Origin of the sequence: Proteus cibi (assembly GCF_003144405.1) — a bacterium.
GTDB lineage: Bacteria > Pseudomonadota > Gammaproteobacteria > Enterobacterales > Enterobacteriaceae > Proteus > Proteus cibi.
Genome location: NZ_PENW01000018.1, coordinates 1 through 56,557 on the forward strand (window position 1 = coordinate 1; position 56,557 = coordinate 56,557).

70 protein-coding genes and 1 pseudogene (1 of these 71 cut by a window edge) are annotated in these 56,557 nt (G+C 38.2%); 20 read left to right on the forward strand and 51 right to left on the reverse strand.

Annotation, left to right across the window (positions count from 1 at the left end; genetic code table 11):
* The 22 genes and pseudogenes from DK865_RS09995 to DK865_RS10100 form a co-directional block, all read right to left on the reverse strand.
* On the reverse strand, positions 1-501 hold a 501-nt coding region (locus tag DK865_RS09995; protein ID WP_228407760.1), incomplete at its 3' end, for a tail assembly protein.
* Entirely contained in the window at positions 405-1,133 is a 729-nt protein-coding gene (locus DK865_RS10000; protein ID WP_109391823.1) for a C40 family peptidase, read from the reverse strand. The genes DK865_RS10000 and DK865_RS09995, both read right to left, overlap by 97 nt.
* Before the next feature lie 21 nt (positions 1,134-1,154).
* The gene (locus DK865_RS10005; RefSeq protein ID WP_109391824.1) at positions 1,155-1,859 is read right to left on the reverse strand and encodes a phage minor tail protein L; all 705 of its coding nucleotides are present in this window, start codon (positions 1,857-1,859) and stop codon (positions 1,155-1,157) included.
* A gap of 83 nt (positions 1,860-1,942) precedes the next feature.
* Complete coding sequence (locus tag DK865_RS10010) at positions 1,943-2,422, reverse strand: type VI secretion system-associated protein TagO (protein ID WP_162556620.1); 480 nt, start codon at positions 2,420-2,422, stop codon at positions 1,943-1,945.
* 48 nt (positions 2,423-2,470) lie between these two features.
* Positions 2,471-2,776, reverse strand: coding sequence for a hypothetical protein (locus tag DK865_RS10015; RefSeq protein ID WP_109391826.1), 306 nt, complete (start codon positions 2,774-2,776; stop codon positions 2,471-2,473).
* Positions 2,777-2,778: 2 nt separating this feature from the next.
* Entirely contained in the window at positions 2,779-3,108 is a 330-nt protein-coding gene (locus DK865_RS10020) for a phage tail protein (protein ID WP_109391827.1), read from the reverse strand.
* Positions 3,109-6,126, reverse strand: coding sequence for a phage tail tape measure protein (locus DK865_RS10025; RefSeq protein WP_109391828.1), 3,018 nt, complete (start codon positions 6,124-6,126; stop codon positions 3,109-3,111). It lies immediately after the preceding gene.
* Positions 6,095-6,370 carry a phage tail assembly protein T gene (locus DK865_RS10030; protein WP_241253972.1) on the reverse strand — a complete coding sequence of 92 codons (276 nt, stop codon included), beginning with the start codon at positions 6,368-6,370 and terminating at the stop codon, positions 6,095-6,097. The genes DK865_RS10025 and DK865_RS10030 overlap by 32 nt, the downstream gene beginning before the upstream one ends.
* 65 nt (positions 6,371-6,435) lie before the next feature.
* Positions 6,436-6,825 carry a phage tail assembly chaperone G gene (gene gpG / locus DK865_RS10035; protein ID WP_109391829.1) on the reverse strand — a complete coding sequence of 130 codons (390 nt, stop codon included), beginning with the start codon at positions 6,823-6,825 and terminating at the stop codon, positions 6,436-6,438.
* A 71-nt stretch (positions 6,826-6,896) separates the two neighbouring features.
* A pseudogene (locus DK865_RS10040) lies at positions 6,897-7,358 on the reverse strand (phage tail tube protein); the annotation flags it as partial.
* 11 nt (positions 7,359-7,369) lie between these two features.
* Complete coding sequence (gene gpU / locus DK865_RS10045) at positions 7,370-7,765, reverse strand: phage tail terminator protein (protein WP_167392495.1); 396 nt, start codon at positions 7,763-7,765, stop codon at positions 7,370-7,372.
* Positions 7,765-8,328 carry a phage tail protein gene (locus DK865_RS10050; RefSeq protein WP_109391955.1) on the reverse strand — a complete coding sequence of 188 codons (564 nt, stop codon included), beginning with the start codon at positions 8,326-8,328 and terminating at the stop codon, positions 7,765-7,767. Before DK865_RS10050 ends, gpU begins: the two co-directional genes overlap by 1 nt.
* Before the next feature lie 9 nt (positions 8,329-8,337).
* A complete protein-coding gene (locus tag DK865_RS10055) occupies positions 8,338-8,610 on the reverse strand; it encodes an ATP-binding protein (protein ID WP_109391830.1) in 273 nt (90 codons plus the stop codon).
* 11 nt (positions 8,611-8,621) lie between these two features.
* Positions 8,622-8,963 (reverse strand): DUF2190 family protein, encoded by a 342-nt coding sequence (locus DK865_RS10060; protein ID WP_109373199.1) that lies wholly within the window; start codon positions 8,961-8,963, stop codon positions 8,622-8,624.
* Between the two features lie 88 nt (positions 8,964-9,051).
* Positions 9,052-11,043, reverse strand: a complete 1,992-nt coding sequence (locus DK865_RS10065) for a ClpP-like prohead protease/major capsid protein fusion protein (RefSeq protein ID WP_109391831.1) — start codon at positions 11,041-11,043, stop codon at positions 9,052-9,054.
* Positions 11,009-12,499 carry a phage portal protein gene (locus tag DK865_RS10070; protein ID WP_109391832.1) on the reverse strand — a complete coding sequence of 497 codons (1,491 nt, stop codon included), beginning with the start codon at positions 12,497-12,499 and terminating at the stop codon, positions 11,009-11,011. Before DK865_RS10070 ends, DK865_RS10065 begins: the two co-directional genes overlap by 35 nt.
* Positions 12,496-12,711 (reverse strand): hypothetical protein, encoded by a 216-nt coding sequence (locus DK865_RS10075; protein ID WP_004247869.1) that lies wholly within the window; start codon positions 12,709-12,711, stop codon positions 12,496-12,498. Before DK865_RS10075 ends, DK865_RS10070 begins: the two co-directional genes overlap by 4 nt.
* Complete coding sequence (locus DK865_RS10080) at positions 12,708-14,810, reverse strand: phage terminase large subunit family protein (protein ID WP_109391833.1); 2,103 nt, start codon at positions 14,808-14,810, stop codon at positions 12,708-12,710. Before DK865_RS10080 ends, DK865_RS10075 begins: the two co-directional genes overlap by 4 nt.
* On the reverse strand, positions 14,807-15,301 hold the full coding sequence (locus DK865_RS10085; protein ID WP_099659611.1) for a DUF1441 family protein: 495 nt from the start codon (positions 15,299-15,301) through the stop codon (positions 14,807-14,809). Before DK865_RS10085 ends, DK865_RS10080 begins: the two co-directional genes overlap by 4 nt.
* A gap of 12 nt (positions 15,302-15,313) precedes the next feature.
* Entirely contained in the window at positions 15,314-15,826 is a 513-nt protein-coding gene (locus DK865_RS10090) for a KilA-N domain-containing protein (RefSeq protein ID WP_109391834.1), read from the reverse strand.
* Between the two features lie 384 nt (positions 15,827-16,210).
* Positions 16,211-16,528, reverse strand: a complete 318-nt coding sequence (locus DK865_RS10095; RefSeq protein WP_109391835.1) for a hypothetical protein — start codon at positions 16,526-16,528, stop codon at positions 16,211-16,213.
* An 11-nt stretch (positions 16,529-16,539) separates the two neighbouring features.
* Positions 16,540-17,058, reverse strand: a complete 519-nt coding sequence (locus DK865_RS10100) for a hypothetical protein (protein WP_109391836.1) — start codon at positions 17,056-17,058, stop codon at positions 16,540-16,542.
* 194 nt (positions 17,059-17,252) lie between these two features.
* Between DK865_RS10100 and DK865_RS10105 the strand changes: the two genes are divergently transcribed.
* Positions 17,253-17,519 (forward strand): hypothetical protein, encoded by a 267-nt coding sequence (locus tag DK865_RS10105; protein WP_109391837.1) that lies wholly within the window; start codon positions 17,253-17,255, stop codon positions 17,517-17,519.
* Here DK865_RS10105 and DK865_RS10110 read toward each other — a convergent pair.
* From DK865_RS10110 to DK865_RS10200, 19 genes are all read right to left on the reverse strand, one after another.
* Complete coding sequence (locus DK865_RS10110; RefSeq protein WP_109391838.1) at positions 17,516-17,968, reverse strand: lysis protein; 453 nt, start codon at positions 17,966-17,968, stop codon at positions 17,516-17,518. The two genes, DK865_RS10105 and DK865_RS10110, sit on opposite strands and share 4 nt — an antisense overlap.
* Complete coding sequence (locus DK865_RS10115) at positions 17,965-18,384, reverse strand: structural protein (protein ID WP_109391839.1); 420 nt, start codon at positions 18,382-18,384, stop codon at positions 17,965-17,967. Before DK865_RS10115 ends, DK865_RS10110 begins: the two co-directional genes overlap by 4 nt.
* Entirely contained in the window at positions 18,362-18,661 is a 300-nt protein-coding gene (locus tag DK865_RS10120) for a phage holin family protein (RefSeq protein ID WP_109391840.1), read from the reverse strand. Before DK865_RS10120 ends, DK865_RS10115 begins: the two co-directional genes overlap by 23 nt.
* On the reverse strand, positions 18,658-19,047 hold the full coding sequence (locus DK865_RS10125; RefSeq protein ID WP_109373189.1) for a putative holin: 390 nt from the start codon (positions 19,045-19,047) through the stop codon (positions 18,658-18,660). Before DK865_RS10125 ends, DK865_RS10120 begins: the two co-directional genes overlap by 4 nt.
* A 91-nt stretch (positions 19,048-19,138) precedes the next feature.
* Positions 19,139-19,483, reverse strand: coding sequence for a hypothetical protein (locus DK865_RS10130; protein ID WP_109391841.1), 345 nt, complete (start codon positions 19,481-19,483; stop codon positions 19,139-19,141).
* A gap of 67 nt (positions 19,484-19,550) precedes the next feature.
* Positions 19,551-20,567: a DNA-methyltransferase gene (locus DK865_RS10135; protein ID WP_109391842.1), complete on the reverse strand. Its 1,017-nt coding sequence runs from the start codon at positions 20,565-20,567 to the stop codon at positions 19,551-19,553.
* A 73-nt stretch (positions 20,568-20,640) separates the two neighbouring features.
* Entirely contained in the window at positions 20,641-20,817 is a 177-nt protein-coding gene (locus tag DK865_RS10140; RefSeq protein WP_228407761.1) for a hypothetical protein, read from the reverse strand.
* Between the two features lie 231 nt (positions 20,818-21,048).
* Positions 21,049-21,828: an antitermination protein gene (locus DK865_RS10145; protein WP_109391844.1), complete on the reverse strand. Its 780-nt coding sequence runs from the start codon at positions 21,826-21,828 to the stop codon at positions 21,049-21,051.
* A 27-nt stretch (positions 21,829-21,855) separates the two neighbouring features.
* Complete coding sequence (locus DK865_RS10150) at positions 21,856-22,881, reverse strand: DUF968 domain-containing protein (protein ID WP_109391845.1); 1,026 nt, start codon at positions 22,879-22,881, stop codon at positions 21,856-21,858.
* Positions 22,881-23,588 (reverse strand): phage antirepressor KilAC domain-containing protein, encoded by a 708-nt coding sequence (locus DK865_RS10155; RefSeq protein ID WP_109391846.1) that lies wholly within the window; start codon positions 23,586-23,588, stop codon positions 22,881-22,883. Before DK865_RS10155 ends, DK865_RS10150 begins: the two co-directional genes overlap by 1 nt.
* Before the next feature lie 17 nt (positions 23,589-23,605).
* Positions 23,606-23,989: a RusA family crossover junction endodeoxyribonuclease gene (locus DK865_RS10160; protein ID WP_109391847.1), complete on the reverse strand. Its 384-nt coding sequence runs from the start codon at positions 23,987-23,989 to the stop codon at positions 23,606-23,608.
* Positions 23,990-24,051: 62 nt separating this feature from the next.
* Positions 24,052-24,222 (reverse strand): Lar family restriction alleviation protein, encoded by a 171-nt coding sequence (locus DK865_RS10165; RefSeq protein ID WP_023582529.1) that lies wholly within the window; start codon positions 24,220-24,222, stop codon positions 24,052-24,054.
* Complete coding sequence (locus tag DK865_RS10170) at positions 24,222-24,614, reverse strand: hypothetical protein (RefSeq protein WP_109391848.1); 393 nt, start codon at positions 24,612-24,614, stop codon at positions 24,222-24,224. The genes DK865_RS10165 and DK865_RS10170 overlap by 1 nt, the downstream gene beginning before the upstream one ends.
* A complete protein-coding gene (locus DK865_RS10175; RefSeq protein ID WP_228407762.1) occupies positions 24,611-25,303 on the reverse strand; it encodes a phage N-6-adenine-methyltransferase in 693 nt (230 codons plus the stop codon). The genes DK865_RS10170 and DK865_RS10175 overlap by 4 nt, the downstream gene beginning before the upstream one ends.
* Positions 25,246-26,376, reverse strand: coding sequence for a replication protein 15 (locus tag DK865_RS18865; RefSeq protein ID WP_228407763.1), 1,131 nt, complete (start codon positions 26,374-26,376; stop codon positions 25,246-25,248). Before DK865_RS18865 ends, DK865_RS10175 begins: the two co-directional genes overlap by 58 nt.
* A 9-nt stretch (positions 26,377-26,385) precedes the next feature.
* The gene (locus DK865_RS10185) at positions 26,386-26,565 is read right to left on the reverse strand and encodes a DUF4222 domain-containing protein (RefSeq protein WP_109391850.1); all 180 of its coding nucleotides are present in this window, start codon (positions 26,563-26,565) and stop codon (positions 26,386-26,388) included.
* Complete coding sequence (locus DK865_RS10190) at positions 26,555-26,734, reverse strand: hypothetical protein (protein WP_100160160.1); 180 nt, start codon at positions 26,732-26,734, stop codon at positions 26,555-26,557. The genes DK865_RS10185 and DK865_RS10190 overlap by 11 nt, the downstream gene beginning before the upstream one ends.
* 88 nt (positions 26,735-26,822) lie before the next feature.
* Positions 26,823-27,281 carry a YmfL family putative regulatory protein gene (locus DK865_RS10195; protein WP_099659595.1) on the reverse strand — a complete coding sequence of 153 codons (459 nt, stop codon included), beginning with the start codon at positions 27,279-27,281 and terminating at the stop codon, positions 26,823-26,825.
* A 56-nt stretch (positions 27,282-27,337) separates the two neighbouring features.
* Positions 27,338-27,553, reverse strand: a complete 216-nt coding sequence (locus tag DK865_RS10200) for a helix-turn-helix domain-containing protein (protein WP_069368310.1) — start codon at positions 27,551-27,553, stop codon at positions 27,338-27,340.
* 97 nt (positions 27,554-27,650) lie between these two features.
* On the opposite strand from DK865_RS10200, the gene DK865_RS10205 reads away from it, so the two are divergent.
* The 10 genes from DK865_RS10205 (at position 27,651) to DK865_RS10250 (ending at position 34,384) form a co-directional block, all read left to right on the forward strand.
* Entirely contained in the window at positions 27,651-28,340 is a 690-nt protein-coding gene (locus tag DK865_RS10205; RefSeq protein ID WP_109391851.1) for an XRE family transcriptional regulator, read from the forward strand.
* A gap of 500 nt (positions 28,341-28,840) precedes the next feature.
* Positions 28,841-29,737, forward strand: a complete 897-nt coding sequence (locus DK865_RS10210; protein ID WP_228407764.1) for a recombination-associated protein RdgC — start codon at positions 28,841-28,843, stop codon at positions 29,735-29,737.
* Positions 29,738-29,819: 82 nt separating this feature from the next.
* The gene (locus DK865_RS10215) at positions 29,820-30,353 is read left to right on the forward strand and encodes a hypothetical protein (RefSeq protein ID WP_109391852.1); all 534 of its coding nucleotides are present in this window, start codon (positions 29,820-29,822) and stop codon (positions 30,351-30,353) included.
* Entirely contained in the window at positions 30,346-30,843 is a 498-nt protein-coding gene (gene ssb / locus DK865_RS10220; protein ID WP_109391853.1) for a single-stranded DNA-binding protein, read from the forward strand. The genes DK865_RS10215 and ssb overlap by 8 nt, the downstream gene beginning before the upstream one ends.
* A gap of 61 nt (positions 30,844-30,904) precedes the next feature.
* Complete coding sequence (locus DK865_RS18645; RefSeq protein WP_162556622.1) at positions 30,905-31,051, forward strand: hypothetical protein; 147 nt, start codon at positions 30,905-30,907, stop codon at positions 31,049-31,051.
* A 41-nt stretch (positions 31,052-31,092) separates the two neighbouring features.
* Positions 31,093-31,401, forward strand: a complete 309-nt coding sequence (locus DK865_RS10225) for a hypothetical protein (protein ID WP_109391854.1) — start codon at positions 31,093-31,095, stop codon at positions 31,399-31,401.
* A 2-nt stretch (positions 31,402-31,403) separates the two neighbouring features.
* Positions 31,404-32,105, forward strand: coding sequence for an ASCH domain-containing protein (locus DK865_RS10230; protein ID WP_109391855.1), 702 nt, complete (start codon positions 31,404-31,406; stop codon positions 32,103-32,105).
* A gap of 2 nt (positions 32,106-32,107) precedes the next feature.
* Positions 32,108-32,503 (forward strand): chromosome partitioning protein ParB, encoded by a 396-nt coding sequence (locus tag DK865_RS10235; protein WP_109391856.1) that lies wholly within the window; start codon positions 32,108-32,110, stop codon positions 32,501-32,503.
* Positions 32,504-32,724: 221 nt separating this feature from the next.
* Positions 32,725-33,906: a site-specific integrase gene (locus DK865_RS10245; RefSeq protein WP_109391858.1), complete on the forward strand. Its 1,182-nt coding sequence runs from the start codon at positions 32,725-32,727 to the stop codon at positions 33,904-33,906.
* A 217-nt stretch (positions 33,907-34,123) separates the two neighbouring features.
* Positions 34,124-34,384: a hypothetical protein gene (locus tag DK865_RS10250; protein ID WP_162556623.1), complete on the forward strand. Its 261-nt coding sequence runs from the start codon at positions 34,124-34,126 to the stop codon at positions 34,382-34,384.
* A 179-nt stretch (positions 34,385-34,563) separates the two neighbouring features.
* On the opposite strand, the gene DK865_RS18650 is transcribed toward DK865_RS10250, so the two are convergent.
* Both DK865_RS18650 and DK865_RS10265 read right to left on the reverse strand, forming a co-directional pair.
* Complete coding sequence (locus tag DK865_RS18650; RefSeq protein WP_162556624.1) at positions 34,564-34,725, reverse strand: hypothetical protein; 162 nt, start codon at positions 34,723-34,725, stop codon at positions 34,564-34,566.
* Positions 34,726-35,430: 705 nt separating this feature from the next.
* Positions 35,431-35,691, reverse strand: a complete 261-nt coding sequence (locus DK865_RS10265) for a hypothetical protein (protein WP_109391862.1) — start codon at positions 35,689-35,691, stop codon at positions 35,431-35,433.
* A 209-nt stretch (positions 35,692-35,900) separates the two neighbouring features.
* On the opposite strand from DK865_RS10265, the gene DK865_RS10270 reads away from it, so the two are divergent.
* Positions 35,901-37,721 carry a DUF4365 domain-containing protein gene (locus DK865_RS10270; RefSeq protein WP_109391863.1) on the forward strand — a complete coding sequence of 607 codons (1,821 nt, stop codon included), beginning with the start codon at positions 35,901-35,903 and terminating at the stop codon, positions 37,719-37,721.
* Positions 37,722-38,519: 798 nt separating this feature from the next.
* Here the strand turns inward: DK865_RS10270 and DK865_RS10275 are convergent.
* Together DK865_RS10275 and DK865_RS10280 are read right to left on the reverse strand one after the other, a co-directional pair.
* On the reverse strand, positions 38,520-39,407 hold the full coding sequence (locus DK865_RS10275; protein WP_109391864.1) for a PhzF family phenazine biosynthesis protein: 888 nt from the start codon (positions 39,405-39,407) through the stop codon (positions 38,520-38,522).
* A 115-nt stretch (positions 39,408-39,522) separates the two neighbouring features.
* On the reverse strand, positions 39,523-40,104 hold the full coding sequence (locus DK865_RS10280; protein ID WP_109391865.1) for a histidine phosphatase family protein: 582 nt from the start codon (positions 40,102-40,104) through the stop codon (positions 39,523-39,525).
* A 507-nt stretch (positions 40,105-40,611) separates the two neighbouring features.
* On the opposite strand from DK865_RS10280, the gene DK865_RS10285 reads away from it, so the two are divergent.
* The gene (locus DK865_RS10285; RefSeq protein ID WP_023581582.1) at positions 40,612-42,162 is read left to right on the forward strand and encodes a methyl-accepting chemotaxis protein; all 1,551 of its coding nucleotides are present in this window, start codon (positions 40,612-40,614) and stop codon (positions 42,160-42,162) included.
* A gap of 107 nt (positions 42,163-42,269) precedes the next feature.
* On the opposite strand, the gene DK865_RS10290 is transcribed toward DK865_RS10285, so the two are convergent.
* From DK865_RS10290 to DK865_RS10300, 3 genes are all read right to left on the reverse strand, one after another.
* Positions 42,270-42,848, reverse strand: a complete 579-nt coding sequence (locus DK865_RS10290; protein WP_023581581.1) for an NAD(P)H-dependent oxidoreductase — start codon at positions 42,846-42,848, stop codon at positions 42,270-42,272.
* Positions 42,849-43,170: 322 nt separating this feature from the next.
* Positions 43,171-44,070 (reverse strand): DNA-binding transcriptional regulator YafC, encoded by a 900-nt coding sequence (gene yafC, locus DK865_RS10295; protein ID WP_109391866.1) that lies wholly within the window; start codon positions 44,068-44,070, stop codon positions 43,171-43,173.
* Positions 44,071-44,311: 241 nt separating this feature from the next.
* Positions 44,312-44,602 (reverse strand): putative quinol monooxygenase, encoded by a 291-nt coding sequence (locus tag DK865_RS10300; RefSeq protein WP_023581579.1) that lies wholly within the window; start codon positions 44,600-44,602, stop codon positions 44,312-44,314.
* A gap of 295 nt (positions 44,603-44,897) precedes the next feature.
* Between DK865_RS10300 and DK865_RS10305 the strand changes: the two genes are divergently transcribed.
* The 5 genes from DK865_RS10305 (at position 44,898) to DK865_RS10325 (ending at position 52,315) form a co-directional block, all read left to right on the forward strand.
* Positions 44,898-46,058 carry an MFS transporter gene (locus DK865_RS10305; protein ID WP_109391867.1) on the forward strand — a complete coding sequence of 387 codons (1,161 nt, stop codon included), beginning with the start codon at positions 44,898-44,900 and terminating at the stop codon, positions 46,056-46,058.
* Positions 46,059-47,809: 1,751 nt separating this feature from the next.
* Positions 47,810-49,336: an L-lactate permease gene (locus tag DK865_RS10310; protein WP_023581577.1), complete on the forward strand. Its 1,527-nt coding sequence runs from the start codon at positions 47,810-47,812 to the stop codon at positions 49,334-49,336.
* 119 nt (positions 49,337-49,455) lie between these two features.
* Positions 49,456-50,175 carry a (Fe-S)-binding protein gene (locus tag DK865_RS10315; protein ID WP_109391868.1) on the forward strand — a complete coding sequence of 240 codons (720 nt, stop codon included), beginning with the start codon at positions 49,456-49,458 and terminating at the stop codon, positions 50,173-50,175.
* 12 nt (positions 50,176-50,187) lie between these two features.
* Complete coding sequence (locus tag DK865_RS10320) at positions 50,188-51,609, forward strand: LutB/LldF family L-lactate oxidation iron-sulfur protein (RefSeq protein ID WP_109391869.1); 1,422 nt, start codon at positions 50,188-50,190, stop codon at positions 51,607-51,609.
* A gap of 1 nt (position 51,610) precedes the next feature.
* Positions 51,611-52,315, forward strand: coding sequence for a LutC/YkgG family protein (locus DK865_RS10325; RefSeq protein WP_036912498.1), 705 nt, complete (start codon positions 51,611-51,613; stop codon positions 52,313-52,315).
* A 123-nt stretch (positions 52,316-52,438) separates the two neighbouring features.
* Here the strand turns inward: DK865_RS10325 and umoC are convergent, their stop codons facing one another.
* Positions 52,439-52,843 (reverse strand): lysozyme inhibitor LprI family protein, encoded by a 405-nt coding sequence (umoC, locus tag DK865_RS10330; protein WP_036912495.1) that lies wholly within the window; start codon positions 52,841-52,843, stop codon positions 52,439-52,441.
* Between the two features lie 453 nt (positions 52,844-53,296).
* Between umoC and DK865_RS10335 the strand changes: the two genes are divergently transcribed.
* Positions 53,297-53,641: a DMT family protein gene (locus DK865_RS10335; protein WP_109391870.1), complete on the forward strand. Its 345-nt coding sequence runs from the start codon at positions 53,297-53,299 to the stop codon at positions 53,639-53,641.
* Positions 53,642-54,047: 406 nt separating this feature from the next.
* The gene (locus tag DK865_RS10340; RefSeq protein ID WP_052026879.1) at positions 54,048-54,431 is read left to right on the forward strand and encodes a YkgJ family cysteine cluster protein; all 384 of its coding nucleotides are present in this window, start codon (positions 54,048-54,050) and stop codon (positions 54,429-54,431) included.
* A 453-nt stretch (positions 54,432-54,884) separates the two neighbouring features.
* On the opposite strand, the gene DK865_RS10345 is transcribed toward DK865_RS10340, so the two are convergent.
* A complete protein-coding gene (locus DK865_RS10345) occupies positions 54,885-55,463 on the reverse strand; it encodes a DUF1287 domain-containing protein (RefSeq protein ID WP_023581572.1) in 579 nt (192 codons plus the stop codon).
* A 216-nt stretch (positions 55,464-55,679) separates the two neighbouring features.
* Positions 55,680-56,557 carry the 3' portion of an MFS transporter gene (locus DK865_RS10350; protein ID WP_036912492.1) on the reverse strand. 289 nt of this gene lie beyond the right edge of the window, so only the last 878 of its 1,167 coding nucleotides appear in the window; its start codon lies beyond the right edge, outside the window — the gene reads right to left on this strand; its stop codon occupies positions 55,680-55,682.

Genomic DNA, 56,557 nt, shown 5'->3' on the forward strand with positions numbered 1-56,557 from the left:
AAAATAGGTATTGCCTTTTTCCTCATCGCCACGAGATAAATTAGGGGGTTTAGGCGCGGGGATCAGCATTTGAGCGACACCCCCAATCATCATGGCTGCACCACCCGCCATCAAAGATGTGGCAACGGTTGCGGAGATCCACGCAGGCCCCCACCATCCCAATGAAAACAAAGCAGCACCCGCAACAAACTGAAAAACACCGACGTTTTTAGCGCCTGATAATTTCGGCACAATATGGACGACCGCGTTATCCGGTAAGGTTTCATTGAATTTTTGGTGAACTTCTTGCGGGGAAATATCGGTACCGGCAATGCGGACTTGATACCAACCATCACGAATGGCGAGGCGTAAGGCTGGAATTTGAATAAAAAGCGCGTGAAGCCCTTCAGAGGCGGTATTCACATTTAAATCAAAGCGACGTCCAAATCGTTGCAAATTCCCATAAAGTCGGAAGGTTGCCAATCGCGGTAACGCCAGATTGAGTGCGTCATTCGTTGCCATCGTTCGTTATACTCCTCACGTTTACTGAGTTGATTAGGTATGTGATGCAAAATCGTTTGATTGCCTAAATAGATCCCTGCGTGATTAGCACGAGAGCTGGCATAACAGCACAAAATAATATCGCCGGGTTGCGCCTCTTTTTTGACCTGCCGAAAACCACTGCTCACCATATTATCGAGATACAACTCTTTGCCTTGGCGCCACCAATTATCATGTCGCTCAAAATCAGGCAGATCATGCCCTGCCAAATGATAAGCGTCTCGAAACAACCCGTAACAATCTGTTGAGCCATGAACAAATTGGCGACCTAATAGATGAGGCACCGGTTGATAGCTGTAAATTTTTTCATCACAGACCACCCACCACGGCAATGCGCTGTTCACCTGCAGTTGTCGGTCTAATGTACTGAGGTACTGTTGGCCTTCAGGGTGACTGTGCACAACCACAATCACCTCACCCTGCTGTTCGGCTCGAATAAAATCATCAAAAGAAATCGTGAAGTGGTTTTTCGGATCAGCATGCTGATTAACGCAAGGTAAATACTGTTCACCCTGCGCGGTACTTATCAATAAGCCACACGCTTCTAAGGGCGCTTGCTCTTTTGCCTGCGCCAAAATTGCTTGTTCAATCATAAGAAACACCTTAGGAGGGAATTAACGATTACCAATGCGGGAAGTTGAGACAAACGCGCCTATACGTGATTCGTTTTTCCTTAATTTACAATCACTAAGGCGTTTACCGCATTTGTCTTTTAATGGATCGGTGGTTGGCTTTCCCCATTCATCAGCAACAGGAGGCCCTTTGTATCCGCATTCTTCAGAGCGATATCCCCAAGGACAGATATCCGACAAAATCACGCGACCAGGAAGCATTAATCCGTCTGTTTCACTGGGTGTGGCTAACATAAAGGTAGCAGTCACTGAATTTAAACTAGTCATCTGCTCAATGATCCAGCGTGTCACAATTTCTTGTGATGGGTCAGCATTAGGATTGCCTTGAGGAAAATTTACCGCATCTAAGAATTGAGTACTGACAATGCGACGTACCACCAGCCCACCAATTGCACTATCTAGCTGACTGGCAATCCCTGTAATCAACCCGAATAAATTCGACAATGTAATAGTGGGTCGCCCTGATGGCCCTTTGCCATTAAAAGAAAACCCTTCACCTTTCACAGGGTAAGGCTCATAGGTGTTTCCTTGCCAGATTAACGGCTCTTTACGTTGATTGAGTCCATCAAAAAAGCGGTACCGAATACCGCCTATCTTGGTTAAATCAAATTCGTAAAGTTCAAGTAAGGCATCCGAGGAGGAGAGTTCGGTAACACTAATTCGCATTTCAGGAGGTATATGTTGCATATTAGCTCCAATAAAAAACCACCTAAAAAGGTGGCTTATTATAATTTCTGTAAATATTTAAAATAATAAAATTAATATGATTTTTATAGTTTCCAGCCACAGTATTTTGATACTGATTTTGAAACTTCATCTATGTGATCAGTTTTAAATTCGCTTACAGTTTGAGTTCTATTATATGGCTTATAACCAATAATTAATTTATTACTATTATTTATTTTTTTTATAAATTGTATCGGACTTAAAGGAAATAAGGTGTCATTGTCTCCCCCTATTTCCCAACTTTCGGTATATGCTTTCTTCCCATCAATTCTGATAGTAACTTTGCTATAATCATCCAAACTTATAAAATCATCTGTCGCAAGGAATACATCAGTCTTATTGTCAACACATCTTAATACTAAAGCCCCTTCACCACTTTCAGGTGGTAATATTGCAAAATAATCTATTTTATCAGTTAATTTATTCTCTTCTTTAGTTATGATCCATTTTCCTAACGATATATTTTCACTACCGATTACACCAAATGAAGTAAATAACAAAACTGTTAGTATTATATTTTTCACCACTAGTCCTTATTTCAATAATCTAAAGTGAAATAACCTATATAACAATTAGTTATTTTTATCATATTGAGTCATGATGTATTTATATATTTTTTCGGCATCCTTGCATTGCTTTGAGCTATCATTGTCTACAACACACTCACCATGATAACGTGAGATCATAGATACAATACCAATAGCATCTACAAAGTATTTTTCACACTCAACACTACCTTTACAGGCTTCTTGTTTTGCATGATCGATAACTGTAATTTCATCAATAGCAAAGGAATAAGAACATGTTAACAATGCTATCGCACCAAATAATACTCTTTTCATATCACCCTCATTAAAGTTATTTTTATCAATCAGCATAATTAAAACAAAGTCTGTTCAAATTCAGCTGTTATTTCAGTTCTAATCATCCCAACTGATGATGACCACTTTCGACATATTACCTGAATTAATTCTGATTGATGAGGTGGCTTCCATAAAAATGCGGTGACACCAGCATGTTTTTCTAAAAATGACTCAATCCGCAAGCTTTCACTATTTATATAGATTAGCGTTACATTGTACTTTTTTAGATTATTATTAATACCGTCAGGGCGACGCTGTTCATAACCGTCGCCAAATTTCACTGATTTTACTCGAGGCTCAAACTCCTTTTTCATATCAGGTTTAACTTTCCACTTAAATGATTCCATCTACATAGCTCCACCATCACGACGCTGGCTCATAATATAGTCCTGAGCACCACGTTTACTGATTTCATAAACCTTTTTCAATGCCTCAGGACCTATCTGTCCATTGCTACCATCATTTTGAATAGTTATATGGTTTATCTGAGTAACACCTGCTCCTTGATTAGGCATTTTCGCAATAACGCCCAACTTTCCATCAGCGCCTCGTCGTAGAGGGAAAATACCTTCTGGTCCCGCCTCTCCCATCAAGCCTGCGCCTTTTGCAAACGCAAACATGGTAGGTTTATGAACGATCTGCCCACTGTAAGCGCTTAGACTGGCTGAGTTATAAACCCCACCGTCCGCATTCGCAACAGGAGCACCAAACCCAAAGCCCATCGCCTCTATTCCTTTAACTAATGACATTTTAATTAAAATATCCGTTAGCATTTTAAGAATGGATTTTGTAAAGTCTTTGAAATTGGCTTCACCTTCAAATAATACGTTGGTTAACTGACTACTAAACCCATTAAGCGCCATTGATGTTGCGTTTTGCACTTGAGAGTTAACATCAAGAGCGGTGTCTTTATAGTTACCCCACGCGGTTTGGGCACCCGCTAACCAATCAGCCCGCTTCTGATCTTCAACTTCATAGGTTTTTTGTTGCTCGGCTAACATATTATTTAGTTGTGGGTTCTCTTTTTGACCAGCAAGAAGCTGAGCACGTTCCAAGTAACGTTGCTGTTCTCTTGCCGACTTGCCCATACTTTCTTCAATCGCTTTACGTTTTTCCGACTGCTGAGCAATGTATTTATCAGCCTGGTCTTGCATCTTGTTTAAGCGTTCTTGCAAGGTAACTTCATCACCCACTAATGCGAGCTTTTCCTTTTGAGCAAGAATATTTTCTTTATTTGATAGCAAAGACTTTTCGGCATTAGTTAATCGGCGTGTCAATTGCGCTTCTTCTAGAATTGCAAATTGTGCCTGCTCTTTTTGAAGATCCTTGCGTTGTTGACTGATAACATCATTAGCGCTTTGATGTTTTTTAAGAATTTCTAACTGGGCTTGTAATGAGAGTAAATCGCGAGAAGCTTTTTCCTCTTCACGATCGCCAGCAGAAACTTTATAAGGTTTGATTTTAGGTGGTTGGAGTGGTTTGTGATCCCTCCATCGACGATTGATTTCCGTTTCATATTTTTTAAATTCTTCTGTACTTAACGTCCATTTTTTTGCCTCTAATTGAGCTAGTTCCTTGTTTCTTCTAATTTCTCGATCTGCATATCTATTCTCTAACTCATCTCTTATCCTTAACCTATTTACTTCTAATTGCTCATTATTTTTTATAGCTTGAGCTTCTTTTTCCGGTTTTTCTAAATCATAGAGTTGCCCCCTCAGTTTGCTTAAATTAGCCTTAACATCCTCAACTGTTTGCCCTGTTCTGTCATGATGTAGCTTCACGGTAAATGGGTTTAACTGAAAATTAACTAGCATTTCTTCGTGTTCACGGATCTCATCTTGTAAAGAGCTTCCGAGCTTAAAACGAAGTACAGCATCTTTAGCCTGATTAGTCGCATTTTTAATGCGAACCCAGGCATCTTCTATTGTTAGCAGTTTGTTAGGTATTTCATTAGCACCGTCATTAATAGATTGTGCATAAGCATCAATTGCCAATCGTGCTGCTTCGGTTTTATTACCTTGCAATTCGAGCGTTCTGATTTGCTCTAATTGGGATGCTGTGAGATGGTGATTCGCTTTTTCTAATTCAAGCGACATTTGAAGCGGTTCATCTTGCAAGCGTTTAAACTGATCAATCGTGGTATCAATCGCCTGCCCTGTGATGTAATTCATCTGTGCGGCCGCTTTTGAAACACGGGAAATCTCATTATTTGAAAATACGCCTGTACCGACAACACTCGAAATGGATGATGCCATTTCACCACGCGTAATACCGCCACCCGCAAGGGTTCGCGCCATTTCATTTAATTGGCTCGCGGATTTATTTGCGTAGTTACCCGTTAATATCAACTGCTTGTTAAATTGGGAAAACTCTCTTTCTGCATCATAAGCTAATTTTGCAACGCCCGTTAAACCGGCAGTAATTCCTCCCCAAATACCACCACGAACCAGTGAGCCCATATTAAAGGAATTAGCAATCCCCTGAAGACGACCAGATAATGACTTACTGTTTTTATCAAACTCTTTAGTTTCTTTGTTCGATTCAGATAATCGACGAATATAGATCTCGGCTGAAGAACTGACGCCAAGTTGAGAAGCTTGATAACGCAACATTTGTTCACGACTTAAATTTTGAGTAGCGACTTGCTCCTTTAACCGCTGAATAAACCGTGTTTTTTGTTGTGTTAGAGACTCTTCTTCTCGGCGTAATTTCATTGACTCTGAAGTAATAGCAGAAATAAGCACCTGATAATCGCGCTGATGGATGGTGCCTTTCTTCACTTCTTGGTTTAACTGAGCCTGAATGGCTCTTAACGCTGATGCACTACCTGATAATCCTTTAACGGCTTCGATTTGTTTGTAGTATTTTTCAGTATTCGCATCTTGTTGATCTTGTATCGCCTTTATTCTTGATTGAGTGACATTTTGAATTTCGGCAAACTGCTCACCTGTAATTTTGAGCTTGTCATAAGCCTTTGTTGATTTATTTAAAACCTCAGTGAGTTGTTCGAGTGCATCTCTCGTTTGCCCAACACTTTGAGCTTGCTCTAAAAAAGCATCTGCTTGTTTGCGTGATTCAATAGCTGAACGCGCTTCTTCCTGTGCGATCCGCTGATAATAATCAGCCCGTTGTTGCTGGGAAATTTCTTGTTGATTGTTAAGTTCTTGAAGAGACTGCGCAGTACTCTCTGCTGAACTGCGAGCAGATTGCGCTTGTTGTTCAACCAGTTGAGCCATACGTCGTTGACTGGCTTCGGCTTTTTCTGCGGTTTCTTGCAGTTGACGTTCAACACGCCCCATTTGCTGGCTGAAATCTGCTGTTTCAGCGCCTAAATTAATCGTGAGATCCGCTATTTGTTGGCTCATATCGTACTCCGCCCGCTATCCCTTCACTGACCGCCATCATAGTCTCATCGTCCATATCAACAGCGGGTTTTCGTAACAACACGCTAAAATCCTCTGGCGATAAATTATCACTGCCACCAAAAACACTGGCGACAGTGAAGTTAAGTCCAGAAAAAGCATGATCAATGAGTTGGAGAGTGAAGGGAGTTTCATTAAAGAAGTGTAACCAATCAGCGAGCTCGGTCGCTGTCATTTCGCTGAGCATCCTGCGCCAATCCGCGCGTTTAAATTCATGTGACAAACGCAGGATAAATTGATGTTCACGGGCAACTACTTTTCCAGTGACTCTTCCTGTGTATCACTGTGAATATTTTCATTTTCCGCGCTTTCAACTTGTGCCATCCCGCTAATCACCAGCACTTCTTTAGCTGCAAGAGCAAGTGCTTCAGGATTCCATGTAGAAAGAACATCATTGTAAATTAGCTCAACATCACCCGATCCACCGTGCGCTAATGAACGAGACACTAACCAGGCATTTGATTCTGTATTTGCACGAATAATCAGGGCTGTTTTTTTAACGCCTTCCACTTTTTCAATATCGTCGTTTTTTTCTGATTGCTCGACTAAAAAATCAAAGTATTCAATGCGTTGAAGTGCTGATAATTCATACAACGCAACAGAATTACCGCCGTAAGTAAATTCTTTTTTATTTAAAAACATACTGTTACCTTTTATTCATCGTCTTTTTTAATAACGGGCGCACTTTTTCCTTGCTCTGACGCTGATTTAATTTCTTCAGCAAGAGCTGGACGACCACTATTAGTGATCTTAATCGTGCGGGTGATCACTTCTTTTGCGGGTACCGTTTTTCCCAGCGAACTTACCCAGCCACGATAAATATCGACTGCCCCATTCGGATAACGAATACGATAGTGGCGAACATCTCCCAGTTGGAACCAATCAACCAGATCTTTTTGTCCTTGCTCACCCGGTTTCCATGCCAGCGTAATATTGGCTTCACCTGCTGATTTTTCCCCCTGAGCTGTTGCTTTCCAATCCGCATCTTCATCGTCAAGATAGGTATCGTCATAACTGTCCGCGGTAATTTCACCCGGCTGTAACTCTTTAATTTTTGCCAGTCGCGTCCAATCCGTATCATCAAACGGCGCTTTTAATGGGTCTTCGGTACCGCTATAAATCCAAAGCGTGGTACCAGCACCTTTTACGGGTGCTAATGGGTTTGGTGTAGGCATAATGATTCCTTTTACATTGAGTAACTAATTTGATAATTGAGATCGACAGAACCCCATAACCCCATTTCTTCATCACGATGGTAGTCGTAGCCGTTAGGGGTCATATTTTCGATAAGATCGGACAGTGCGGGAATGGAGGTCAGTGCGGGATAAATCACAGCTTCAACCCATTTATCTAATTCAGCATCAGGGCTATTCGCACTGAGAAAAACTTCTATGTGAACAATCGCTTGCCAGCTATCTTCATCGAGGTTTTCACCTGTTGAAATAGCATCGGTGATATACACAGCAATCGCTGGGAAGTCGTTTTCATCCACAAAAAAAGGGCGACCATCAAATACTGTCGCCCCATTGGCATGAGGCTCAATCGCCTCTTTAATTGCGTGTCGGATCTGTGTGTGTTTGATCACCAAACCCTCCCTTTTATATAAAGCCGTAATTGTTGCTTTAAGGCCGATGCCATTTCTTTAGGCATATCAGATTCAATAAGCTTCTCTGACTCTTCGGTGTAAGCCGTTGTTAACGGTGTGACGAGCGGAATTTTAACCACTTCGATAGGATAACGACTTTTCCCAACGCGCTGAAGAATATGCCAGCGCCCATTATCAAGCTGTTGAATAAAGGCATTAGGAAAAGAAAATTTGCCCACTTTCAACACACTCCCCGCTCCTTTCTGATTACCTCGTTTTCTTGATAGTTGAACGCGAGCACTACCCAAAGCAATGGCGGGTAAATTACCCCGGTTTATCACTAATCTAGCGCGAGGTGTTTTATAGCGACTGCTCGCACGATTAAGTCGAACACGTTGGCGAATAAGGCGTTGTGGCACTTTCGTTTCGGCTGAAACCCGTTTAACACTATGGCTAATGACACGGCGAGCAACACGATTAATCGCCATTGCTGTGGCTTTCGGTACCATTTCATCATTAATGCTATTCAAGTTTTTGATGGCTTGCTCTAACCCTTTCATATCACCCACCTATTTAATCCAAATATGTGGCTTACCATTAAACTTTTGATATCGCGTGATTTGGTAAGTTTTGCCCTCAATTTCAACAGTATCCTTACGGTCAGGTTGATAGGTTGACGAAAAAATAACATAACTCACCCCATCACCACTCATCGGTCCCAATTCAGGGATAAAATGAGATTCGAGTGCTTGATAAAAAACACCATTGATACGGATGGGAACCCCCATCCGTTCTTCGGTCACGTTATCCATTCTTTTTACCAACCGTTCAAATGGATTCATCGTTTCCTGCCTTATGGCGTACCCGCTGGCGCAAACACATTCAGTTTAACCGTGACATTTTCACTCGATGCATCCGCATCATCCCAAACAACACCAGCAGGTGTACCACCTGTATCCACCACGACATTGTCTTTAACGGACGCCGTCGCACCGGCTTTTAAGGCAATACCGGCTTTCTTGTTCAGCAAGAAAACACCTTCTGAAAAACCATCACCTTTCTCACTAGGTTGAATATCCGTAATCGCAACACAAGCAATAGCGCCAACGTGCACCAGTTGACCACTTTTAATGATCTCTTTTGTGCTATTAACCAGAGCAATTGTGCCACCCTGTTGTACATAATTTTTAGCCATAAAAACTCCTTCCGATGCCGAAGCACCGGATTTTAGATATAAAAAAAGCCCATCAGGGCATCAGGGTAAAACGAAGAAAAAAGACGTCTTATTTACCGGAAACTTTCAGCAGACCGCGATAATCAACTGGTGCTACACCCGCATCAATACGCACTTTTGTGGTGACACCATCGGAAGTAAAGCCTTCAAGCTGATCAATATACGGTACATCAATCCCATTTAAGTACGCTACTTCAATGGTGTCGCTACCTTGACGTGAGGCCATATACCAATCTTTTTCGCTTGCATCATCTAAACGAGGTTCGGCAATAATTTCCGCTAAATCGCGCACTGGGTTAATAATATTGGCATTAACATCCGCGCCTTTCACACTGCCTGATTTAACCACTTGGATAGCTTGTGTTTCCAGTGTGGTCGGTACCAACATAAAGGCAGGGCGAATATTTAGCGTACGATCACCTTCTTTTTGTTGACGCATCGCGGTGCGACCTGCACTGATGGTTTCTACATCCATCCCGCCGGTGATCATGTTTTTATGATCGGCACTAAACAGTGCTTTTTTATCGCTCATTTTTTCATTGTCGATAAGCACCGCATACACCAAATCGCCGACTGTCGCTTTAGCTGCACGACCGAACTTCATTGGCACATCTGTCAGCATGTTCATATCATCATTGATGATGGCTTGACGGGTAATGCTAAATAACTCGCCGTAGGTCGCTAGCGCAATGGTTTCACCTTTATCGTTCAACGTAACGTATTTATACTCAGCACCTTCACGCACTTCACGTAATGAAGGGAATGCCCCCAACCCAACACGATGTACGGTTTTAAAGTCACTGAGTTGCCCTTTTTTCGTCCATTTTTCAAAGGTTTCGTCATTTTCTTCCCAGCCGAGCAAAATCGCTTTATTCGCTACATCAAGCAGGATATTACCGAAATCAGAGGTGCTGTGCGTAAAGGCCATCCCAATCATTTGCATCGGATTATACGTGGACACACCGATGCCACGCTCTGTCAATGATGCACGCGCTAATTCACGCAATGTCATGCTGTTATAGGCGTTATCTTTTTCATAATCCTGATAACCCGCACGCGCCATCACAGAAGCACGAACACTGTCACCCACAATATTGCCGTTTCCTGCGTAAATATGCGCATTACCTTTATTTGATGGTTCAGGATTTTGTTGTTGTGCAACCGTGTTAAGTAATTGCTCACGCGCTTTCTCAACAGAACAACTCGCATCTGCTAAACAGGTGATCATCAAATCATTGTGACGACCACCGAACATGGCAAATAAATCTTTAATGCCATTTAAGCGCGTTTGCTCATCCTTATAGGTGGCGCTAGGCTGTGGCTCTGGTGCTGGCACTGGAATTGGATTAGGTTGTGTAGGACTCGTGGTGTTTTTAGGTTTAATTTGATTTTTAATTGCACTTGGCATAGATGAAAATTCCTCAATTCGTTTAGATGTAAGACTTGCCATTGCTTTTACTGGCTCAATCACTTTATCGGCAAACCCGTGTTCAACACACTCGTCACCATCCAGCCATGTTTCCTGCTCCAACATGGCGGTAATTTCTTCGGTTGTTTTTCCTGTTTTAGCCACATACGCAGGAATGAGTACGTTTTCTAACTTGTCGAGCAAGTCAGCATATTCACGCATATCATTCGCATCCCCCCATGAAACGCCCCACGGTTTGTGGATCATCATCATGGCATTTTTCGGCATAATGACCGTATCACCGACCATCGCAATGACTGATGCCATTGATGCGGCTAAGCCGTCGATATAAACCGTGATCGGCGCGGAATGGTTTTTAAGTTGGTTATAAATGGCGATACCATCAAACACCTCACCACCCGGTGAGTGAATATGCAGATTGATATGGCTGAGATTACCCAGCGAGAGCAAATCTTCCGTAAAGCGTCTTGCGCTAATTCCCCACCCACCGATTTCATCATAAATATAGATATCCGCAGTTTGGTCTTCTTTAGCCTGCATGCGAAACCAGCTTTTTTGATTTGCTGGTCCCGACATTTTAGGCATCGTCATCGATTTCTTGTTGTTTAGCATCTTGTGCCCCTTTGTCATTAGCAGGATCAGTATCAAATACCAGTCCTAATCGTTTATTTTCGTCAATTTCGGTTTTACGACGACGTTTCACATCCGCAGGGTTGCCCCCTTTAGCGCGTATCCAGTCACTTTCTGTTGACGCACCACCACGTAACAAAGTTTTCCATGCCTCAGACTCTTTTTTCGGATCAATCCACGGCATCACAGGGCCACTGTAAACCGCATTAAACAAGGATTTAGCATCAACATCAGGAGGCACGGCGATCACACCACTGGCTATCGCCATTTTTAACCAATTGCGGTACATCGGACGGCTAATACCTGCCACAAAGGTATCTTGAAAAATGTTATAACCTTCAAATGACTCCACCAACTCTTGTCGTTGAGCGCTATACGTACCGTTATAGTCACGAGCGATACTGGAATAACTGCCACGACTGCCTGCAGAAACCGCACGTAATTGCCCATTGCGAAAGGTTTGTAGATTAGGATTAGGCCGGTCTGATTTGATCATGCCGACTTCTTCACCCGGTTTTAATCCGTCGTAAATCATGCCCGGCTGAATATCGATGTTACGTTGTTCATCTTCGTCGTAGTCACCCTCTGGGAAAGAGCCGGCATCCCCTTTTTTGATGTACATACCCAATGAAGCCGCAATACGTGCGGAGGTTAATTCCGCATCTTCATAATCTTTTAACGCACTTAAGCGCATTAAAATCCCCGAAAACAAACTGACACCCCGCGCTTGATGAAGCCGACGAGTGAATTTCAGGTGCAACATATTTTCAGCATCGATGGTTTTGATATCCCCCAAATTGGCACTGAATTGGGGGAGGTTTTTATATACCTGATACCCTGTGGGTCGCCCCCACTCATTGAATTTAATGCCTTGAATAATCTTGCTTTCAGGCATATTCATGTGGATCGGCACGAAGTCAGGCTCTAAGGCTTCGAGCCAAAAATAGATATTGGCTTGAGGTTCTAGCCCTTTGGCTTTGCCTTTGACCAGTTGAGCAAATACTTCACCATCACGTAACCACGTTCTGACCAATAAACGCTCTAACACGGGACGACTAAATTGCCCTGTCACTTCGGGTAGTACTGACCACTCCGCCCAGGCCTGACGAATTTGAGAGGCTAAATCTTCATGAATTTGTCCGGCACCATCGAGAGGTTGTGGCTCAACAATAATGCCTTTTGCCCCGACAATGCGTTCTTCCATCTTGTCGAGAATACCGATAGAGATATCATGATTGTTATCTAGCCATCGCGCTTGCTCGCGTAAGGAAGTACCACCAAATTGCGTCAATTGGTTTGCATTACGATTTTCACGTTTAGCGGGATGAGTGCGAGTGGGTAAAACGGCTTCATAGGCTTTAATTTGTAATCGAGAGCGGAGACGCGAGGCTTGCCAATTTGGGGCGAAATAACCAATGGCGTTGTCTAATAATGTCATCTAAACCTCGCTAATTTATACATTGGATTACCTCGTTTTCGTGATATCAACGCCGATAAACGAGATTCCCAACGCTCACGACCTTTTATGATCTCGTTGAGATTTTCCATTGTCATGGCTTGTCCATTAAAGGTGATGGATTTTCCTTTTAATACCGCCTCTTCCGCTAAACGGTATTGCTCAATCATGTGTTCAATTTCTTCTTTCGTCATATCCAGCCTCCGCTGTTTGATACCGGTGCCCATGCAGATACCGCAGGCGTTTCCTGTTTTTGGGTTTCGGGTGAGGGTTTTATTTCAGGCTCTGTGGCAATATCGGTAATTGGCGGGGATGAGGAAAGCATTACATCAGGCAATCTCGCCCATTTAGGCGGTTTTTCCCAATTAATATTCTCGTACCCTTTTAATATCACCAAGGCATGGGCGTAAACCATCAGGTCAAATGCCTCATTAGCACCTCGACCCGGCTTTTCCCAATGCCCTTTTTCATCACGCTCTTCATACGTCAACTCGTCATAGAACGATTCATCCAGCCAATCAGGGAAATGAATATAATTAGGTCCGACGGTATCGCGCGATAACGCAGAGCTGATCCGGTCTTTGAGTTGATCCGTTTGCAGTAAATAAAGAGGCACATCCCCTTTCGCTTGGGCGCGCCGTTCAGAACGACTGGTGTTATCAGGGAATGATTTGGTGATTAACTTACTGCGTTTATGCCCATCGCCCTTAAAGAGATAGACTTTACGGTGTAATCCCTCTTTTCGACAGCGACGCCAAAATTTATAGGCATTATCAGTAACGCCATCTTCACCACCAGAGTCCACGCCCAACATCATGATTTCCATTTCATGGTGAGGATAATGTTGCAATGGATAGGTTTTCTCTAATACATCCGTGATTAATACTTGCCAATCCTCAGGATAAGAGCCCGGATCAATTCGACGGCATTCACCGTTGTTGTCATAACGTAGGGATTGGGTTATTTCAAATCGGTCAATCACCCAGCGTTCGCCTTTTTCACCGTAACCGACCACCTGAACTACAAAGCGTCGTTTTTTACCACCCTGTACGTCAACGGTGGCAACCAAGAATCGTACGCCATCAGGAACAATCAATTCGCCTAAGTCTTCAACACGATTGATTAATTCATCGCTCCGACGTTGCTCTTGTGCTGTGCGCGGTAAATAAGGCAAGCCCCAGTCTGTATTGGTGACCGCTTTTAGGGTTTCTTCACTGCCGGTTAATTCGTATTCTTGTTCTGCAGTCAGTAATTTATAAACTAACTGAGACAACGTTTGATAAGCCGCAGCAGGCCCTTCCATCCAAAAAGAGGCAATACGAGAACGACGCCCTGTTCCTGATACTTTCCCTTGCTTATCAATGGACTGCCCTTCAATCAACCATACTCCTTTATTATTGAGTTCCCTTTTTTGATGGGGCTCGATGCGACCTAAACAGTGCTGACATTCCACATACGCAGATTCACTCGCTTCTACGGGATCTGGATTATCACGATACCCCTTTACCGCATCATAAATAGGCTGAAAATATTCATGGCAGTGAGGACATTGCCAGTACCAGCGACGGCGATCCCCCCGATTATAAAGCGATAAAATGCCGGTTGTGGGCGGAGCTTCGTGAGGAGATAAACGACTCCATTTAGTATCAGTAATATCACGCCCCGGAGAACTTTCCACTAGCGTCATACCCGCAGACATAAAAGTGGTTGTCCGTTTTGAGGCTAAAGAAAAGCCATCTCCTTCACCGTCAATATCTTCTGGAAAACGGTCATAATCGGTAAGTGCCACACACTTAAAGTCAGATGAGGACATCACATTAATCGATGGCCACCCCATTTTTAGAAAACTGCCCGATAAAAAGTATTTATCAAATACGTTATTGTCATTGCGACGAGGGCTGAGTTGTTTACTGACTTCAGGACTGCAACGAAAGGTGCGAGAAAGCCGTTTTTTACTGTGCTCTTGTGCTTTATCTTGCGTCATTTGCACCAGTAACATATCAGAAGGGTCACACACAATATTATAAATCACCCAGCCATCAATCAACCCAACCGTCTTTCCTGTTCTCGCAGGTCCCACAAATATCACTGCATCATAGAGCCGTGACGATAAACAATTCATAGGTTCAACAATGTAAGGAGATACCGCCGGATCCCAAGGAACAGAGTTACCCGCACCTACTGGTACTCGCATATATTTTGCCACGGCATCCGCAACTGGCATTCGCCTCGGTGCTTTGATGAGTTGTGCCACATTTTTTCTTAATGTGGTTGCTGACACTGTTGCTGTCATAACTCATCCTCATCACTCTCTTCGCCATCCGATTGATCACTTAAAACTTGATGTGCTATCTGGTCGCGCAGATCATCAATAATACCTTGAACACGGGATACGGCTGTCGGTGTTAATGCGCAATCACGCTCTAATATGTCAGGTAACGTTTCCAGCACTTGCACCATCGCTTTAGCCAGCGCTGAATATTCTCGTGCAACATCTGAGGCAGGCAATAACTCCCCCACTTCTTGCTCAAACTTCAAACGCTCCCGCTCAGACTGATACCACGCCTTCCGATCTTGAGGCAACATTTCCTGATTATCGACAGGGGCTGGCGCCTTCATCATTTCAGATAAAATATCAGTGAGTGCGTAGAGTTTTAGATTTGAGCTATTGCCTGCAACAGGCTCTAAATGATTAAGACGAGCGGAAGCAGTTTGCCGATGGACACCAGAAAGTGCAGCTATCTGGCTGATATTGAGTTTTAGGTGTTTGAGTTCTTTGTCCATATTTCATTTGTTTTATTCCACTCCCGGAAGATAGATTTGAGCTTCATTAATAATTCGCTCTCTTGCCATTAGCAGTAATTGTTTTCTACCACCAACTCCCCAATTAGCCATTATCCTTGCACAGTTACTGACGTTTTTAGTTTCAGCATTAATGACATGATCTAGCTTGTTCAATTTAGACATAACATCTAAACCTTTTCTCGTCGCATCTTTAAACGTGTTGTAGACAAGAATTTCAAACTCAGGCTTTAACCAAGCTGCATATCGAATAACAACTAACTCTAAAGCCCACACACCATGATTAAGCCCACCGTTAATGACTTTGACCGCAGTGCATTTTTGCATTGCGCTTAATTTTTCTACAAATGTCTTAACTTGTTTGCTTCTCAAAAATTGGCTTGGCTTTTGATTCTCTCTGGCTTCGCCATTTGCCACGGCTGAGGCATGTAAATCATTTAGGTTATATCTTCCCTCATCATCAACACGAACAGATACACCATTAATACTGACTCTTGGATATTGCATAACGTATTACCTTCATTTGAAATGAACCCTCGTTCACATAGAAAATCAGCCCGTCGAAGCTCGCCAGCTATAACTGACTTCCTCGAAGGCTCATATCAAAGTGATTGGATCCGACGTTTTAATGATTGCGCTGTGAATGCGCAGTGAAATGAGATGTAGAACAATAAAAATGAGAGTTAAAGATTTGAGCTAGTGATGAACAAAAAACAAGCAAATTCATCACTGTTATTTTTTTAACATATATTTATCAAATAATTATACTGGTGGTGACGACCGATAAAAATTGAAAAATGAGCCGTTTCCCGCGTGCGCGCCGCCCCGTGGAGAGGGTACCCCGCTGGGAGTACCTTTTGAATTATGTGTAACAAAATCAATTTATTATGATTAAGGTTTCTTTGGTGGCGGGGTTGGATTCTTAATCTCATGCTTGGGCTGATACCCACTAACCCCACAATCAATTCGTACTCTCGGCATACCTTTACCATATCTAGTACGAACAGCCTGCTCCAGCTGACGTTGTTCTGTTTTGCCGATTCTATCGGGAATACATAGAATGACTGATTCCATTTCAGCGATATCTTGAACTATATCCTTATAGTGCTTATTTACTACGGCCTTAGTTTGCTCGTTTAAGTCGCCAGCTTGCTTAATTAATAGTAATAAAATGAATCTAGCCAACTTATCTTCATAATGTTGTTGCATTCTTAGCCCCTTTACTTCTGACTGCACCACGTTCTTTTATTTAGCTCGTTCGTAAGTTTAGCCCACGCATAACGTTCAATTTCTCGAGCCTGCATTAGCTCATTGATGCCTGCATCTTGTCGATCAGCTCGCATACGTAAATCAGCTAGCTGAGCATTGATGTCATGCTCTGACTTATTACTGACAAGCACACCTTTGAATTCAGCAGAATTAATAAAGGCATCTTTAATAAAAAATCCACCAGAAGATTGAGAGAAGAATTGTGGAATTGATTTAGGTTTCACCCCTACATCTTGCATCAGTTGCTTAATACGATTGAGGTGTTCTTCTAACTTATCTAACTCAGTAGTATCTACTGAGACTTTGTAGGTCAATTCACCTATTTCTTTTTTGGGATAATTGATAGCTATCTTTTCAGGAGCATCCTGACTACCAATCACAAACTTTAAATTCCCACTCTGATCATAATAACCCTGATGAGAATTGTTTTTTATATAAACAGAACCATCATCATTAATCGTTATATTCATTTACTTTCTCCAATAAAAAAACCACCAGTTATTAACTGATGGCTATCTAAATAAACTCTATCAACGCCACTCAATGAATGACGTTTGTAGAACTTATACATAATTACTCTATTACCTAATCATTGATGCTTGAGTTTTACGTAAATAACCCTCATTAACATTTCACAACAATCTTTTTAAATGAGGAATACTATATGTCTAAACAAATTTACAAAATGACCAGCATTAGTGAGGCCGAGAATAAATTTGGATACCTGTGTACTTCAAGCAAGTCTGGAACTCCGAAAAATATCTTAACGCCAAGAGGAGAACAGTTAGCGTACCTTGATGAGAAAAAGAATATATATGTCGTAGTTAGTGTACAAATAGATCTCAGTATCCCTCCAAATACCACAAGAAAGGACATTTTTAAACTTAATGATGAGCAAATCTTTACTATATTGCTCCTTGGGAGCGTTTAGTTGATACACTCCGTTCTAATGTAATCCTGCAACCCTTTAATTATTTGCTCTGACTGTGCAATTCTCTCTCTGAGTAGCCAATAATTTCGGATAGCGGTGTCAGTAGGTCGGGCGGTGGTTGCATCATCCATGCTGGAGGTGGAATTACTGGTGCTCTTTGGACACTCGGCTTTGATGTACACCCGCTCAGGATGACGCTCACTAACATCATGCAAGCGACTAATTTCAGACATTGCATTAGCAAGCTCCTGTTGATGATCACTATCGAGTTTATTTAACTTATCAATACGCTCTTTATAATTACTATTAATATTAATTTGCTCTGACAAATTCTTGCTGAGTAATTCATTTTCGTTACTCAGCTTTTTTATTTTTGCATTTGATAAACTTAATGCCATTAATAGAGCACTTAAAAGTAGGAGAAAAAACCATGGGATATATTTACTCATAACAACAACCAAGCATCTTCAAAGACTTTATCTGTGTAAGGTTGATAACCCAACTCAACACCTACGATTGCTTTTGCTAAAGAAATAGCAACTGGCTTTGATTGAGTATCTATCTTGTCATTAATACCAACACCAATCTCTTTTGATGCACGAATAATGTAGCCATTCGTGTTGTTCTCAACTGGCGGTGCATACTTATTAATGATTGCTGATACTGAGTTCAAACCATATTTACGTTGATAGGTTTGGGTTAACTTATAAATTGCTCGGATGCCGTATTCTGGTGACTCAAAGACACAGAATCGAGGGTTAGGCACTCCTGTTTCAATACCAACTAAACCTTCCCATTTATTATGGGGGTTATAGTCAATATTACCCGGATTGTTATTGCGTTCACCGCGAGCTACCTTTGTCATGTCTGACACCTCTGAATATTTGCATTATGTTTCCACGACTCAATAAGATGAGTACGCATAGCGATAAATTAATGCCGACTTCAAATGGGTCAGCATGAGAATAATCATCTGTTAAGATCCGCAGTGGTACCGAACCCAATAAGATAATTAATACCCACGCAATAAATGACGCTCCGAATTTATATTGAGCACCATTACGTCGATAATTAATGAGTCGAATGACTGCGAGTAAACAAGAAAAGAAATTGATGTAAATCCAAAACATTGAGATGGTCATCTGCCACCTCCTCTGAATTTATCTATCAGATTATTAATAAATTTATTTATTCCGTCAGTCATTGCACCCGGCTTTGATATTGAGACTAAAACACCCACCAGCCCTGCTGACGAAAACATTGCCCCTACTGATTTATCAACATCACGGCCACCGGTTATATCGCTGAGAATACCCGACATAAAATCAGCGCCATAAATACCAATAAGGAAAGCAACCGCGAAATAAGTCCAACGCTTTAATAGACGAATATCATGAGCAGATAAAACAAAAATAACTGCTCCCGCAAACGCCCCAATAACAACGCCAGCGTCCATACCAGCAAACAGACCTACAATTGAAACGCCCGCTAGCGATGCTGTTGTAGTGCCCGTTAACGGCTCATTCATGTGTGTAGTCCTGTTATTTGGTTAAAAAGGTGCAGACACACAGCGATTGTGTGAAGTGATTAGTGTGTGATTGATACTGTGGTCTGCGTATTTAGGAAAGGATAATTCTGGCGAAATTAACTCCACCAAACTCATTTAGCCGTTCATAGAGAAATAGCCTCTTGCACGTCCTGTGCTGATAGACTTTATTATCGTATTTTTTAAATAATTTAGTTCTTCTCAAAAGAGCGAGAAAATAATCAATATTGTAGTCATGGAGGATCACATCAATATAACCATCGCCATGCTTTACACATTCGCCAGACTCAGCCATTTGAAATATTTTTTTAGCCGAATTATATGTACTGGCTTTTTTCTCAGCCCTTTCAATAACAGCCTTTCTTAATTCTTCTGCTATATACCGATCATTGATTACTTTTAAATTATTAATCGTCATATCAGCCTCTAAACGAAATAATGTGAACCATCCGGAATTACCGGACAGTTGAGCTTGTAAGTAACTCTTACAAGTTCGTTTTTATTTCTTGCTCTGTTTGTTCAAAGCGCTCTTTCTCAAGCTCAACACCCAAAACCTTTCGATTAAGTTTTAGTGCTGCTTTCAGAGTTGCTCCTGATCCCATAAAGAAATCAGCAACCAGATCCCCCTCACGACTACTTGAGCGAATAATGTGCTCCATCATGGTTGATGGTTTTTCGCAAGGGTGCTTGCCGGGATAGTATTGAACAGGAGGATAAATCCACACATCAGTGTAAGGAACATCAGCAGTCACAAAGAATGGGCGTCTTAATAAACCATATTCTTTTATTAACTCTTGGTAGTCTTTTTGTAATGTAAATTGCTCTTGTTCTAACTCACTAAAGTGGCGAGATAACGGTGATAGTTTTTCTTGTTTATCAGCAATGCGTGTAAACAGTGCTTGTAACTTTTTATAATCTTCTTCGCCGGGTAATTGCCACTGGCTATTGCTAAACCAATGACTGCACATTTGCTTACCTGTTACCTGGTCTATTTCTTTTGAACTTACCTGCAGTGCTAAACGAGCATTTCTAAAATAATCAATCAGAGGCGTAAATACGTTCTGTTTTAGTTCTTTGCATTTTAAAGAAAATTCAGAGTCTTTAACTGTGACTGGATTTTGATAATGTTCAGCAAAGAGTATTCGCTCTGTTGAAGAAGAAAATGCGCGTAGACTTTCTTTATTTTGTCGTCTCCATGACCCTGATGGCTTAGCCCAAATGATATGGCTTAATACATTAAATCGCCCACGAACAAGCAACTCAGTATCGGATGCCAATTTAGAGCCACAGAATAAATACAAACTGCCATTGGGTTTTAATACCCGCCAGAATTCAGCTAATACCTCATCAAGCCAAGACAGATATGCCTCAACACTATCCCACTGATTATCCCATTCACACGATTTCACTCTAAAGTAAGGTGGATCAGTCGCAATTAAATCAATGCTATTTTCGGGTAGTGTTTTCAATACAGAGAGTGCGTCATCGTTAAATAGTTGCATCAGAAGTCCTTTTCTACGCAATAAAAAAGCCGATGACCGTTAAGCCACCAGCTTTATAAATTCTTTATATTTTTTAGGCTGTACGCATATAGCTATTTCCTTGCTTTGCGACAAACCCTGCTATTTCAAACTGAGTTAATAGAAACTCGCAATTTTCATTACTTAGCCCAGTTTGATTTGAAATTACTTGTACTGTTTGCCAATCATTTTTTGAGATTATTTCAAGTACACAACTTGCCTGCGTTGTCATATCACACTGTTTTAACATGATATTTTATACCCTTGGTCAGTTATTGTGCATAACTACACATGTAACTCTTACCAAATAGAACAGCAAGTCTTATCTTCTTTTTAATAACAAAAAACCCCGCCGAAGCGAGGTTTATTTAATTTAGTGTGGTTGAGTAATAAATATCCCACTATGAAAAGACTTTAATCCAAGTTCGGACAAAATACAACCTTTATCTGTATATAAAACCAGTTAATTAGTAACTTGGCTAAATACTACTTCAGCGTTGCTTTCTTCACTAAAACATTTACTAATTAATTGCTCATAAAATGGCTTCCAGTTTCTACGCCATGTTCTTTCATTAAGTTCTGGTAATAATTTACTAATAGCTTGATATGCTACTGAGGAAGGCATTCTTTTATATCCGCGCCCAGCACAACGAGGACACTCTTTAAATACAGGTACACCCTGTAATTCAGTTTGCTCTTCGTCCAAGACTTGTCCTCTCCCGTTACAACGACATCGATGCGTAATAATTCCTTTTCCTCCACACATTTGGCATTTATCACCAACCAGTTCATTTTTAATCACTGGCTCCATAATCACTTCGCCATTCAATTTCATAATGCCCGGATATTTAATGACGTCTTTGTGGCTATAAATAAGCTTTTTACCTTTGCAACTAGGGCATTCACACACCGAACCTGCTGAACGAGAATAATCTTCAAACGCCATTTTTGATAAAATAACTAAACAATAGCCTAGTTTATTACCAGCTGACTTAGCTACCAGGCGTGGCGTTACTTTTAATGCGTATTTTGTTAGTTGTCCAACGGCGTTGGACTTATCCTCTTCGCTCACGTCATTCTTAGCAAAAAACGCAGACATGCCAAATTTAGCACGATGTTCCGTCATGCCAAGTGCTCCAGCAGTATCCATCCCTTTCATTCTATCGGGATCTGTACAATTCGGCGTATCGGTGATCATCGGTGACTTTGGATAAAATTGTTTTAATGCTGACTCTAGTTTCATGCTAATACTCCTCGTGCCGTACACACGTTAAATAAATGCACCGATACCTAATGAACGGTTTAAAAAATGAAATAACAATTCGAGTTGATTACCGTGAGTGGCTTCCCATTGTTTTGGGTCACGGTGTAGCTCGTCATGGTGAATGCGACACAATGGAATAGTGAATAGGTCGTGAGCTTTCATTGCCATTCCTCCCATACCATGACCGATGATGTGGTGCGGATCATCAGCCTGTTGCCCACACACGCAACACGGTTGAGTCTTCACCCATTGCAACCATTGGGTATTTTCCCAACGTTGCATTTTAGGTTTAAGAAGAAATGACGCTGGTGGCTCAGGATCAACAGCAACTTTAATAATCGGCTTTATCGCATCTAAACGCGCATTCATTGCGGATAGTGCCGTTACGTTACTTGGGATAATGTCAGATTCAGGGAAACCACCATGAACTCTGCGTTCTTCTTGTTTATCTGACCAGTTTAAAATCTGGCGCAATATCGCTTCGGGTAATTCATCGACCAAGTTATGCATAACTGCAAATGAGAAAAAATCAGGAATAGTTAGCTGGTGGCCATCATCTAATCTCAAACGAAAACGAATTGTGTCTAACATCCAATTGATACGATTTTTATGAGCTAATTCAGCAACCCACCCAGCAGATGAATTTCTAATATGGTTATCATGATGCCAACAAGTGCGGATCACCCCAGCCTCGTGAAAAGTCGTCACTAACTCATGGTGATGGTAATTATCTTCATCGTTATTAATCTGACAGCATTGAATATGACGAATAACCCATGTATCCATTGGCGCCACTTTATCGATGGTGTGGATTACTTTTTTACTATTGAGAAATTGGACGATGTGCTTATTGTTTAAAATAGGCTGTTCATCACCTGTTAATGCACCTGAGGGCAACACATCTAAGCTTTTTGGCACATCACTAATGATCACACGATGGTGCTTCTTAAATTGCTCGAGTAATTCAGCACCTGGTTTAAGTAGTACAACACCTAGTTCTGGTTGAATATAGGGTGTTAATAATAATTTCATTAGATGATATCCCCTACTTTATACTCAGCCCATAGCCCAGCGATCCACTTCACGCCTTTAGCGGTAAACCGTGATTGTGCAAATGAATGGTTATTGGTTTGGTTAGTACCCGTCTTTATCTCAAAGCGACCAAGATCGACATGAGTTTGATAAGGCGTAAATGTATTATTCAGGCGATACATGATTTTCTTATCGATTAGAAAACAGCGAAAATCCGTTTCTTTCACCTGCAGTAATTTGCACACTTGGCGAAACGTCATAGAACCCGTGGATAAAACATAATTATCAACAAACTGAGCCTTAGGTGTCGCAATCGCCAATTCACTTTCCAGCTTTTGTTTTTCTTCTGCTAAGTCTGCAGCTAATCGCAATGCCTCTGGTAATGTTTGAGGAATGAGAGGTTGCATTTTTGACTCTAATTCCTGCCAGCGATCGACAATTTTCGCTGTGAACTGAGGTGATAATCGAGCCACCAGCACTAAAGAGTCTCTTTTATTAAAACGATATTCAGTATATTGATTGCCGTTATGCTCAAAAGGGAACTCAGCCAATGGCTGGGTTAAAATTTGAGCAACAAAAAGCCTATCTGCAGAACGTTTAACATCTGAGTGATTACTGCCCGTTAAACTGGCAATCTCCCTGCTAGACATGGTTAATTCGCGATTCATTGCGGGTAATGCTGAAACTTCCATTGTTCTTTGCATCATGCTATTTCTCTCCACTTTTACTCGTGACCGTACATCACGTTATTAAATGAGCGGATAGTGATTTCTAATTTTCCACCCTTTACGACTTTCATTAACATCACATCCATATGTTTCACTTGCTGATCATCTTCCCAAACACCCGCATGTGTTAATGCATCAAACGGGGCTTTTAAAAAGTTATCAATATCTCTGCGCTGTTTTGTTGGTGGATATAAACGAACCAGGACAGAGACATTTTCTTTAATTGCTTTAGGTTTTCGTTTTAACTGCTCATATACAGAAGCAATGGTGTTAATTCGAAACTTACGCCCTTTTTCACTGATCAGCGTTCTACCCTTAATATTTCTCCAGTATGAGTTAACACTAGGTGGAAATGGCAACGTGAGCATAAGTTCAGACATAAGTCCCCCACAACCCAATAGCCAGCATGAGAACGAACCAAAAACCTATAAACAGCGCGTATTTAGTTAGCATCGTTTACACTCCTTTTATCCCAAGCTTTCAGGGCTTCGTCCGCGTTATTAGCAATAGGACCTCTTGCTCCACATTTCTGACAGCGAGTGAATGTATTGATCATCACCTGCATGACTTCCAGTTTTTTAGAATTACAGAATGGACAGCTTTTATTGTTCATTAGTGATTACTCCTTACTGCTCTGACTAACGAATCGTAGGGCTCAGTTGGTAATTTCCCCATGAGTGCAAAATTAGAAGTGGCGTGTTTTACCCATTTGATAGTTGGCAAAGCACATTTTTTAGCTTTCTGAGTATTCAACTTTTCAATGTAGACTGACTCACCTGATTTACGTGATTCTATTATTGCTGAATGAACTCTTTCTGCCTCTTTGGTTACTCTGTAACGTAATGGACGTTCTTCACTAATTCTGACTAATGCACCTAAAGTCCAAAGATGCGCCAATGCTCTTGATGCGCCAGCTAAATTAGTGTCTAAATCACGAATAACAATGTCGCGATTAACTTCTTCACCCACTTTGTACAATGCTAAGATTTGCTCTGTGATTTTCATGCAACACCTCTCGATACAAGCCATTTCGCTTGCTCAATAAATGTTTTGCCGATCTGCTCTAGCTCACTACGTTGAATGTAATCGAATTTTTTACCCGTCCATGTTTTCTCGAAAACAACTATTGCCCCAGCAAAGAATGCACCGGTTGGTTTCTGTTTTTCATCTTCGGGAACAAACCACTCAGGAACATCAAAACCAATACGTCCACGAATAAAACAAACGTGATCCGCTTCTTCTGGCCACCATGTTTCTGATGTAGCTGCTTTTAATAAAAAAACATATCGACCGTGTTTTTCACGCATAGCTAATGCATGACTAATGATGTGACCAACACCTGTTAAAGGTTGACCTTCGTGATATGAACTACGTGAGTAAGGAGGGTTGCCAAATGCTGAACCACCGATTTCTTTCAGCTTTTCTGACCAGTCTTGAGTGAGCGCATTATCTTCCGCTGTGTAGAAGTGTGGGCATTTACTGTTTTGACCATCAGTGAATAAATCTAAAGTAAACGGTCCATATTTAGAATTGATGCCATAGTAAAGGTTATCTGGTGATCGCCATTGGTCACCAATTTCTTTTAATTTATGAGCAGATTGGCTTTTTAATTCTTGTAATTTCAGTGCGTAATCAATCATTGCTGAGCCTCCTGCGCAACTTGCTCTGCTACCTGTTTCCAAATGCCACGCCATGCAGATAATCCAGCAACATCACTCATTCGCCCTAGTCCATTTTTTCGAGCTTGAATTGCTGACAACTCCTGAATTTTATTTTTAGGTTTCCAGCCCGTACTGAAAATTAAACGGAATGTCTCATCACGCTCAACAGCATCAATAGTGATTTTTTCTTCGCCCGCTAAACGCAATGTGACGTTATCCCACTGCTCTCTTAGTTTTTGAGGGCATTGAATATTCTTTTTCCAGAAATCATCTTGAGTAATACGCTTATAGAGCTGACAAATTTCTTTGTGTGAGCGCCCGTCAATCGTGCTCATTAAGCGAATATCATTAGCCCATTCCGTGAAATTAGGCTCTTTAGGTGCTTGAAGCCCCATATCTTCGAACACTTCACATTTGCGAGCGAATAACCACTGAGCACATTTTAAATCGTCAGCTGAACCCCATTTTTGGAAGTTAGGGCTGTAAATCACTGCTTCTGGATAACGAGTTAAAAAATCATTTTTCGGCTGGTCGCTGGATTCGTTAGAATTCTGCGACGAAAGGTCTTTAGTGATCTGTAAGTTTTTATCTGAGTTAAGATCTGTATAAAGATAGGATTCCTCACTTTCGACGTTTCCATGATTCTGCATTTCTGCGGTTTCCATTCCGCAGTTTCGACGTTCCGATTCCTCACTTTCGACGTTTCCATTCCTCATTTTCGACGTTTCAGAAATAGACGGGAAAATCATAGAGATAAGTTTATTACCATCTATCTTGTAGTGAGTAACAGGGGTACCGTTAACCTTTTTTGTCTTGGTTTCAATCACACCAGGGAAATACTTCTTACGTAATTTATCAACGAGGCGTCGAGCTTGCTCTTCACCAGAAAGCCCGTGAATTTCTTCTGCCAGCTCTTCATGGCTTTTATAGAACCAACCATCATCAGCACTTGATGAAACGCCAGACCAGAAGACAAGCTGATTTAAAATTGCAGACAAGGCGTGAGCTTGTTGATCACCTTTGAAAAAATCTAAATAGGGAACAGGAATAACAATGACGTTTTTCTGCCCTGACATAGCTTGTACAACATCAAAAATAGTCGTCATAGCAACGCCTCACTTAACTCTGGTGTATTTCTCTTTAAATCGTTGCAAGGGTTCACATTGCGGATCGTCACAACCATCAAGCATAAAAATAACGCGCTGTTTTTCTCTGTCATAACGAACAACATGAACAACGATACCCCTGTGATTTTTGTAGTAGCGATCAAGTTGTTTTGGGTTCTCATTGTTCATTGCCCACCTTTAATCCACGATTCAAATTGAAATCATCTACCAGCCAACGCATAAATTGGTAGTTTGTTTCTTCATAGCCTTCTGGTACTTTAATTTCATAGACAAAACGACCATCACGCATTGAAGCCCGTACTTGCGTACGGCATGCTAAGTTTGATAATCTACTCATGCTAATTTCTCTTCACACAATTGAAATTTGCAAACCGAAGCCAGAGGCCGTACACCTTTGGCTTCACCCTTTCTGGATATAGCCATCTTTAATTTCTCTTTTGATGTAACGAAACAAACGCATTCATAAATGTGCGGATCTGCGAAATTAAACCATCCAACATCATTTTTATCTTTTGCTCTTCTTCGTTATCAATAACGCCATCAGCCAAGCTATCTTTCATGAATAAAGCTAAACGCCCCTGCATTTCGTCAACACCACTACGCAGTACAAACAATTCCGTTTCATCCAGTTCCGCAGGACTAATTCTGTCAACGAGTAAACGATTTGATTCACGAGCGACAAATTCAGCAAATAAAACGGTCTTAGAAATATCTTGCATCGCTAATAGTTCGTTTAAATCAAACGAACGACAGCCGTTTTTCTCATAAAGCTTGTTGTTGAATGATGTTAAAGACAGACCAAGTGCTCCAGCCATTGCCTCACGCCCACCAGCTGTCGCCTCACACATTTCTTTCACTACCTGTTTTATTGATTGGTTACTCATTTCCTACCACCATTGATAAATTCTTGTAGTTACAATTTCAGAGAATAAGAAGTAACTTATTTGTAATTGCTGAACTTCTTCGGATATAAAATTTGCATTTCTGTTAATTCACCGTTGAAAAAAGCAACCAGTCGCTCAGCGACCTCTAATGAGGTTTTTTGGGCTCCTCTTTCAATGCGGCTAAGATTACCTACATCAATTTGAACAGCTTCAGCTACTTTACTTAATGTAAGATTTTGCTTTATTCGCAAAGCTCTTAATGGTGTTTGCATTATACCTCCTAATTTTGCGTTTTAAGCATAATATAACACCAATTCAATTTGCGCAATTTACTTTGCAAATAACGCAAAAAGGATTTGTAATTACGGCATGGAAATAGGAAAAAAAATCAGATCAATCCGCTTAGAGCGGAATATGACAATTGCCGAGCTGGCTAACGCTATTGATAGCGATCCGGGTAATGTATCTCGTCTTGAAACAGGTAAACAAAAATCGTTTACTGAACAACAATTAAGAAAAATTGCTAACGCACTATCAATATCTTTACTTGATTTATTTTCAGATGGTGATAATCATACTGTATATAAACACAGTGATTTGAATCATGACGTAATAAACGAGGATCTTTATAAAGTGCAACTACTTGATATTAGCGCGAGTGCAGGACCAGGTTGCGTGAGAACAAGTGATGTCATAGATGTCATTCATTCCATTGAATATGATACAGAACAAGCTAGGTTGCTATTCGGTTCTCGCCCAGCGAACTCAGTAAAAGTTATCAATGTTCGTGGTGATAGCATGTCGGGTACAATTGAACCCGGCGATCTTATTTTTGTTGATATTTCGATAGATTATATTGATGGTGATGGTATTTATGTGTTTTCTTTTGATGGAAATATACACGTAAAACGCCTTCAAATAGTTCCCGATGAAGTGATTGTTCTCTCTGATAACCCTAAATATACACAGTGGAAAATAAATAGTTCAAATGAGCATAGATTTTGTGTGCATGGGAAGGTTTTAATCAGCCAAAGCCACGAATATAGACGTCACGCATAACAAAACTATCATTTGCATAAATAGCCTGATTATATTTCAGGCTTTTTTTTGTTTGTTAAATTGTAAATTTCGCAAATTAATATTGCGCAATATGCAAATTTGCATTATTGTTATCTCAGAAGCAAGTTTGTATACAAAGAAAATGATTTTTATGTGTGAAGAGAACGTGTGAAGAGAACGTGTGAAGAGAAACAATGGCTGGCTGAGTCTTAAACCATTAACGGGGTGTGGTGATAATGTTCTGCTCAGTCAGCCATTTTTATAAAGTTATTTTTAGGATTGGTGAATGCTAAGGCTGATTAGCAGTGGACACTTAACCCACGCGGATACTTGCACAACAAGACCGAAAGTAGGAAATCAGCACCTACCACCAATCACTAAAACTAACTCAATAAGCAAGGGTACTGGCATTCATCCATGACAGTCCATATCAGGTATCTACTGTAGCTAGTGCCCTTTCTTATTGTGTGAAGTGAATAAACCGTGTGAGGAGAAATAGCGTGTCTCTTTTTAATCAAAAAGCAATGATTGTTTATAACCTAAACAAATCGGTTGATGCAGAGGAGTTAAATAGCTGCATCCAAAATTTCAAATGGGTTGAATGTAAGCCGAGTGATATGTCTACTGTTGGTTTTGTTTCACCTGCATTCAATGATGATTTAATCTTTGAGTGTAAAGGACATTTGTTATTAGCAATCAAGAAAGAAGAAAAAATCCTACCTTCTAATGTCATCAAAAAAGAAACTCAACATAAAGTAGAGAAACTTGAAAGGGAGCAAGGAAGAAAGCTAAAGAAAACGGAAAAAGCTACAATTAAAGATGAAGTCATTTACTCTTTATTACCACGAGCATTTAGCAAATACTCAACTGTTTATATTTGGATAAATACAATCGATCATCAAATAGTTGTGTTTACAGGAACGAGTAAAAACGCAGAGAGTAGCCTTGCTTTATTACGCAAAGCCATTGGTTCGCTACCGGTAACTCCATTGAAATTTGATTCAATCGAAATATTATTAACTAGTTGGGTAAAAAATAACTCCATTCCTGTTCAATTACAATTAAATGGTGAAGCTGAATTAATTGCTATCTTAGAAGAAGGTGGAATTGCCAAATTTAAAAAGCAAGATTTAATTTCAGATGAAATTCTGACTCATATTGAGGCTGGTAAATTAATTACAAATTTATATTTAAATTTTAAAGATAGAATTGATTTTACTATTAATGGTGATTTTATTTTTAAAAAAATAAAATTCTCAGAGCAACTAATTGAAACTAATGACGATATTGATAGAAAAGATGTGTCATTGAGATTTCAAAGTGATTTTTATTTAGCTACAGAAGAATTGTCTAATTTAATTAAGTATTTATCAGATTTATTTAAAAAAACACATTAATTTATTTAGCCAACACCAGGGAAATTTAATCTCGATTAATTCGAGAGGAATTCTTATTACCTAAAAATTGTGTGGAGAGAATATGTCTTATATTGCAACAGCAACAAATAAACATTTCTATTATCTCGATGTACGGATCGAGGATATAGATATTCAAGATATTGCCAGTGGCCTTGCTAATGAATGTCGTTTTAATGGACAGATTGATAATTTCTATTCTGTGGCTCAGCACTCGGTATATGCAAGTTATTTAGTTGCGCCTGAATATGCTTTAGAAGCCCTACTTCATGATGCCAGTGAAGCGTATATCAAAGATTTACCACGTCCTTTAAAAGCTATCTTAACTGAATATCAAATGATTGAGCACAATATTGATTTAGCCATCCGCAAAAAGTTTGGGCTACCTGAAACAATGTCTGATGCAGTGCATTTTGCAGACTTAATGATGTTAGCCACAGAAAAACGTGATTTAGAAATTGATACAGGTAGTAACTGGTTAATGCTTGAAGGTATTCCGACTAGTAATTTTGTTGTCAGTCCACTAACTCCACCGCAAGCAAAAGCCTTATTCCTCCGTCGTTTTAATGAACTTTATAATGGGGCTGAAAATGGCTAACGGATCAGTAAACAAAGTAATTCTTATCGGCAACTTAGGGCGTGATCCTGAAATTCGTTATCTTCCCTCTGGTGGTGCTGTTGCCAATTTAGCTGTGGCCACATCAGAAAAGTGGCGAGATAAACAGACGGGTGAAAACCGCGAAAAAACAGAATGGCATCGTGTCGTTTTGTTTGGAAAACTCGCAGATATCGCCAGTGGCTATTTGTGCAAAGGCTCTCAAATTTATATTGAGGGTCAACTACAAACGCGCGAATGGGATGATAACGGTGTTAAACGCTATACAACAGAAATTGTTGTAAAGGTTGGTGGTTCAATGCAAATGCTAGGTGGTGCTAGTAAACCAGCGGGGTCGCAACTGGCACAGCAAAACCAGCCACCAGCACAACCTCAGGTCCAAAGCAATCAACCACCGATGGATTTTGAAGATGATATTCCATTCGCCCCTATCGGACTCCCCTACCCACGCCACGCTATTTATGTGATTTAACCAAAGGATATAAACATGAAAAAATTATTTGATACCACAGATTTTAATAACTGTGATGTATGTGGAGACGATATGTGCACCATCGCAACAGAAGAAGGTGTTTAATGGCGATAGTGTTACTTGCTGTGGATGTTCAAATACAGGGCAGATAACGGTTGAAGCAGAAGATTGCGCTTATATCGAATGGGATAACCCAAACGACGATTAATCACGGACTCAGTGCAAGGATGCAATGAAGAGGAATGAATAATGACAGCGCAAGAATTAATTGAAATGACACCAGAACAACAACGTGCATTTAATCGCATGAGAAAAGCAGTTAAGGACTTTAAAAAGGCTGGTGGGCGGTTTTATACAGTCTTAGATTCTATTCATGGTCTTAACGGTAATTATGTAAGTGATATCACCTCGCCAGCCGATATCGAACAAGGTGAGTTTGGTACTGAATCTGTTTTTATTCCGTCAGTGTCTAATGCTGGATTTAGCGGTTTTGCTGATGATACTCACATGATAAAGCTAACTGATGAAGGTTTGGCGCTATTGAATGAAGAGGAATGAATATGAAAGAGCGTGGAATTATTTTTAATTCTGAAATGGTGCGCGCCATTTTAGATGGGCGCAAAACTCAAACTCGTAGAATAATGAATAACCAGCCTTGTACACTATCAGGAGAAACTATTTCCGTACTACAGGATGATTTTAATTTCAGATGGGCTGGCGATTTACATAACGATACTAGCGGTTGGTTTCCTTGCCCTCTTGGCAATGTTGGTGATCGCATTTGGGTTCGTGAAACTTTTGCATTACTTGGTAACGAAGATGGGGTTTGTGTCGATTGGAATGACAATATTCTTAAAGCTGGTGAAGAACAAGCGGCAATAATTTATAAAGCCTCTTGTGAGAAAAAAGACGGTGATTATGGTCTATGGTCAATCCCTGATGATGCTGACTGGAAACCTCATACTGATAACCGCAAATACGAAGGAGCATGGCGACCATCAATACATATGCCTCGCTGGGCTTCACGCATTACGTTAGAAATCACCGATGTTCGTGTTGAGAGATTGAATGATATCAGTCGGTCTGATGCTATCGCTGAAGGTGCACCACCAAGCCATCCAACTATTGACGCTATATCGCGTGAATGTGGATTCCCTGATTTTCCCCGTTCATGGTTCGGGCAAACATGGTGGCATATCTACGGAAAGAAAAATTGGCAGGATAATCCGTGGGTATGGGTTATTGAGTTTAAAAGGATTTAATAATGGAAATAAAAGGTCAATTAATTAGTAGTCAGCGTTATTTAAATGAATATGTTGTTTTAGATAAAGTTAAAAGATTTAAAGTGTTTATTGTCGATATATTGCATGTAACTTTAAGAGGTAAGCAATATACATTATTAGTAAATGGGCATCATAATTTAGCAGCTGCAAAAAGGTTAGGGATAAAACCACAATACAGAACACCTAAAAAAATATTAAAAGCATTTAACTCCTGGTCTCAAAGTGAAAGAGAAACTTTTATTATAAATAACCTAACTGATAGCCAGTTATATGATGTAAATACAGGTGAGGTTGTGCAGGAGTTAATGGAACCAGATTTTAATAATATGTCATTTCAACGAAATATAACAAACGGATTAAAATTGTATCAGCAATAACCACCAGCATTAACTAATATCTGTTTAAACTGTGTACGGACAGTGTGGAGAGAAAATATGTACTTTGAATGCATACCGATTTCTATGTATTGCAAGCTATTTGGTGAATCACCTGACGCAATAAATAAACGGTTACAAAGACAATTCTGGCATGAGGGAGTTCAGGTTTTAAAAGTGGAAGGCTCCAAGGAGCGCTGGATTGATGTAACCGAGGTGAACAAATGGGCACGAAAAAACAAGATGCAACATGCCTCCCTAGGGGAGTTGTAATTAGAAAACATAGTGTAGGAGAAACAATCAATATAGCTTTTACATATAAAGGGGTGAGATGCAGAGAACCCCTTTCAAACTTAGAAATTTCAGCGAAGAATATTAAATACGCAGAAAGACTAATAGGTGAAATATATAACAAAATAGAAAAAGGCACATTTTCTTATGTTGAATATTTCCCTAATTCATCAAAAATAAAATTATTTGGTAATAGAAAAGCCGGGCGTAATATAGAAGATTATCTCACAGAATATTTATCAATATGTGAAACTAGAGGTTTATCCCCTTCAACAATTAATGGCTACAAAAAATGCAAGACAGCTTTAAATAAATTGCATAGTGTTTCCGTCTCTGAATTAACACCAGCAATGCTTAAAAATTGGATACAGTCTCAATCTACATCGTTAAAAACAATTAGAAACCAACTGTCTTTTTTAAGAAGTTCGATAGATGAAGCGGTTACTGATGGTTTAATTACAATGAACCCAGTTAACTTAGTTACAGCTTCAAGATACCAATCTGATAAAAATGAAAGTAACGATAATGAGTATATTGTAGATCCCTTTTCTCCTAAGGAGATTAATGCACTACTTGAATCATCAAAAGAGCCTCAGTGGAAGAATTTATTTAGATTTGCATTTAATACAGGAATGAGAAGTTCTGAATTATGTGCGATAAAATGGAGTGATATAGATTTCCTAAATAAAATTGCTCATGTAAATTCAGCAAGTGTTGTTGGAGTTATTAAAGGAACAAAAACAAAATCAGGGAATAGAAAAATTGAATTAAATGACCAGGCTATGTTTGCACTGCAAGAGCAAAAAGCGCTGACCTTTATGAAAGGTGATGTGATTTTTGAAGATCCTAAGAACAACAAAGCATGGGCTGGTGCTGATGCAATTAGGAAAAAAGCGTGGGTACCTACATTAAGAAAGGCTGGTGTTAGATATCGTAACCCTTATCAAACCCGACATACATTTGCGACAATGCATATCAGTCAAGGGGCAAACCTATTTTGGTTAGCAAATCAAATGGGTCATAAAGGGCCTGAAATGTTATTTAGACACTATGGATCATACTTATCTGAGTATGACGGCAATACAAATATAAAATCAAAAGTAAGTAATAAGTGAACAGCGTAATGACAGCAATATGACTACAAAAGAGCCGTATTTGACACGCAAGAAAATAAAATAAAATATTAAATATATAAAACATATAGTTATAGAATTACAGATGCGGGTTCAACTCCCGCCAGCTCCACCACCTTCTAACGGACTGACTCTCTTAGAGTTTCAGTCCGTTTTTCTTTATGGCATAAGGCATTCTGTAACACAGGAGTGTGCACTTATGACCACAAAATGTCTTCCCCATTATATTCTTATCCATGGTCATATTTGGTGGTTTCGACAACATTATCATTTCAAAAATCAACAGCAAGAAAACCGATTGAGTTTAAAAACTCGCAATGTGAAACTCGCTAGGGTTTTAACAATAAAGCTTTCCCTATTTTGTAAACAATTTGAGAGAACAATCAGTCAGGCAAATGAGATGGACAATTCACTAAAACAACAGCTAAAAGATAGGCTTAAACAACTCATTATTGAATAGCATATTGATGATAAATTTAATAATCAACGGTTAAAAACCCCAAATGATGAGAATCCTCTAGTTAGAAAAATAACACATTTATACCGAGGGTTTGGTTTTGATTTAGTACTTGGTATCTGTGATAAACTCATTAACCAAAGTGTACCACCTAACAAGTTATTAGCCGATTTATCCGATTATCAACTTGCAAACGTTCCCTGTGAAAACTTTGATGAAGTCCTGCAAGTTAACGTTGATATTGGTGTTGTTTCTGGCCAAATTGGCAGTAAGGAAGCGAAGTATGGCGAATTGGCAGGTAACGTAGGTGAATTTGTTGCAGGAGCCAAGACAAGTACGATCATCGATTCATCCTTCCTCTCCAGTGTTGGCACAATCGTCGGGGGTGGAATTAGAACTACCACAGATAAAGTATTCGGTAAACAAATTGGTAATCTTGCAGGTCAAGAGTTTATAAAACCGAAAGATAATACTCAAAAATAAATAAATGTAGTCTTAAGAATTACTTATGGCTACATAAACTAAAAAAACACTATTGAGATTATTTATGAGCTTTAAAAGCATAATATCGACCACGTCATTGTTTGTAACAATTACTATCAGTTGTCAAAGTTCCATTGCTTCAAATCAATCTTCTAACACAAAGAACTGCAACATTATCTTTCCGTCACAGCAAAAATTAGAGAATAAAGGAGTTGATTTCGATCCCTGCATCTATAGTTGTAAAGATTTAACCACAGTCAAATGTTAAACGTAATCAATTAGATGCATTAAGAATATTAGGAATAATGCATGAGAGAGGATACCTTGTTAAACAGAATACTGAAAAAAATATCAAATTGTTAGAAGAAACCACAAACTTAAGGGATAAGCCATCTCAACACTACCCTGGCGAATTAAGACTACTAGTCATAACAAAAGAAAACACTGATGGCTCATATGATATTGACGATAGTAGACAACTTTACTGGAAACAGAAAGCTGATTCCAAATAACTCCACACATAATAGCAAACCCAAATCTGATGGGCTTACATACACCAAGGTGGCTTATTTTTTACTAGTACGTTCTTTATTAGACTGTGACAACACAGATGCAGCAAAAGTTTTAGTTTCATCACTATACTTTGTGCTTTTTAACACATTAGATGCAATAGTTTCCATCTCAGCCCCTGTTTGCTTCGAGCTATTTGATTGCGAAAGAACTGAAGCCGCTAAAGTTTTTTGGATTTGGGATGCATTTTTGCTTTGAATAGTTTTAGCAGCTTGAGAAGCTAACTGCTTCGAACTTTGCTTCTTATTGACTGTCATTTCTTACTCCTTTAAGTTCAAGATATCTTCAATATATTGTATTGAAATCACCTTCTAAATAACTATATAGTGTTTTCAATTTAATTTCATCTCTACATGATCATAATTCAATTTTAGAACATGACTTTAGGTTAATTACTGTGCTATCACTTGAGTATGGTACTATATGATAAGAAAATCTTATATAATTTGCAAAACTGAGGGACCAGATGAACGCTGGAGAGATTGGAACAGAAGCTGGACGTATTTTTGAATATAACTTACCAAGTAATTGGATTTTCCGAAGCCAAGAAGATCAAAATGATTTTGGGATTGATGGAGAAATTGAAAGTAAAGATGATAGAGGCAAAGCTCTTGGAAAAGATAGTGTGTTTAAAGTTCAAATTAAAGGTGAAGAGCACTCAAATTTTATTCATGATAATAACATCCTTTCATTTACACTAAAAACCGAGCGGTTGAGATACTACTTTGAATTTAAAGTACCTGTTATTCTGGTTGTAGTAGAAGTAACATCTGAGAAAATATTTTGGTTACCTATAACAAACAATGAAATACTAAGAGAAAAGGCATCAAAATCTAATCAAACTGAAACAGTTCAAGTTCATATTCCAATTGAGAATACATTGGTCAGAAAAAATATTTCATCAGCAAGTAAAATATTAGATGCAGTCATAGATTGCTGGGATTATTTAAATATTAAAGGACTTAAGGACTCTGTTGCTAGATATCCAATCATTAGTCCGTCATCTCTCGACAAAAAAATTGAAGATATAGGGGAAACATTATATAAGGCATATCATCAGCAACTGGACAATCTTTTAGCTGAAAGAAAATATGACTCCGTTTTTGAACGTTCTATCGAAATAAGTCATTCACCAATAGTTCCGGCCAAAGATAGATTTGTTGCTGTCTTATACTACTGGCAAGCATTCCAAATTTCCCCTTACACTAATATTAAGAGGGAAGTTTACAGAGAAAATTATTATATCTGCCGACATTTAATGTTATTAGCTAGAGAACAAAAAAGTCGGGTTCACAGGCTAATTGCTCTGAGTAAATCACGAGGAGCAAAATTCAAGGCTCAGTTAGAACAGTTACATGCTACTCATTATTCTGTCAATCACTTCGAAGAAAAATCTTTAGAACATTATATTTTCAATAACCAAACTCAAATAATGTATAGAGACTGCTGTACTTCTCTACAAAAGATCATTGAATTATGTAACCGTATGATAAGAAATGAGCAATATCACATACTTTCAGATTTTTTTGTTAACATATATTCGTCAATTTTAATATTCAAGCAAGTTCATGAAGCAAGAGGTTCTAAGGAAACAATTGAATTTCTCGATGATTGGTATGAAAAAATGTCATTATTAGTAATGGCGTACTGTATAATATCAAAAAATTTAGATAAAATTGAAAAAATATACTTTCTTACTGCCACCTTACTTAAACAAAATCCTAATGCGACACGACCTCATAGAGAGATGATCCTTTCAACTTTTCCTGACTTTGATAAAGCGCTAACTGAAATAGAATGTCATGTCATCAGTCTTGACAATAAAAAAGACTTTTATGATCTTACAGTTGAAGAACAAAAGGAATACTTTTTAAGTATGGCCAAAAATCTAGGGATGGATCCTGATGACCCTCAAGGGGAACACCATGAATTCTTTAAAATTGGATTTGCCAATTATGACCCCACAAATATAATGAAAAATTGCGAACATTTATTTGTCCACTATCGCCCAGGAGGAATATTTTCTCAATCATTGAGAATGCATTCTCTCGGTGGTATGCATCTTTTAATCTGCTTAAAACATAAATATGCACAAGGAACTGGGAATTTATTAAGCCAATTATATGATAGCACTAATGGCTATGATTTCGGTAATAGTTTCAAACAATCAAATTGTGATAAATGTACGGACTGTAAACCCAGACCGTATAGCTGGTCATGGGACCTCAAATGGTATTTAGAAGAAGCCAAGCGTAATAAAGAAATTCTTGAGACATATAAATTCTAATTACATGTAGCTAACTTCAATTTAAGTAGCAGTCTCACACTGGCATCTTAAATTATTTTGGCAAAATACAATTAATGTTTCCAGTTTAAATTCAGCTCCTCAACAGGAAGTTGAATTAACAGTAAACCTCAGCACACCATTCTTGCAGTCATAAACCGACTGTGTCACACTATTGTGCCATTAACTTCATCGACATAAGTAGACGAATCAAACAGTTATATTGGGGAGGAGCTTCAAGCCAGCCCAAATTATCTTCTAAGGACGTCCATAGATGACTAAAAAGCCCGTTAACTCAATGAGTTGCGGGCTTTTTATGTTCTGCGCAGTCGAATTTCACCTAATTAAATCCAATTATTTAGTCGTATTAAACTAAATTTCTAAGCTGCTTATTCGGCGGTGAACCATAACATTATCACGAAAAAATAAGCTACAGTAAGGTGTTAGCAAGATTTAGCTACTTTTACCTTATTAAAAACGCCTAACTCTAATTCATTACTTTTTTATTGTGTATTTTAAAGCGTAAAAATAAAGGGGTTAAACATTAAATAGTTAAGGTTAAAAACAATATACAAAAGTCTGCATCCTATTTTTTTCTGACTCACTCATAACAAGAAAATATGTTGATATTCCCCAATGACAAATTTGGCTTATTATAGATTAATGATAAGTAGCAACTATTTATTTTGCTTCCCGTTATCTGCAAATATTATGCATCAAATTAGATTCATTTCACTTTAAAATCTAGCTTTCATATCAGAGCCTATTAAGAATAACTTTATATAAAATACCACTAATGATTTAAAGAGTAATAATCTTCATACCCATCATTGTCGCTTTTCCCCCTACTCTCACTCGGCTAATTGTATTTTCAGTAGAATCAATAATCACCTGAATAAGCGAGGAGCATTGCATTGCACGTCCCTGCTCTAATAAAAAATGGGTCTCATGAGGGAAAACATGCTTAACAAGATAGCAGCCTAAAGCGCCACTAGAACTCCCTGTCGCAGACTCTTCATTAATCCCATATAAAGGCGCAAAGTTACGGCAATGAGCAGTAATATCTTTATCTTGGCTAAGCTCAAAAACATGAAAACCAATCGTGTTAAACTCTCGACTTAAATTTGCAATCGCATCAAAATTCGGTTTTAGCGTATCTAATTGCCCAAATTGTACAGGGATCAGAATATCAGGTAATCCCGTTGAAAATATCTCAATGGGTAAGCCTGTTTCAGAAATCATTTCGCTATTTATTCCCAGTGCGGCTGCCACATCATCAATATTTGGAGCTTGTCGTGAAACCGGTCGTGTTTGATCCATAACAACATTCTCAGTATCAATTGTGACGCTTAAAATACCCGCTTTCGTTTTTTGCGTATAATGACCAGAAGCCAATACGTTGAGTGAAGATAAAGTGAAAAATACCGCTAATGTCGCATGACCGCAAAAATCGACTTTTCCCTCAGGGGTGAAAAAATCAACTTTAAAATCAGTCTCTTCCCCTTGATAAACAAAAGCCGTTTCAGAAAAACCAACTTCTTTAGCGATAGCAATTTTCTGTTCATCACTTAATTGAGGAGGGTTAAGTACCACGCCAGCAGGATTGCCACCTTTATTATTTCGGGTAAATGAGTTTACAAGATGTACTTTGATCTCGTGTTCTGCTGAGCGTATGGCTTCGTTTGACATATATTTCCTGTATTGCTTCAAATCGCATTAAGTTTGTGTGTAAAAATAAGGTGTTCCCAATCTCTATTATATAGCTCTATTTTAAATATTTTTTAAGCGTTAGATAAAATAATCACTAATTAGGGCAAACTTCTGACACGCCATCTAACTCTTGTTGTCTTTTTTCAAATATGATGCTTTTTTTATCACCCTCTCGGATAATTTTTAAGATATAAATACTATCAAAATCACTACTTTTCCATTTAGGGATTAATTTGGGATCACCCCCTTCTTGCTTCATAATATCTCGTACAACTTTAACTAAATTATCATGCTCCCATGCAATAAAAATGACCGCATTTTTATATTGCAGGCTTAACAAGTCTTCACGCAATTCTTTTATCTCTTTAGCATGATATTGAAGATGAATAGGCAACGAGGTTTTAATAGCGATAGGAGATATCGTTTGGAGTGAACGTAATGAATGACCTAATTTACTCTGTTTTGGTGCGGCTGCGAATAATGCATCGGGTTTGCCAAATTGATTAATAAGCACATCCGGTAGAGCTAATGCTCTATTTAATCCTTTACAGGTCAGTTGCCCACTATCATTATCAGGTTTTTCACCATGTCTTATAAAGACCAGTGTTTGATCAGAATACGCCATATGACTAAATCCTAAAATAAATAGGCTCAAAAATATAAATACACTGCGCATACAGCGTTACCTTTAAGTCAATTAAGTATAAGAAATAAGAGAAGTTAAAGCACCGCTAATATTAACCATAAACTCGCCTATTTTACGTCACTCAGTCTATCATAGACAAAACTATTTCAGAGATGAGCAAGTTTTAGATAGCGCATATTTAGCCATTTTTATACTCTATTGACATTTATTCTATCTTCTAAACGCTTCAAAGTTAATTAACAAATATTAAAATCGAACAAACAATTGTTAACGGAAAATAAAGAATATCTTTAATTTTTTATTACTTTCCATCCAACTTTATAAAGTTAAATGAAACTGAAACATTCAGCACATTTAGATAAAAAAAGGGAGTCGAATCCTTTTTTACAATAAAAATAATGTATTAAAAATCAATGCAAGTCTTTTTATCTCCCTTTATTTAGTTTAATGACTAAAGTTCTCTCACTGCTTACCGATACTGTTTGTTCTTAAATAAGTTACCAATACTTATTAATTATTATTTATCCAGGGTTAAGCATGTTCTTTAAAAACTTTAAAATTCGTACAAAGTTAACCATCGCATTTACAACTTTTGTGATGTTAATTATGTTAGGTTCCGGTTTTGCATTAATGGGTTTAAATAGTGCGAATCAAGATATTCATGATGTCGTTGATGATATCTATCCAGCCACAGTCAAAGCCAATTTGCTGATTAATAATTTCAATGAGTTTATTATATTTCAGCAACTCACTATGCTTGATGAGCAAGGAAGTTTAGCCGCTGAGCAAGAGAGCAAAAAAGCAGAGATCACCGCTAAAGTTGCACAATTACTGAAAGAATTAGACGAAACCACATTCGATGCTGAGTCAAAAAAAATCTTAGCCGAGGTTTATGATATCCGTCAGCAATATATAACCTCTCAAAACTTTGTAGTGAAAGCATTTAATGAAAATAATAGACACGCAGCAGTCAATGAACTGATCACAAAAACTTCCGCTATTCAATTAAAGTATCGCGATAAAATCTTAGAATTTATTGAATTACAAAATCAAAAAATGGAGGAGGCAGGCGACGCTGTTGAACGCGATTTTATGGAGAAAAGAATATTTTTAGTATTATTAACCCTCGTCAGCATTATTGTTGGCAGTATTTTAGGGTGGTTTATTACTAAAGGTATTACTCTCCCATTAGAACGAGCAATAAACTTTGCGAAAGCGATTGCTAATGGTGATTTAACACAAGACGTTAATACTGATTATCATGATGAGGCAGGGATATTATTACAAGCCCTAGCTGAAATGAAAATGCACCTATTAGAAGTGGTGCAAAATGTACAAAATGGTGCTGAAAATATTTCGTCAGCAGCCGAGCAAATTACAGCCGGTAGCCAAAATTTAGCAGCAAGAACAGAAGAACAAGCAACATCAGTAGAAGAAACGGCAAGCTCAATGGAGCAAATGACGTCAACGGTTAAAAATACCGCCGAACATACTCATGATGCAATTAATGTTGCTGAAAAAACTGAAATCGCCGTACATCACAATGGCGAAATGATGCTCCAGCTAACTGAAAAAATGAGAGCAATTAATAGCTCATCATCTCAAATGACAGATATTATTAACTTAATTGATGCCATTGCATTCCAAACTAATATTCTTGCGCTAAATGCCGCGGTTGAAGCCGCTAGAGCGGGTGAACATGGTAAAGGTTTTGCTGTTGTTGCGGGTGAAGTCAGACTACTAGCACAAAAAAGTGCTGATTCCGCGAATGATATACGCACCCTTATCGATAATTCATCAACTCAAACACAAGAAGGAATGGAATTAGTTGAGCAAGCCAGTTCACAAATTCAGAAAATGATCACCGATGTTGAAGAGATCAGTGCATTATTACGAGAAATCGGGCAGGCAAGTAATGAGCAAAGCGATGGTATATCGCAAATCAATAATGCGATAAGCCAGCTTGATTCAACAACGCAACAAAATGCAGGATTAGTCGAGGAATCTGTCGCAGCGGCGGGTTCACTCAATGAACAGGCAGTAAATCTCAATAAATTAGTCAATTACTTTCAGATTAAAAGCATCTAATACTTAGTTAGGATCAGTTTATTGAAAATAATAAAGGTCACTTTCTATTAAAGTGACCTTTAAACGTGTTTTATACATGAACCAAACAATTATACGAATCAATAATTTTAGCCAAATACATGAGTCAAATGCGCTTTATATTCAATAATATCTTTATCAACATTAGGCTCTTTGATCACATTATTCGTCATAAAAGTAGGTAATTGAGACATGCCTAAAAATTGTTGAGATTTATGGAAAGCAAAATAAACGCCATCAACACCTCTCCCATCAAAGAAATTACCAAATTCATTAAAGGCTTCAACTGGCGCATTCCAAGTTACGGAAATCATGTACTGTTTACCTTGCAGCAAACCGCCTGTGCCATATTGTTTTTTAGGATCACGGCGCGTACGTCCATCGTTCTCATATAATTTGCCATGCCCTAAAGTGTAGACATCATCCATATACTTTTTCACTTTCCATGGCATCATCATCCACCAACCAGGCATTTGATATACTACGGTGTCAGCCCATAAGAACTTTTCAATTTCTTCTTCGATATCATAGCCTTCTTCTATTTGAGTTTCTTTAACACTATGACCTAATGTCGCTAAATGCTCAGAGGCAATATCATGTAATGTACGGTTTAATCGCCCCGCAGAGTGACCAAAGTTTTGACCACCATTAATCAGTAAAATATTCATGCTAACTCCTAAATTTCGCTTACGGTAAATTTTTAATAAGGCGTAATTTAGCAAAAAACGACAATAATCACATTTAGGCACAACACCCAAATAACAGACAGAAATAAAATTATTCACTGTATGATTATTAATTTAAATCTCATGTCAGCATAAAAAAATACAAATAGCATAATTTGCAATTAATCAAACCAATACAAAGGATTATTGCTTTTTAAGCAAAAGTCTATTATTACTTAGGCTATTTTTCAAAACGATGAATAGTTGTAGCCTAAATAAGAATATCGTTTCTATTGATAATGTTATTTGCACAAATAGATAAATTTTAGCGTTTCAACGTATCAGATAGATATTGAGTTAAGCTATCTATAAAAACGCGAATGCGCTGGCTAACAACTCTGTCACTATAATAAACAGCATGAAAGGGTAAAGGTATTTGCTGTAATTTATCATTGAATAATTCAACTAATTTCCCATCTCGAATATCTTTATCCAACATAAAATCAGATAAACATGCGATCCCTTCACCATTAACACATAACTGTCTTAATGTTTCACCACTGTTTGAGGATATCCCCTCAGTCACCGTTATTAACTCGTTATCGTTGATCTCTAATGGCCATGTATTTAATGAAGTTGGTTCCGTAAATGTTAAACAAGTATGCTGACGTAAATCTTCAACCGACTTAGGTGTGCCTTGGCGCTCAAGGTATTTCGGTGAAGCCACAATTTTACGATAGCTACTTAATAACGGACGTGCTCGTAGACTTGAATCCGTTAATTGACCCACACGTATAGCCACATCCACTTTACGCTCAATTAAATTAACAAAGGTTTCAGAAGAGACCAATGACAAAATAATATCGGGATACTGTTGGCGAAAAACAGAAATAAAAGGAAGCAGAAGATGTAATACCACAGGTGTAGCTGCATCGATACGTAATAAACCTTTAGGAGAACTTTGTGTACCATGTAACTCATTTTCAGCCGCTTGCATCTCTTGCAAAATCACTTTCATCCGCTGAAAATAAAGTTCACCTTCGGCAGTCAAATTGATCTGGCGTGTTGTTCTATTAAGCAAATTAACGCCTAATTTATCTTCTAATTTTTTTACAGTACGGCTTACCGCTGAATTAGCCAGATTCAGTTTATCTGCAGCTTTTGTAAAACTTTTATGTTCAACAACCTCAACAAATACGCGCGCTTCTTCAGATGTTGCTTTCATATCATAAACCCCGGTAGCATTAAGTAACGTACTGAAATTTAAGAATACGAATATTTTTTTATTATTGCAATTAAGTTAACAGTGAGAAGTAAATAGTGTGTTATTGAGAATAGTGTGAATGAGATAAATAAACATTACTACTTAAAAAATAAGCAGATATACATCATATACATCTGCTCAAATCGTGATTTAAACATATTTAATTAAAATAATGAGACACATTAACAGAGAATAAATAAGATTAAGCTAATTTTTCAATAAATTTGATATCTAACAATTCAATTTTATCTTTTAGATTTTCAACAAACGCTTTCATATGTTCTGTCTCATTATGTTTATCAATAGCGTTCTGGTCTTTCCATATTTCAAAGAAAATAAATGTTCTTGGTTGAGTCGTATCCTTATGAAACTCATATTGGATACACCCTTCATCTTTATGACTTGGTTTTACCATGGCTTTGCAAGCAGATACCACTTCATTTTCATGATTTTCTTTTGCCACTATCGTGGCTATTAATCTGATATTGTTCATATAAAATCCTGTATTCCAACATAAGTATAAATGACAAATAAATAACAACCTGAAATTACTCTAGCACAATTCTTTATGTCATTATTTACATTTAGACAAAAATAAGTTGCTGATACAGCTATTGTCATCGCGATTATGATGTCTTTAAAACTCTATTCAATAAAATAAACGCCACAGTCATTATTGCTATTAAAACAATAGTCTATTGTTTTTTTCCTTATTTATTGCTTTTAGTCACTTTATTAAACTTGCGCCATACCCATTTTGAGCTCTGCTCTTTTTCTTAGGAAGAATAATGAAAGCTTTTTTCCCTCTATTAGCTCTCGCAACAGGTGCTTTTGCTATCGGTGCAACAGAATTTACGCCTATGGGGTTGTTACCTAACATTGCCTCTGGATTGGATATCTCAATAACAACAGCGGGTGGATTAATTACAGGTTATGCCGTGGGTGTTATGGTAGGCGCTCCTATTATGACATTAGGATTAGGTCGATTAACCAAACGACATGCCTTAATTTTTCTATTATTGCTCTTTATTGCAGGTAATTTATTAGCTTCACAATCAAATAGCTATTGGGGATTAATGATTGCAAGGCTAATAACTAGCCTTAATCATGGTGCTTTTTTTGGTATTGGATCTGTGGTAGCCGCAAGCCTTGTTGAAAAACATAAACAGGCAGCTGCCGTTGCCGCGATGTTTATGGGATTAACACTTTCAAACTTAATTGGTGTTCCTTTTATTACTTGGATTGGTCAAGTTTATGGCTGGCGTTTAGCCTTTATTCTTATCTCGGGATTAGGTATTGTGACATTGACAGGTTTATTAATGCTTCTTCCTCCGATCCCTAAAGGAAATAAGCCCAATATCAAATATGAGTTAAAAGTACTCACTCGTTTACCTGTTGTGTTAGCACTACTAACTACTGTATTTGGCGCCTCTGCTCTTTTTGCTCTTTATACATACATTGCCCCTTTCCTGATTAAGATCGTTCATGTCAGCGAAAGTGATGTAGCAATGCTACTGGTTGTGATTGGATTAGGATTTACTGTAGGTAATTACTTAGGAGGTAAGTTATCAGCAAAAGGAATTGATAGAACATTGGTGATATTTTTTGTTTTACTGATCGTGTCTATGCTCATACTCCCGCTTGTTTCAAGTCACCTATACCTAACGGTGATCACCCTCTTTATTTGGAGTGCAGCAAGCTTTGCTCTTGTACCACCATTACAAATAAAAACAATGCAAATAGCTCATGATGCTCCAGGTTTAGTCTCATCAGTAAATATCGGTGCATTTAATTTAGGTAATGCTATTGGCGCTGTTATTGGTGGAGTTGCTTTAAAATACGGTTATAACATTGTTCCTTTCAGCGCAGCCTTAGTTGGGATCATTGGTTTATTACTGGTTTTTTCTCAATTTAAAGTGAAAAGAGAAGCACAAAAAAGCTTGGCTTAGCCTTCTCCCCCTCTTTACACTCACTAAAAAAAGGAACCTAGCTCACATTTTGGTTCTTTTTTTTATGTGTAACAACCTCGCCAATAAAATGTAAACAATTTTACTAATATCAGACAAACTATTTGTTTTTGCCAACTTATTTTAGCGGTTATGGATAGCGTCAAATGTTAAATCCTAAAACATCGCTAACATAATCGCTGATTTCCGTTATCAAAACAGAGCCATTTAATGATGAAAATAATCTTTTCACTATTAATACACTCACAATAATCTCAGGGTAATCACACTTATTGTGAGATAACCTTATAGCGCTAAAACAGACAGCAGCACATTTACATGCTAAAGAAAATACTCCGCTAGAGATTATTACGTAGTTAAAAAAGAGAAATAATTATCTGCAAACTCACTTTTTAATCACTGTTTTACCTTGATTATTTGTATGACAATTATCTCAGGTGAAATTAATATCTCATCTAAAAATGAGACTGTTGCTTTAAAAACATTTCATATCTTATCTTTGCTTTAAAATAATCAACTCAAACACTTTAAAAAAGTAAAAAATACCTTTAAATAACTATTTCTCCATTATTAAATGGCATTTATTTCGTACTTTTTCAGCGATAAAAAACAAGAAAAATAAACTTTTTATTTTTATCAAGATGATCAAGATCACTTCAATCATGTCTTTAACTGAGAAACGTTAGGAAGAACTATTCTCATTTGCTATTTATCTCACTCATCATAAAATCATTATCCCACTGATTTGTATTACAATTAAATCCTATTCAAAAGCCAGTAAACATGCCCCTCTAGACACAAAAAGAAGTCAATCACTGATGAGAAAATCATATTAGAATCTATTTAAACAGTTCATATAAAAATATGAAATTTGTATAACTAAAATTAAAAATAAACAAAAAGAAATTAATAAAAATAAATTGTTTTTATACGATATGAAAATAGTCATAAATTATGAATAAAAAAAGCCCCTAAATTCACATATAAAATTATAAAATAAAAAAAGCGAGAAACAAAAAAACAACATAAAGAAAAAGATAAATATAGAAACAAAAAAAAAAGAAAAAACAAGAAAATAGAAAATTAAAAACAAATAATATTGATAACAAATCGAGATATTATAAAAATAAGATAAAAAACAACTTAAATAATTAAAATAAAAAAATTTAGAATAATAAAATATTGAAATGAAAAAACGTTCAGTCTATTTGTTAAAAAAATACCTTTAAAAATAATTCATTAATTTATTTTATGTTTATTATGTAATTAGAGAGTCATTTTTAGGCTAAAAAAGCGTGTTTTAGACATAAACTCATCTTTTTATTACATAGCGAAAACCATCAATATCGTTCTTTTTTTCATCAAAAATCATTTTAACAACAACATTAGCAATTTAATTACATTGATGGACATCAAAAAATAAGATAATTAACAAGCAAATAATGAGAAAAAAGGAATTTTTTTATATTTGTCACACAATTGATTTTATTCTATTACATCTCAATCAATATTCCCTACAATAGCCAACTAATCTAACCTGACAATTTCCTAAGTGATGATATCTTTCATTGTTTAGGTTAGTAACTATCTTTTTTTATTTATGATTTATCGTTTCAGCAAAGTAGCGCTTTAATAAAACCTAGTACCCTACACAATTATATAATGACCAACTTATAGGTTTGCCAACGCAGTTATAAACGATAAAAATTGCAAACTTAAGGATAAAAATAATCATGTCAGACTATCTATCATTCTTATTAGGCATTGTGCCTTTAGCGGTTTTGATTTTTATGATCTTAAAAATGAAATCAGCCGTTCACCATGCAGTGCTTGTTTCTTTAGTGATAACTGTTGCGCTGGCTATTTTCCATTGGAACAACACCATTCAATTTGCTTCAGTCTCTGTCCTTTATGGTGCAGTTAAAGGATTGTGGCCAATCATCATCGTTATTCTTGCTGCGATTTATAGTTATAACTTAATGCTAAAAACAGGTGGCATGGATGTACTTAAAGATGTACTGGCTGGCATAAGTGATGATAAGCGCGTGCAAGTTCTGCTTATCTCATGGTGTTTTGGTGGTTTTCTGGAAGCGGTTGCGGGTTATGGTACTGCGGTTGCCATTCCTATCGGCATTTTAATTGCACTTGGATTTGATCCTTTTAAAGCCGCCGTTGCCTCTTTAGTTGCCAATACGGTTCCAACTGCTTTTGGTGCGGTCGGTATTCCCGTTTCAATTTTAGCGCAAAATACTGGGCTTGATGTATTAGTGCTGAGTAAAACAATTATTATTCAGTTGGGATTATTTAATATCGTATTGCCTTTTGTCATCGTTGCCATTGCGGGTGGCGGAATTAAAGCGATTAAAGGTGTCGGGTTTATTACCTTAATGTGTGGTATCAGCACCCTGATCCCTCAATATATCGTTGCGGCTAATTTAGGCGCTGAATTACCCGCATTTGCTGGTAGCTTGGTCAGCTTAATTGTGGTTATTTTCCTTGCTAAACGCATGAAAAATAGTGGTGATAAACAAAAAAGTGTCAAAAAACACACGGGTAAAGAGTTATTAGTCGCGAGTTCTATTTATCTGTTTACCTTTATCTTTATTTTAGCCTGCTCTCCTTTATTTCCTACGATCCAAAGTATGGCGGGGGCGATTTCCACAAAGATCCCCTTTGTATTAAGTGAAACACAAACAGAGTATCAAACCATTGCTTGGTTAAGTACACCGGGTGTATTAATTATTCTCGCCAGCTTTGTGGGGGGAACCATTCAAGGTGCAAGTGTTTCAACGCTTATCTCTGTTCTGGTTAAAACGACTATCCAATTGAAAAACTCCATTATTGCGATCACCGCAATCGTAGCAATGGCAACCGTGATGGATTTCAGTGGCATGATTGGCAGTATCGCTGAAACCTTAGTCGATTTCACCGGTGCCGGATTTATTTTTATTGCGCCAGTAATCGGTGCATTAGGAACCTTCGTAACCGGTAGTGACACCAACTCTAACGTACTGTTTGGTAAGTTACAAACCAGTGCCGCCGCTAAACTTAATATTGACCCATTCATTCTCGCCGCTGCCAATACCTCTGGTGCAACGGGCGGTAAAATGATTTCACCACAAAGTATCGCCATTGCGGTTTCAGCGACAAAAATGGATGGTCAAAGCAGTGCCATTATGCGTGAAACCTTAAAATACTGTATCGCCTATATCGTTATTCTTGGGGCGAAGATCGGCATTATTTATCATCTAATGAACTAATTAATAAGGAAAAGGGAGCGTGTTCACTCCACTCTCTTTTCCTCTTATAACGAAGCAATAAAAGAATTTTATCTTTAGTAAAAATGACAACATCTGAGCGATGTTTTGGAGTTCGATTAATGAAAGTTAATTTTTATGCGACCTGTCTTGGTGATGTGCTGAAAGCAGATTCAGCCCGAGACACCGTCTTGTTACTTGAAAAATTAGGCTGCGAAGTCTTATTTCAAGAACGCCAAGGTTGCTGTGGTCAGCCAGCGCTTAATAGCGGTTATGTCAATAACGCAAAACCTGCCATGAAATCGTTAATTGAAACATTGGAAGTGAACGACTATCCCATTATTTCACCCGCAGGCTCCTGTACTTATGCCATTAAAGGTTATCCAACTTATCTTGCTGATGAACCACAATGGGCATTGCGGGCACAAAGTGTTGCCGATCGCCTGATTGATTTAACCAGCTTTATTGTTAACACCCTTGGAGTTGTTGATGTTGGCGCTCGCCTGCCAGGTAAAGCGGTTTATCATCCCTCTTGCAGTTTAACCCGAAAATTAGGTGTCGTTAGTGAGCCTTTAACGCTGTTAAAACATGTTGAAGGCCTTGAAATGTTGCCTTTTGCAAACTCAGAAACCTGCTGTGGCTTTGGCGGAACTTTCTCCGTGAAGATGTCTGAAATTTCAGGCGAGATGGTGACTGAAAAAGTGAAACATATTATGGATGTAAGTCCTGATTATGTCATTGGTGCCGATACAAGCTGCTTAATCAACATTCAAGGTCGTTTAAGTCGTGAAAAACGTTCTGTAAAAGTGTTGCATATCGCACAAGTTTTAATGAGCCAATAAGGGAGCCTGCTTATGTCTATCAAAACCAGTGATATAGATTTCAGACCTCGTCTAGAACATGAAATGAAAGACACGATCATGCGTAATGCGGTTGTTATGGCGCAAGAACGTATTGGGGCTAACCGTCAAATCATGGTGAAGGAGCTGGGTAATTGGGAAGAATGGCGTGATCGCGCTGAACAAATCCGTAACCATGTTCTTGAAAACTTAGATGCTTATCTCTATCAATTATCTGAAAAAGTGACTGAAAACGGAGGCCATGTTTATTTTGCTAAAACAGCAGAAGATGCCTCTCGTTATATTTGTGAAGTCGCCAAAAAGAAAAACGCGAAGAAGATTGTAAAATCTAAATCAATGGTCACCGAAGAAATTGGGATGAATAAAGCCTTACAAAATGAAGGCATTGAGATCATCGAAACTGACCTTGGAGAATATATTCTTCAATTAGATAATGATCCACCGTCTCATATCGTGGTTCCGGCGATCCACAAAGATCGTTATCAAATTCGCAAAGTCTTAAATGAAAAGCTCAATTATGAAGGCAGCGAAACGCCAGAAGACATGACCCTTTTCATTAGGCAACGTATAAGACAAGATTTCCTTTCTGCTGATATTGGTGTCACCGGCTGTAACTTTGCCGTGGCGGAAACCGGGACTGTTTGTTTAGTCACCAATGAAGGTAATGCAAGGATGACCACAACATTACCTAAAACCCATATAGCGGTTATGGGTATGGAACGAGTGGCTCCTACCTTTGAAGAAGTTGATCCGTTGATAACCATGTTATGTCGTAGTGCCGTTGGCTCACGCTTAACAAGTTATAACACTTGGGTGACTGGCCCACGAGAAGCAGGCAATGTAGATGGTCCTGAAGAGTTCCATTTAGTGATTGTGGACAATGGTCGTTCTGAAATTTTAGGCTCACAATTTAAAGATATTTTACGTTGTATTCGTTGTGGTGCTTGCCTAAATACATGTCCTGCTTATCGTAATATTGGCGGACATGCTTATGGTTCAATTTATCCAGGTCCAATTGGTGCAGTCATTTCTCCACTATTAGGGGGTTATAAAGATTTCCACGATCTCCCTTATGCATGTTCACTATGTAACGCTTGTAATGTGGTTTGCCCAGTCAAAATTCCTTTAGCACAACTCATTTTAAAACATCGCCGTGTGATGGCCGAAACCGGTCTTACACCCAAAGCTGAACGTCGAGTCACCGGTATGTTTAATTACCTCAACGCACACCCTTCTCTTTGGAAAGTCGGTATGAACGTCGGTGCGAAAATGGCGGGATTAATGATCAAGAATGGTTCTACACCAATCAAAATCAGTGTTCTTAACGATTGGATGGAATCACGTGATCTCCCTAAACCGGATGGTTATAGCTTCCGTAGTTGGTTTAAACGCCATAAAGCAGAAGGAAAAAAATAATATGTTAAACGAACAAAACCGTAATGAATTTCTGCAAACTATTGCTGAAAAATTAGGGCGTCCTATTGCGCATAAGCCACAGCCACAACCTACACCAGTGAATAATTTAGCGAAAACACGCTTAACGCATTTAACGCAAGATGAGCTGTGTAAAGAGTTTACTGACTTTGCACAGACCCAAATGGTGAAATGTGTTGTTAGCAAACCTGATGAAGTTATTAATAGCCTAATTGAGCTCTGTGAAAGTTATGATTGCCAAGGCTCGGTGGTAATAAGTGGTGATGAGCGTTTAGATGCACTTGGCATCACAAAAGCGGTTAGCGAAAAATACGAAACTTATATTTGGGACCCTGCACTTGGACGTGAAAATATTGTTCATGCTGAACGCTCCCAAATTGGGATTGTTTTTGCTGAAGCGGGCTTAACAGAATCGGGTGGTATTGTTTTATTTTCGTCGCCAGAGAAAGGGCGTGCCGTGAGTTTATTACCTGAAACCTCTATTGTTATCCTACGTAAAAGCGATATTTTGCCTCGTGTGGCTCAAATTGCAGAGCGTTTACATAAGATGGCTCAAGAGGGGGTGAGAATGCCGTCTTGTATCAATTTAATTGGTGGAGCAAGTTCTACTGCTGACATTGAATTGATTAAAGTATGGGGGGTTCACGGCCCTGTCCATGCAGCTTATCTTATTATTGAAGATTGCTAATTTAAGATAAAATAACGTTAAAACGATAACAAAATAACTAACAGTCAGAGTCAATTATCGACTCCTAAATAAAACCCAAAAGATAAGTTAATGGCTTTTGGGTTTATCTCTATTATTTACCCATTAATTATTCAATAAAACTTTAGCTCTCCATTGATTTAATTTTATTTCACATGCGAGTAAAACATCTCCAGCCCCCGATCCCCCCATTAATAATGAGGATTGTCGTTGACATTCAGCGCTTCTAAATTGAATAAAATGCTGTTGAGAACTCGCTAATGCATCAATAGCACCTTTCGCTGCAACAGAATCAGTATCTTCAAGATCGCTTTTACTTTTGTCATAAATGACATTCATTTGCTGTTCTGTCAGTTTTAACTCATCCAATAAACAAGCTTGCACTGCTGTTCTCGGCTCGTTTGCAGTCACTTCATAACATTTAGCTAAAGGATCGTATTTATCTTGTGCCGAAGAAAAAAAGCTAACTGTAAGTAAGCAACAAGAGAGCAGAAATGAACTTATCTTCACGCGAACTCCTTATAGAAATTTATAATAAGATTTATGTTCAACATAATGTATAAAATAACTAATATCACATCTATTAGTGCGAATAGCATCATTTTAGGATATATCGCATCTTACTCGATAAATTTAAATGCTAATCGAGTAATAATAAGAAAACATTATTAATATCTTTTTTATTTAAACACATCTTTCTTATTCTTTATCAAATAAAGACGATTTATCACAATATCAATAGATTAATACTCAACCAATAATTTTAAAAATTGTCGTTTACAACTTTAACTTCACTTTTAATTGATAAAATAACAAAATTTCTTATCCTAAAAAAAGTCTGCTATTTCAATTTTTACTGTTTTTTTTCTTTGCGTAGTAATAGAAAATCCTCTTTTTTTGCAGTAATCTCGTACCATTCTTATTGGCAAATTTTATCTAAAAACGACCCGTGGTATCACCTATATGCTCTACAAATTTACCCCCATTATTCTTCTCATCATTTCCAATGTTTTTATGACATTTGCTTGGTATGGACATCTAAAATATGGCAATAAACCTCTTATTATTGTCATTATTTTAAGCTGGCTGATTGCATTTGTTGAATACTGTTTTGCTGTACCTGCAAATCGTATTGGTCATAATTACTACAGTGCAGCAGAATTAAAAACCATACAAGAAGTGATCACTTTAACTATTTTCGCTATTTTTTCTGTCACTTACTTGGGAGAAAATTTTACATTAAATCATTTTATTGGTTTTCTTTTAATTGGTGCCGGTGCTTTATTTATTTTTAAAGGTCCTTTTTAGAAAAAGTGATTAATCGATATCTTTCGCTCATTTTTTCGGCATATCATCTACACTTGTTTTATTAATTGCCTTATCAAAATTGATAAGGTTTTTTTATTCAAAACCTACCTTATTGATTACTTTTAATACTATTTGTAGTGTGGTTTTTACGGAGGGTTAAATAACACCATCACTTACCATTAAGTTATATAGTCTATTAAGCTATTTTTTCTGAAACAATAGTCTGTTTTGTAATAAAAATATTCCATATACAGAAACATTTCTCTTGAAAAGTTTTTTTCATTCAGCGCATAATGATTACTCTAAGAGAAGCATCGTTTCTCTGTCTTTTTTTGCCTCTCTTAAACTATCGCACCCTTTAAATGTGCGTTTTATCACTTTAACGTCAGATAAAATGGTATCTGGTATGAGCAAACATTCTAACGATTTTATTTATATGCAGGATAATCCCTGTATGCATTGTGGTGCTTGTTGCGCCTATTTTAGAGTTTCGTTCTATTGGGCTGAAATGGTCAGTGGTGGAGGTGTGGTTCCCGATGAATTAACAGAACCCTTAACACCTTTTCTCTCTTGCATGAAAGGAACGAATTCTAAAAAACCACGCTGTGACAAACTGGTTGGGGAAGTTGGAGAGTGTGTAAGCTGTTCCATCTATGAACAACGCCCTTCTCCTTGTCGTGAGTTTCAACAATCTTGGGTAAATGGCATCCCGAATGAAGCTTGTGATCGTGCGAGAGCAGCTTATGGTTTACCTCCATTAACTCAGGTCATCTTGCCTCACAGCGCGTAAAACATCAGAGGGGTTAAGCCCCTCCTGATCCTTGAGCACCCTCCAATCTTAAAAATAAAATAACAGCACAAAAAATCATTATTAAATAATACGTTAGTTTGACTTTATTTTTAAATGACCTAGTATATAAGGTAATGAATTAATAACGCGTATTTAGTGAGGTTTTTTATTTAAAATAGCAAAAATTTTGGAGGGCATTATGATCAGTAGCTCTTTTTTTATCCTTTTCCTTTCTTTTATCTGTTCTACTGCTGTCGTTAGTATGTTACTCGGTGGCTTAGAGGAATAATATATGAATATTTCTGATGAAAATATTCTTCCCCAGAAATAATGCCCATACTTTATATCAAATCAGTATGGGCATTATTTTATTTACTGTTTAAATTTTAGATTTATTTTACTGTTATTATTTTTATAAAAAATTGCGTACTATCATTTTCCTCGTTTACCTATTTAGTAGGTAAAATGCCCTGTTATTTTCCATGAAAATAAAACATCCTCAGCGACTTGCCCAAACCCAATATTATGCATAACTAGATAGCGTTGGTTATCCCAGCTTTTCTTATTTACCACAATGCCGATATGAGGCCGTCCATTATCTAAACGCCAGCTAACAATATCCCCCGGTACATAATCTTCTGCATTTTTTGTAATTGGTTTTACTTTTCCTTTTCGTGTAAAAAAGACCTCTAAATTGGGAACTCTACGGTGATCAATATTTGTATCGGGTTTATTCAGTCCCCACATTCGTTTACTTGGGTAAGCGGAAAAATTTGCTTTAATATCTTCATGCAATAATTTTTGCAAATCGATGCCGATCCCACGATAACTACGAATGATCACATCACTACAGACTCCTTTATAAGCAGGAACGTCTCCCATTGGGTAGTCTATTTTACGATAATCAGAGTCGTAAAAGACGGCTTTTGGTAAGTCGGCAGCATACTCCACCAGCTTTTTATTTTGCTCTGAAGTTATCGCTTGTGCATTTGAGAAAGGAATAATAAGCAAGAGTAAAACGCTAATTTTCATTATTTTCACTGTATATTCTCCATGAAAAAGTTAAATCCATTATTTAAGAAAGAAATGACGTTATCTGTTTATACTGATAAAGCACAGCATAAAAATATAAGGGAAGTCTTAATTCGTTTTTAGCGTAGAGATAAAAAAACCGAGCCACCTTTACGGTAAACTCGGCTGATAAATACGAGAAAAAGAATAGAAAGAGAGCAAGTAAGAGAAAACAGTTTAGTTCAATACAATATGACTTTTACGGCGTAGACTTGCAAAGAGCATGTAAATTGCCGTCACTAATAACACCACAAAGAAGAAATTCATAATGCCGTTATTAGCTTGCGCCATAAACATCCCTGCCCCTAAAGGCCCAATAGCAGAGCCAATGCTATAACTTAATAGCATCACTTGCGTAATGGCGACAATGTAACTCGCATTCACATGATCACACGCCAATGTAATAGCGATAGGATAAAGTGCAAAAGAAGACATTCCTAATAGCGCTAGTGCAATAATAAGCACCATATAATCGCTAGAAAGATAAGTCAGTCCCATGGCAAAAACGCCGACTAAACACATCATCGCTAATAACAGTGTCTTGCTTATCATTACAGACAGTTTGCTAATAATAGGCTGAACCACCATTCCGCCTAAAATAATTGCTGCCATCAACACACCTATTTGGTCTGTTGTAAATTGCCCCTGATTTAAAGCCAACGGCATCATGCCATAAATACTGCCCATCACAACACCCGACACCATACAGCCTACTAAAGCAGCTTTATTTAATCGACTCATCTGCTTGAGTGATAAACTTTTATGATCATGCCCTTGTGGTTGCCCTTGTTTAAAAAACAGAGGCGGCAATACCGCAATTAATAGCAAAACTAATACCGCCATAAATGGGATAGCACCTTGCGTACCAATTGCACCAATCGCTAATTGCCCTAATGTTGTGCCACCATAAAGCGAGGTCATATAAAATCCTAAGCGTTTAGCTCGCTCTTTAGGATTATCGCCAATTAATAGCCATGATTCGACAACAACAAATATACCTGCAACCGCCATACCACCAATAAAACGGAAAACCATCCATGCTGATAAATAAGGCA

Excerpts from the sequence above, each read along its gene's own strand:
- DK865_RS10165 (WP_023582529.1), bottom strand. The coding sequence starts at position 24,222 with ATGAACAATAAAAGCTGTCCATTCTGTAATTCTAAAAAACTGGAAGTC.
- DK865_RS10205 (WP_109391851.1), top strand. The coding sequence starts at position 27,651 with ATGGAAATAGGAAAAAAAATCAGATCAATCCGCTTAGAGCGGAATATG.
- DK865_RS10120 (WP_109391840.1), bottom strand. The coding sequence starts at position 18,661 with ATGACCATCTCAATGTTTTGGATTTACATCAATTTCTTTTCTTGTTTA.
- DK865_RS10270 (WP_109391863.1), top strand. The coding sequence starts at position 35,901 with ATGAACGCTGGAGAGATTGGAACAGAAGCTGGACGTATTTTTGAATAT.
- DK865_RS10105 (WP_109391837.1), top strand. The coding sequence starts at position 17,253 with ATGTCTAAACAAATTTACAAAATGACCAGCATTAGTGAGGCCGAGAAT.
- DK865_RS10275 (WP_109391864.1), bottom strand. The coding sequence starts at position 39,407 with ATGTCAAACGAAGCCATACGCTCAGCAGAACACGAGATCAAAGTACAT.
- DK865_RS10070 (WP_109391832.1), bottom strand. The coding sequence starts at position 12,499 with ATGACATTATTAGACAACGCCATTGGTTATTTCGCCCCAAATTGGCAA.
- DK865_RS10125 (WP_109373189.1), bottom strand. The coding sequence starts at position 19,047 with ATGAATGAGCCGTTAACGGGCACTACAACAGCATCGCTAGCGGGCGTT.
- DK865_RS10150 (WP_109391845.1), bottom strand. The coding sequence starts at position 22,881 with ATGAAATTATTATTAACACCCTATATTCAACCAGAACTAGGTGTTGTA.
- DK865_RS10230 (WP_109391855.1), top strand. The coding sequence starts at position 31,404 with ATGAAAGAGCGTGGAATTATTTTTAATTCTGAAATGGTGCGCGCCATT.
- DK865_RS10325 (WP_036912498.1), top strand. The coding sequence starts at position 51,611 with ATGTTAAACGAACAAAACCGTAATGAATTTCTGCAAACTATTGCTGAA.
- DK865_RS10065 (WP_109391831.1), bottom strand. The coding sequence starts at position 11,043 with ATGCTAAACAACAAGAAATCGATGACGATGCCTAAAATGTCGGGACCA.
- DK865_RS10280 (WP_109391865.1), bottom strand. The coding sequence starts at position 40,104 with ATGCGCAGTGTATTTATATTTTTGAGCCTATTTATTTTAGGATTTAGT.
- DK865_RS10300 (WP_023581579.1), bottom strand. The coding sequence starts at position 44,602 with ATGAACAATATCAGATTAATAGCCACGATAGTGGCAAAAGAAAATCAT.
- DK865_RS10020 (WP_109391827.1), bottom strand. The coding sequence starts at position 3,108 with ATGGAATCATTTAAGTGGAAAGTTAAACCTGATATGAAAAAGGAGTTT.
- DK865_RS10100 (WP_109391836.1), bottom strand. The coding sequence starts at position 17,058 with ATGAATATAACGATTAATGATGATGGTTCTGTTTATATAAAAAACAAT.
- DK865_RS10245 (WP_109391858.1), top strand. The coding sequence starts at position 32,725 with ATGGGCACGAAAAAACAAGATGCAACATGCCTCCCTAGGGGAGTTGTA.
- DK865_RS10130 (WP_109391841.1), bottom strand. The coding sequence starts at position 19,483 with ATGACGATTAATAATTTAAAAGTAATCAATGATCGGTATATAGCAGAA.
- DK865_RS10160 (WP_109391847.1), bottom strand. The coding sequence starts at position 23,989 with ATGTCTGAACTTATGCTCACGTTGCCATTTCCACCTAGTGTTAACTCA.
- DK865_RS10075 (WP_004247869.1), bottom strand. The coding sequence starts at position 12,711 with ATGACGAAAGAAGAAATTGAACACATGATTGAGCAATACCGTTTAGCG.
- DK865_RS10225 (WP_109391854.1), top strand. The coding sequence starts at position 31,093 with ATGACAGCGCAAGAATTAATTGAAATGACACCAGAACAACAACGTGCA.
- DK865_RS10085 (WP_099659611.1), bottom strand. The coding sequence starts at position 15,301 with ATGGACAAAGAACTCAAACACCTAAAACTCAATATCAGCCAGATAGCT.
- DK865_RS10000 (WP_109391823.1), bottom strand. The coding sequence starts at position 1,133 with ATGATTGAACAAGCAATTTTGGCGCAGGCAAAAGAGCAAGCGCCCTTA.
- DK865_RS10145 (WP_109391844.1), bottom strand. The coding sequence starts at position 21,828 with ATGAAACTAGAGTCAGCATTAAAACAATTTTATCCAAAGTCACCGATG.
- DK865_RS10060 (WP_109373199.1), bottom strand. The coding sequence starts at position 8,963 with ATGGCTAAAAATTATGTACAACAGGGTGGCACAATTGCTCTGGTTAAT.
- DK865_RS10030 (WP_241253972.1), bottom strand. The coding sequence starts at position 6,370 with ATGCTCAGCGAAATGACAGCGACCGAGCTCGCTGATTGGTTACACTTC.
- DK865_RS10110 (WP_109391838.1), bottom strand. The coding sequence starts at position 17,968 with ATGAGTAAATATATCCCATGGTTTTTTCTCCTACTTTTAAGTGCTCTA.
- DK865_RS18865 (WP_228407763.1), bottom strand. The coding sequence starts at position 26,376 with ATGACGACTATTTTTGATGTTGTACAAGCTATGTCAGGGCAGAAAAAC.
- DK865_RS10115 (WP_109391839.1), bottom strand. The coding sequence starts at position 18,384 with ATGACAAAGGTAGCTCGCGGTGAACGCAATAACAATCCGGGTAATATT.
- DK865_RS10185 (WP_109391850.1), bottom strand. The coding sequence starts at position 26,565 with ATGAACAATGAGAACCCAAAACAACTTGATCGCTACTACAAAAATCAC.
- DK865_RS10340 (WP_052026879.1), top strand. The coding sequence starts at position 54,048 with ATGAGCAAACATTCTAACGATTTTATTTATATGCAGGATAATCCCTGT.
- DK865_RS10135 (WP_109391842.1), bottom strand. The coding sequence starts at position 20,567 with ATGCAACTATTTAACGATGACGCACTCTCTGTATTGAAAACACTACCC.
- DK865_RS10195 (WP_099659595.1), bottom strand. The coding sequence starts at position 27,281 with ATGAGTAACCAATCAATAAAACAGGTAGTGAAAGAAATGTGTGAGGCG.
- gpG (WP_109391829.1), bottom strand. The coding sequence starts at position 6,825 with ATGTTTTTAAATAAAAAAGAATTTACTTACGGCGGTAATTCTGTTGCG.
- DK865_RS10170 (WP_109391848.1), bottom strand. The coding sequence starts at position 24,614 with ATGAAAATCACAGAGCAAATCTTAGCATTGTACAAAGTGGGTGAAGAA.
- DK865_RS10235 (WP_109391856.1), top strand. The coding sequence starts at position 32,108 with ATGGAAATAAAAGGTCAATTAATTAGTAGTCAGCGTTATTTAAATGAA.
- DK865_RS10320 (WP_109391869.1), top strand. The coding sequence starts at position 50,188 with ATGTCTATCAAAACCAGTGATATAGATTTCAGACCTCGTCTAGAACAT.
- DK865_RS10200 (WP_069368310.1), bottom strand. The coding sequence starts at position 27,553 with ATGCAAACACCATTAAGAGCTTTGCGAATAAAGCAAAATCTTACATTA.
- DK865_RS10265 (WP_109391862.1), bottom strand. The coding sequence starts at position 35,691 with ATGACAGTCAATAAGAAGCAAAGTTCGAAGCAGTTAGCTTCTCAAGCT.
- DK865_RS10335 (WP_109391870.1), top strand. The coding sequence starts at position 53,297 with ATGCTCTACAAATTTACCCCCATTATTCTTCTCATCATTTCCAATGTT.
- DK865_RS10140 (WP_228407761.1), bottom strand. The coding sequence starts at position 20,817 with ATGACAACGCAGGCAAGTTGTGTACTTGAAATAATCTCAAAAAATGAT.
- DK865_RS10345 (WP_023581572.1), bottom strand. The coding sequence starts at position 55,463 with ATGAAAATTAGCGTTTTACTCTTGCTTATTATTCCTTTCTCAAATGCA.
- DK865_RS10250 (WP_162556623.1), top strand. The coding sequence starts at position 34,124 with ATGACCACAAAATGTCTTCCCCATTATATTCTTATCCATGGTCATATT.
- DK865_RS10190 (WP_100160160.1), bottom strand. The coding sequence starts at position 26,734 with ATGAGTAGATTATCAAACTTAGCATGCCGTACGCAAGTACGGGCTTCA.
- yafC (WP_109391866.1), bottom strand. The coding sequence starts at position 44,070 with ATGAAAGCAACATCTGAAGAAGCGCGCGTATTTGTTGAGGTTGTTGAA.
- DK865_RS10155 (WP_109391846.1), bottom strand. The coding sequence starts at position 23,588 with ATGATGCAAAGAACAATGGAAGTTTCAGCATTACCCGCAATGAATCGC.
- DK865_RS10215 (WP_109391852.1), top strand. The coding sequence starts at position 29,820 with ATGTCTTATATTGCAACAGCAACAAATAAACATTTCTATTATCTCGAT.
- DK865_RS10285 (WP_023581582.1), top strand. The coding sequence starts at position 40,612 with ATGTTCTTTAAAAACTTTAAAATTCGTACAAAGTTAACCATCGCATTT.
- DK865_RS10025 (WP_109391828.1), bottom strand. The coding sequence starts at position 6,126 with ATGAGCCAACAAATAGCGGATCTCACGATTAATTTAGGCGCTGAAACA.
- DK865_RS10080 (WP_109391833.1), bottom strand. The coding sequence starts at position 14,810 with ATGACAGCAACAGTGTCAGCAACCACATTAAGAAAAAATGTGGCACAA.
- DK865_RS18650 (WP_162556624.1), bottom strand. The coding sequence starts at position 34,725 with ATGATCGTACTTGTCTTGGCTCCTGCAACAAATTCACCTACGTTACCT.
- DK865_RS10015 (WP_109391826.1), bottom strand. The coding sequence starts at position 2,776 with ATGCTGATTGATAAAAATAACTTTAATGAGGGTGATATGAAAAGAGTA.
- DK865_RS10175 (WP_228407762.1), bottom strand. The coding sequence starts at position 25,303 with ATGGCGTGGCATTTGGAAACAGGTAGCAGAGCAAGTTGCGCAGGAGGC.
- DK865_RS10315 (WP_109391868.1), top strand. The coding sequence starts at position 49,456 with ATGAAAGTTAATTTTTATGCGACCTGTCTTGGTGATGTGCTGAAAGCA.
- DK865_RS10090 (WP_109391834.1), bottom strand. The coding sequence starts at position 15,826 with ATGCAATATCCAAGAGTCAGTATTAATGGTGTATCTGTTCGTGTTGAT.
- DK865_RS10005 (WP_109391824.1), bottom strand. The coding sequence starts at position 1,859 with ATGCAACATATACCTCCTGAAATGCGAATTAGTGTTACCGAACTCTCC.
- ssb (WP_109391853.1), top strand. The coding sequence starts at position 30,346 with ATGGCTAACGGATCAGTAAACAAAGTAATTCTTATCGGCAACTTAGGG.
- DK865_RS10290 (WP_023581581.1), bottom strand. The coding sequence starts at position 42,848 with ATGAATATTTTACTGATTAATGGTGGTCAAAACTTTGGTCACTCTGCG.
- DK865_RS10055 (WP_109391830.1), bottom strand. The coding sequence starts at position 8,610 with ATGAATCCATTTGAACGGTTGGTAAAAAGAATGGATAACGTGACCGAA.
- DK865_RS10095 (WP_109391835.1), bottom strand. The coding sequence starts at position 16,528 with ATGCAACAACATTATGAAGATAAGTTGGCTAGATTCATTTTATTACTA.
- DK865_RS10305 (WP_109391867.1), top strand. The coding sequence starts at position 44,898 with ATGAAAGCTTTTTTCCCTCTATTAGCTCTCGCAACAGGTGCTTTTGCT.
- DK865_RS10050 (WP_109391955.1), bottom strand. The coding sequence starts at position 8,328 with ATGAAAGGGTTAGAGCAAGCCATCAAAAACTTGAATAGCATTAATGAT.
- DK865_RS10310 (WP_023581577.1), top strand. The coding sequence starts at position 47,810 with ATGTCAGACTATCTATCATTCTTATTAGGCATTGTGCCTTTAGCGGTT.